This window comes from Vibrio sp. 1249-1 (assembly GCF_033340495.1).
This window is the reverse complement of the sequence record NZ_JAWOWJ010000005.1, coordinates 82,603-140,273: the sequence shown is the minus strand read 5'-3', so window position 1 is coordinate 140,273 and position 57,671 is coordinate 82,603. Positions and strand designations below refer to the sequence as shown.

Genomic DNA, 57,671 nt, shown 5'->3' with positions numbered 1-57,671 from the left:
ACAACGCGATCTACATTGTCTGCGTGAGTCGCGATTTCAATTTTCACCTTTGGTAGAAAATCGACTTGATACTCTGCACCGCGATACAATTCCGTGTGACCTTTTTGACGACCGAACCCTTTAACTTCTGATACTGTCATCCCTTCGATACCGACATCAGCCAATGCTTCTCGTACATCGTCTAATTTAAACGGCTTAATAATGGCATTGATTATTTTCATTGAGTTATCTCCGAAGCTTTCATCCTGAAACACTTCTTATAATCCAATCTACGTGCCAAGTTTTTAAGTTATTGAATAATAAAAACTAACCTCAATTTACATATCTATAAACAAAAAGAGCGCACCATATCGGTGCGCCCTTTTCACAAATTTAAAGCAACGGCAGAGAAGTTACCCAAAACTGTGCATTAAATGTTCAAAAAGTCTTTCCACTGTTCGATAAGTGCCATGAAATCCTCTATCCCACAACTTGCTGTACTTTCTGCATTGTAGAAGTCGAACTCACTTTCCATCTCGACATCATATTCATGGGCTAATGCGTTTTCTTGTACAAGAACTTCGTCGCCCTGAATCATCAAGCTAATTTCCGTGCCTGTTAGGTTATGCTCCTGAGAAGGCGCTGAAAATGACCGCTCAATTAGCTTTTCAACCTGTGCAATCTTCATCGGATCTTTGCCAATTTCTTCTTGCAACCAGCGCCCTACAATCTCATGTCCCATGCTACATTTTACGTAGTACTCGCCCATCAACGTGTTACGAATGAATTCAAATTCCACCGAGATTGCCTATTTCGTATCAATTTGGTGCGAGTATAGCGAATTGCTCCCATAAAAAAAGCACCTCATATGAGGTGCTTTTGAATTGTGCATTTCTGATTATGCCGGTTCTTGGAAGATCACTTCGTCCGCTTTCTTGGTGTATTGATCCATTTTATGGAAGTTCAAGTAGCGGTATGTATCCGTTGCCGTAGCGTCGATTTGCTTCGCGTATTCTAGGTATTCTTCTTTGGTTGGAATCTTACCTAGAATTGCACCTACTGCAGCTAGCTCAGCTGACGATAGGTAAACATTCGCCCCAGTACCCAGACGGTTCGGGAAGTTACGCGTTGAAGTCGACATTACTGTTGATTTATCTGCAACACGTGCTTGGTTACCCATACAAAGTGAACACCCTGGCGTTTCAATACGAACCCCTGCACGTCCGAAGATACCGTAGTAGCCTTCTTCAATCAGTTGGTCTTTATCCATCTTTGTTGGTGGCGCTACCCAAAGGCGCGTTGCTAACTGGCCATTGAACTTATCAAGCAATTTACCTGCTGCGCGGAAGTGACCGATGTTCGTCATACAAGAACCGATGAACACTTCATCAATCGCTGTGCCTTGTACTTCAGACAACAAACGAGCGTCATCTGGGTCATTCGGTGCACATAGTACTGGCTCATTGATTTCAGCCATATCGATTTCAATCACATGTGCGTATTCAGCGTCTTTATCTGCTTGCATCAGCTCAGGGTTTGCTAGCCACTCTTGCATTGCTGTAATGCGGCGCTCGATAGTACGGCGATCACCGTAGCCTTCAGAGATCATCCACTTCAGCATCACGATGTTAGAGTTTAAGTACTCTTCGATCGACTCTTGAGACAATTTCACAGTACAACCTGCCGCCGAACGCTCTGCAGATGCATCAGAAAGCTCAAATGCTTGCTCAACCGTTAGCGTTTCTAAGCCTTCAATCTCAAGGATACGGCCAGAAAATTCGTTGATCTTGCCCGCTTTTTCTACCGTTAGTAGACCTTGCTGAATCGCGTAGTAAGGGATGGCATGAACAAGATCACGCAGTGTAATACCCGGTTGCATCTCACCTTTAAAACGAACCAAGATTGACTCTGGCATGTCTAGCGGCATAACGCCTGTCGCAGCTGCAAAGGCAACCAAGCCCGAGCCGGCTGGGAATGAAATACCCAGAGGGAAACGAGTATGTGAGTCACCACCCGTACCGACAGTATCCGGTAGTAGCATACGGTTTAGCCATGAGTGGATAATACCGTCACCAGGACGAAGAGATACACCACCGCGGTTCATAATAAAGTCCGGAAGTGTATGGTGAGTGTTAACGTCTACTGGTTTTGGATAAGCCGATGTGTGACAGAAAGACTGCATGACAAGATCAGCAGAGAAGCCGAGACACGCCAAGTCTTTAAGTTCATCACGAGTCATAGGGCCAGTAGTATCTTGCGAACCTACTGTCGTCATTTTCGGCTCACAGTAGGTTCCAGGACGGATGCCTTCTACGCCACATGCTTTACCAACCATTTTCTGTGCAAGCGTGTAACCCTTGCCAGAATCTGCGATTTCACCTGGTTTGCGGAATACGTCCGAAGGCTCAAGACCTAGCGATTGACGCGCTTTGTCTGTCAAACCACGACCGATGATCAATGGGATACGACCACCAGCACGAACTTCATCAATCAGTACTTCTGTTTTTAGCGAGAACTCAGCTAGAACCTCACCAGTTTCGTGGTTGCAAACTTTACCTTCATATGGGTAAACATCGATAACATCGCCCATGTTGAGCTTAGTTACGTCAACTTCGATTGGTAGTGCGCCAGCATCTTCCATTGTGTTAAAGAAGATAGGGGCAATTTTGCCACCAAGCACATACCCACCAGCTCGTTTGTTTGGAACGTAAGGGATATCATCACCCATAAACCAAAGCACTGAGTTGGTTGCAGATTTACGTGAAGAGCCAGTACCAACAACATCACCAACGTAAACCAATTGATGGCCTTTGTCTTTTAACTCTTCAATTTGCTTGATCGGGCCAATAGTACCCGGTCGATCAGGGTTTATTCCTTCACGCTCGTTTTTAAGCATCGCCAGTGCGTGTACTGGGATATCAGGGCGAGACCAAGCGTCAGGTGCAGGTGAAAGGTCATCCGTGTTCGTTTCACCTGTTACTTTAAATACGGTTAGAGTGACTTTTTCTTCAAGCTTAGGCTTAGAAAGGAACCACTCAGCATCAGCCCATGATTGAAGTACTTTCTGTGCATGCGCATTGCCTGCTTTCGCTTTCTCTTCTACGTCATAGAAAGCATCAAACATCAGCAGCGTATGAGACAGCGCTTTTACTGCGATCTCTGCCAGTGCTTCATCATCCAATAGCTCAACTAGCGGTTCGATGTTGTAACCACCTTGCATAGTGCCTAGCAGTTCAGCCGCTTTTTCACGACTCACTAATGGTGATTTAACTTCACCTTTTGCTACTGCTGTTAAGAAACCCGCTTTTACATAAGCAGCTTCATCAACACCTGGAGGGATACGGTTTTCAAGTAGGTCAAGAATGACTTTTTCTTCACCTTGCGGGGGATTTTTCAGAAGTTCTACAAGTCCAGCAACTTGTTCTGCGTCTAGCGGTTTAGGAACAACTCCTTCAGCAGCACGCTCTTCGACGTGTTTACGGTAGGCTTCAAGCACGACTTTTTCCTCTCATTGCGGTTCCTCCTCTATTATTACTATTGTTAAAGTAAAGGAGTGAACATCCTTGGAAACTTGGCTCTCCATTGCCCTTGTTTTCATTCAATTATGATTGAGAAACAGCGCCGTAGAGGCCAAACTGTGGGCAAAATAATAGCAAATTTAACCTTAAATTAAAATCTTATCATTTTGACCAACATAGCAACTTACGACTAAAGTTCTGCTAATTTTGACCAAATATGCCAAGTTTTTGCTTTCTCATACCCGATTAATTAAACGATGTTCCTACGATCAAATACACAGCATCCAAATCTTGCTCGGTACGACCGTATGCCAACATTATTGGTCCTATTGGTGAGTCAACACCAAAGAAGATGGAGCCAGCATTGTAAAGCGGCGCTTCGTTTAGTTTCAGATCATTATCAGACCAAACACCGCCATATTCGACCGATGCGCCCAGGTAGACTGGAGCTTCAAACAATCCGAAATCATTATCAAACCACTTATATCGGTACACCAAACTGCTGAAAAATAAGTTCTGTCCGATCAGGCTATTTCTTGGGATTCCCGATAGGCTTAAGAAGCCGCCCAACTCTCTGGGATCAAGCGGTAAAGATGAGTTTTTACTCTCTACAAAACTATATTCAGCATGTCCGACTAAAGTATGACGCTGATGACTCACTGCACCTTTAAATCGTGCAGAGATTTCATAAACGGTATCTTCAATAATTTTGTCAGTTTCTAAAAGGCTAACGCCTTGAGGACTTTGATCATGAGACACTAAATATTCGAGATCGACTAAAAGCCCACGAGTCGGAAATGCGAAATCATCAAGTGTATCTAGGCGATAATTGGCAAACAGGCCACGACGTTCAAAATCCAATTTACCAGCAGAAGCCAAAGTAGAAAGCTCAATATCTCCGGTTGAGTAGCGAGCGCCAAATCGAAGTTCTTGCCACAATGTGGGTTGGATACCTATCGCTAACTCTGTTGTAAAATCATCGTAAGTGACCGGAAAAAAGTCATTTACTGACTCTAAATCTGGTGCTTGAGGCTCTGTTAAAGGTAAGTTTCGGCTCTCACTACCATAGGAAATTCGCCCCGATACAAAAAGTTCTTGGCTAGATAAAACAGGGGAATACAACTCAGCTTCAATCAGCTTATCCGTGCCCATTTCTACGTTGAACGCCAACTCCGCGCCATGAGAGTTTAAATTGGTAAAGTTGGTCGATATTCCTATGCCGTACTGGCTATCTGTATCGAAGTCATCTTCAAGAAAAAATCGGAAGTTGAGATAATTAGGCCCCCACGACTTCTCGTTAACATCAAAAACCAACAATGTCTCACCATCCACCTCTTCAAAGTGATAAGTGATGAGCTCGAACCTATCTAACGCGTAGAGGTTTTCAACGGCTTTCTCAATTTCGGCCGTTGAAATACGACGTCCGGTTTCTAATTCAATACGATTCGTCAACAACACATCGCTGTAGTGCGTGTTATTAACAATCACTATGTCATCAACCACACGCTGATCACCATAAATCAAAGTTTTACGAACTTCTTGTTTGCGATCGATGTATTTTTGATAGTCCGCATTGGACAAGCGCAACCCTTTCAGCTTGTCTTTTAACTGCTTGGTAATATCGTACCCAGCTTGAAAAGCCCAAGGCATTTTGTCGAACTCGACAGTTTCCATGGTGCCCACATTGGGACGAATATAGATATCTTGAGGTTCAAGCTCGTCCACTTGCTGTTGTGTACTACGACGAACGAGATAGTTAGAGAGTTGGTCCGCGACAGTAAACAGCCCCGTAAATTCATCTTCGGTTTTGTAATCGGTGCTAATATCGACGGCAATAACGACATCAGCCCCCATGGCGCGAGCCACATCGACAGGCATGTTATTGACGACGCCGCCATCAACAAGCATATGGCCATTGAGCTTATAGGGAGGAAGCGCTCCTGGTACAGACATGCTAGCCATCATGGCGTCCACAAGGTAACCATTGCCCAATACGACTTCTTCTAAAGCAAGAATATCTGTCGCAACAGAACGATAAGGAATGGCAAGATCATCAAAAGAATCGAATCGCCCTAAGTTCCCTGTAGTCTCACGCAATACTCGCAACATGTTCTGGCCTTGCACCACACCCGTTGGTGCTCGTACCTCACCGAACCTTAAGCCGAGATCGGTATTAATTTGATAGCGGTCTTCATACTCTTTGTCACGAACTCGACGTTGGCTACGGTCAACACGATCTCGATAACCGCTGCCCCAATCGACGGTGTAGATAAAACTCTCAATTTCATCAGCACTCATCCCCGTGGCATAGAGCCCACCCACATAGGCGCCCATACTGGTACCGGTCACAATATCGACAGGGATCTGCATTTCTTCCAATGCTTTTAAAACCCCAATGTGTGCCGCCCCTTTCGCTCCGCCACCAGCGAGCACAACCGCCACCTTTGGTCGAGGTTCCAAGTCATCCGTTTTTGTTAGAGAGTTTGCGAGGGAAACAGAAGGAGTGATCATCAAAAAGGTACTAACCCAAAGCGCAAAGTTGCGAACCGATGGGCTTGATAACAGCTTTTTGAACATTCACTTCTTCCTTTATTGAATATCTGATCAAGTAGGGCGTGCTAGCAGTACTGTACTAACACGCCCTAATATGTACTAAGAATTAATCAGATAAACAAGCTAATGTTGTTGATTTGGCGATGCTACCAATCAAATATGCTATTTAACCAGTTTGATTTCTTCTCACACTGTTGCTTTATCTGACCGGTTTTATCCCAAACCGGCAGTTTGTAATCACTACGGCAGTTCATTTCTAAACCTCCATCAGATGTAGGCTTGAACCCTAATGTGGTGATTTCTCTTGGCCATGGGAGCTCTAAACGCTCAGGAATACGCTGCTTCAAGTACTCTGCGTACACTCGTAATGCACCACTCGACCCTGTTAGATTCACGGGTTTATTATCGTCACGGCCTAGCCAAATTGTCGTCACCTCACGACCATCAACACCGACAAACCAACTATCGCGGTTGTCATTACTGGTACCCGTTTTTCCTGCCAATGCAGCCCAACCAAACTGGCTTTGTAAGAAGCGGCCAGTGCCTTGAGCAACCCCTTGTTTCATCGCGTAGGTCGTTAGCCATGCAGCTTGTTCATCCACGGCTCTTGATGAACGAGGCAAGGATTGATACAGCACATTACCTTCCATATCCATGACTGAGCGCAGAGCGGTCAGTTTGGCACGCTTACCTGAATTCGTCAGAGTCTGATACATCTGTGCGACTTCGAATGGCGTCAAAGAAAACGAACCCAAAAACATCGAAGGCACTGGGCGAATTTCGTCTTTGTTCACGCCCAAACGCTCTAAAGTATTGGAGACTTCAGGAATGCCAAGTGCCATACCTAAGCGCACGGTTGGTACGTTAAGTGATTTCGCTAAAGCAATGTAAAGTGGCACATCACCACGATATTTTCTATCGTAGTTGCGCGGCGTCCACACGTTACCTTTACTGCTCTTCAGACTTAACGGCGTGTCGTGTAGCGTCGTGCCTAGGTTGTATTTATCCGGTTGTTCTAGAGCCGTTAAGTAAATCGCTGGTTTCACTAAAGAACCAATTGGACGACTGGCATTGAGCGCTCGGTTAAAGCCTTCATAACCGACACGTTTACCACCAACCATCGCACGGATTTCACCACTATGGCGATCAACGGCCACAGCAGCGGCTTCTAACTCTTTACCACCCCGTTTAGCTAGTTCTGGGATCTTTTTCGCGATAGCTTGTTCCATTTTGCTTTGCGATACTGGGTCCAGAGACGTAAACACGCGCAGTCCGGTCTCTGCTTTAAATCGCTCCCCAACTTTTTCTTTTAATTCAATGCTCAATTGTTGGAAATAAGCTGGCTGACGGCTCGCAATACGTGGCTTGCTTTGCGTATCGAGTGGACGACTTACAGCTTGTTCATACTGCTCTGAAGTCAACATGTTTTGCTGCATTAACAGGCGCAGAACGAGATCACGACGCTCTTTCGTTCTCTCAGGGTAACGAATTGGGTTGTAGTAAGACGGTCCTTTTACCATCCCAACTAACATCGCCAATTGATCGATTCGCAACTCCTGAATTGGCTGCCCAAAATAGTAACGCGACGCCAAGCCAAACCCGTGGATCGCTTCACCTCCACTTTGACCTAGGTACACTTCGTTGAGGTAGGCTTCTAAGATACGATCTTTGCTGTAACGGTAATCCAAAATTAGCGCGATATACGCTTCTCGAACTTTACGCCACAGTGTTTTATCACGAGTCAAAAACAGGTTTTTTGCCAATTGCTGAGTCAGCGTACTACCACCTTGAACAGTACGACCGGCCTTAATGTTCGCAACCAATGCACGTGCAATCGCCAGCGGTGACACCCCGTCATGTTGATAAAAATCCCGGTCTTCGGTCGCAAGCAGTGCATCCACTAAAATTTCAGGGAACTGATCACGACGTAAGAAAAGACGCTGTTCATCACGGTCTTTCTCCAGCATGCCCAACATCTTCGGTTCTAGGCGCAAGTAACCAAGGTCTCCTCGAGATTCTAAAGACTGAATACGTTGCAAGCCGGAATCAGAGAAATGCAGCATAATGTGACGATCCGGCTCGGGACCATCGGCAAACTCGAATGGACGGCGAATCAATTCAATCCGAGTGGAAGAAGAGGAATATTCGCCTGGGTAACGAGGTTGACTCACTTTACGGTAATTCAACACATCTAGCTCGTTGCGCAGTTCTTGGATGGTGATATTCTCACCAGGGCTTAGATTCAAGATACGGGCATAAACCACCGTTGGCAGCTCAAACAGCTGGCCTTCAAAGCGTTCTTTCACCACACTATCTAAGTAAATCCCAACAAACAGCAAAACAGCGGCAAGTGCAACGCCAGCTTTCCAGCTAAACGACCACAGAACTTTCAACCACGAACGTTTCTCGTTAGTCGGTTTTTTACTCGGCGTACGTCGAGTCTGTTTTGCGGTTCCTTTATTGGTTGTACTTTTCTTCGCTGGCGCTTTTTTCGCGCTAGGCTTCTTGCTGTCAGTCATTATTCAATTGTCTTTTTGTTTTCGTTGTTGCTACATGATTGGCAGGATCATCTGGCCAAACGTGTTTTGGGTAGCGCCCTTTCATCTCTTTTTGAACGTCTTTGTAGCTTCCGTTCCAGAAAGCCGCCAAGTCCGACGTGACTTGCAATGGACGTTGTGCCGGTGAAAGCAGTTCAAGCACCAAACGCTTGCGGCCAAGAGCCACCGTTGGGGAACCACTCTCCCCAAATACTTCTTGCATACGCACCGATAATATCGGCTCGTGGCCATATTGGTAACGGATACGCTTCTTTGAACCTGTGGGTAGTTGGTAATGCTCAGGTAACCATTCATCCAGTTGTTGATTGAGTGGCCAACCTAATAGAGCATTAAGCGCTTCGACCAAGTTTATCTTGCTCAGGTCTTTAACCGAGCTGACAGACGTCATGTATGGTTCTAACCACTCCTCTAATGAATCCAGCAAACTGGCTTCATCAAACACTGGCCATGACTGCTCAGGTAACCATTCCACCGCACAACGAATCCGAGCCAACAAGCTCTCCGCTGCCGGTGTCCAGTTTAGACTCTGTAAGCCCTGGCGGCGGACATACGTGAGTAAAGCTTGTGTCATTTTTTCTTTGCCCGGGCTTGGCAACGGCTCGCGTTCAACGACCAGCAGACCGAGTTTTGTTTGTCGCTCAGCTATTAGACGGCCTCTTTTTTCATCCCAGTCCACTACTTCTTCAGACGAAAATAGCGTATCAAAGGTCGTTCGCAATATATTGACATCCAATTCACATGCCGAATGAATTTGACTTGAGTTAGAATGAGAACGCATTAAGTCAACGGCAACCAAATACTCACAGCCACCTAGCATGTCTTCCTGACGACATTCTGCACCATGACCATTAGCCAAAGTAAATCGCCCAAATTGATTTGTGCGCTGCTGCGCAATGCGATCTGGAAATGCCAAACTTAACACCAGCGGTAATGCATCTTCATCCACGCCTTTCAGGTCAAATACCGTATCCAATTTGTACGCTAGAGATTGAGCACGCTTGAACAACATCGACTTTTTTGGATGAGTACCAACAAGCCAACGATGCAAGCTATGAGCGATATTGGTAACACTCCTCTCTGGCTCTTCAATCAGTGCGACCGCCGCCAAAGCAGCATTTAACATCTTATCACTGTAAGATTGCGCTTTAATTAGCATCGCAGCCGCACGAGGCTCAACGCCTAGTTCATGCGCCTGTTTTCCTTCGGACGTTAATTGCCCTTTTTCCGTCAGTAGTCCCAATGACACCAATAGCTGCTTCGCTTGTTCCAATGACGCATTAGCGGGAACATCAAGCCACTTTAGATCGTGGATATCACTCGCTCCCCAAAAGGCAAGCTCCATAACTAAACTAGCCAAATCGGAATGCAAAATTTCGGGTTGGGGAACTAGCGGTTGCTGCTTGAACTGGCTTTCAGAATAAAGACGAACACAAATGCCCTCTTCTATTCGTCCCGCTCGTCCTGCACGCTGAATCGCTGAAGACTGTGCAATGCGTGTTTGCTCTAAGCGTGTTAAACCGTTTTTCAAATCAAAGCGGGCAACACGCTCTAACCCAGAATCAACGACGAGGCGAATGCCTTCAATCGTTAGTGAAGTTTCTGCAATGTTGGTCGCTAGAACGACTTTACGCTTACCTTGTTCTGCTGGCGTAATCGCTTTTTGTTGATCTGCAAAACTCAGTTGACCATAAAGTGGGCATACGTCGATATCATCCGCTAAATGAGACAACCGCTCTTCAACTTGTTTTATGGCACCAACACCCGGTAGGAAAGCTAACAAAGATCCAGACTCTTTGTTCATAAGACTTTCTATTGTTTTTGCCATACTCGTAGGTAAATGCTCGTTCACACCTAACGGCTGGTAGCGCATTGCCACATCAAAGCTGCGCCCTTCAGATTCAATGTAACTGGCTTCCGGCAACAACGATTGTAATGCTTGTTGGTCAAGCGTTGCCGACATTACCACCAGCTTGAGATCGTCTCGCAATGCCTCTTGAACTTCTAAACTGAATGCCAAAGCGGTATCGGCATGAATGCTGCGTTCATGAAACTCATCAAAGATCAGTAGATCAACCCCATCCAGTTCAGGGTCAGTTTGGATCATCCTGGTCATGATCCCTTCGGTCACGATCTCCAGCTGCGTTGCAGAACTTACCTTTGCCTCGCCACGAACTCGATAACCCACGCGTTGACCAACTTGTTCTCCCAATTGCTCAGCAAGATAACGGGCAATGTTACGCGCCGCGAGTCGTCTTGGCTCAAGCATGATGATTTTTCCAGCAACCGAATGATTTAAGAGTAACTGCAAAGGGAAGTAAGTCGACTTACCGGCACCTGGCGCCGCTTTTAAGATCACTTGATGTTGATTTTTGACCGCCGTCAGCAACTCAGGCATCACGGCTTCAATCGGCAATTGTGACAAAGGAAATACCTTATGGTGTAATGGTGGCAACATTGTACATAAAAAATTTTTTGTCTAAATAAGCAAATGCATTTCACACCCGCTTTAGAGTCCGCCACTCTACTCAAACGTTATAAACGCTTTCTTGCCGATATCGAGCTCGATACTGGTGAAATCCGTACAATCCACTGCGCAAATACAGGTGCAATGACGGGTTGTGCTACGCCCGGAAACAAGGTTTGGTTTTCTACTTCCGACAACCCGAAACGAAAATACCCCAATAGTTGGGAGTTGAGTGAAACCGAACAAGGCCACCGTATTTGTATCAATACCGCGCGCGCCAATCAATTAGCCGTAGAGGCTATTGAAAATAATGTCATTTCAGAGCTTTGTGGTTATGACACACTTCAAACTGAGGTGAAATACGGCAATGAAAATAGCCGAATTGATATCTTGCTCAGCGCAGACGACAAGCCAAAGTGCTATATAGAAGTGAAAAGCGTCACTCTTCTTGATGAGACCGACTCTACTGGACAAGGATACTTCCCAGATGCGGTCACGACTCGGGGACAAAAACACCTGAGAGAGCTCACAGAAATGGCACAAAATGGAAGTAGAGCCATACTTTTATTCACTGTTTTACATTCAGGTATTGAAAAAGTATCCGCGGCGCACCATATAGACGCGAAATATTCACTATTACTCAAACAAGCACAAGACGCTGGAGTGGAAGTTCTCTGCTACAAAGCTGAACTGAGCGATACTGGAATGAAGCTGATTTCCGCTATTGATTTTATCAATTAAGAGAAAAAATGATGTCGTCTTCACATTGACGATAACTTTGCGATTCAGTATTTGCTTGCACCGCCTCTTTTTGCTATAGATACCCGCCTTAAATTGACTGCGTAGCAGTTGACTAGGTGTAAGTAGGAGATGCTGTATGCCAGAATCAAAGAAGAAAACGATAGGCATCCTAGCCATTGCCGGCGTGGAGCCATATCAGGAAAAACCTGGTGAAGAGTACATGTCACCAGAGCAGGTTGAACACTTTACGAAAATCTTAACAGCTTGGCGCGACCAGCTAAGAGCTGAAGTGGATCGTACTGTTCACCACATGCAGGACGAAGCAGCAAACTTCCCAGATCCAGTTGACCGCGCCTCTCAAGAGGAAGAGTTCAGCCTAGAACTGCGTAACCGTGACCGCGAACGCCGTTTGATCAAGAAGATTGAAAAGACTTTGGATAAAATCAAAGAAGACGATTTTGGCTTCTGTGAGTCTTGTGGCGTAGAGATTGGCGTTCGCCGTCTTGAAGCACGTCCAACCGCTGACCTTTGTATTGACTGTAAAACACTTGCAGAAATCAAAGAGAAGCAAATGCAAGGTTAATCACCCAGCATTATGATTGTTGAAGGGAGCTCAGGCTCCCTTTTTGTTTTGGCTATCTTCGCACCCTATTTGTTTACTAAATTCGAGATACACGCATGACACGCTATGTAGGTCGATTCGCCCCATCTCCTTCTGGTCCACTGCATTTTGGTTCACTGATTGCCGCTCTTGGCAGTTATTTTCAAGCGAAAGCACAAAACGGAGCTTGGTTAGTACGTATTGAGGACTTAGACCCACCAAGAGAAATGCCAGGTGCAGCGCAACTTATCCTAGAGGCACTCAAGGCCTATCAGCTGCATTGGGATGGAGAAGTGGTATACCAGAGCGAACGTCACGACCTTTACCAAGCTCAAATAAACAAATGGCTCGAAAATGGAGAAGCCTATTATTGCCAATGTACTCGTAAGCAAATTAAAGAGCATGGCGGTTTTTATCCTGGCACTTGCCGCGATAAAAACTTGAAAGACGGCGCGATTCGCCTAAAAATGACCAAGCCTGTCGCTCATTTCCTCGACCAAAAGCAGGGAACCATTACGATTCCAGAGCAACTCGTTAATGAAGATTTCATTATTAAACGTCGAGATGGATTATTTGCTTATAATCTTGCGGTAGTATTGGACGACATCGACCAAGGCGTCACAGAAGTCGTGCGAGGTGCAGACTTAATCGAGCCGACAGGGCGTCAAATTAGCCTGTACCAAATACTTGGTCAGCCTGAAGTTAGCTACTTGCATTTACCATTGGCGATGGACAACAACGGCAATAAATTGTCGAAACAAAATCACGCGACGGCTATTGATATAGATACACCAAAACCTACTCTATTGCGCGCCATGACATTTTTAGGTTTCGAGATACCTGAAACCGTAAGGGCGGCCAACATAGAAGATATTCTTCGTTGGGGCTGCGAAAACTGGCGGTTGGAACAGCTTCCAGCAGAGATCGAGATCACACCGTGATTCTCAAATGGCATTGTGTAGGCTATCATTAGCCGCAAATTAGGCCCTAGAGGCGTATAAAACTAACCAAAGCAAGATTGGATTAAACCCAGTTATTGCCAGATGCACATGAATACAAACGACTATACACCAAGCGAACCTGCCACAATTCCAGAGCTCGCTCTCAATGTAATAACTCGTGAAGAGCACAACATTTCGCGTAAGCAGATCAGTGATAATGCGCTGAAGGTACTGTACCGCCTAAATGGTGCTGGTTTCGATGCTTTTCTTGTGGGTGGCGGGGTTCGAGACTTACTGCTTGGACAAAAACCAAAAGATTTTGACATTGCGACCAACGCAACGCCGGAACAGATCAAACAGCTATTTCGTAACTGCCGTTTGATTGGTCGCCGCTTCCGCTTGGCTCATATTATGTTTGGCCGAGACATCATTGAGGTTGCGACATTCCGTGGTCACCACCAAGAGCAAAAGAATAAGAGCATTTCTCAGCAATCAAAAGAGGGTATGCTGCTGCGTGACAACGTCTACGGCACCATCGATGAAGATGCTGAGCGCCGTGATTTCACGATTAACTCGATGTACTACAACATCGCAGATTACTCGATTCACGACTACGCACGTGGTATTGAAGATTTAGAAGATCGCCTAATTCGACTGATTGGTGATCCAGAAACACGCTACCGTGAAGACCCTGTGCGCATGCTGCGTGCGGTTCGTTTCGCGGTAAAACTAGACTTCGATATTGAAGAAGACACCGCAGCGCCAATCGAACACATGGCACCGTTGCTCGGTGACATTCCGTCAGCGCGTCTTTTTGAAGAGTCACTCAAATTATTGCAATCCGGTCATGGCTTAGAAACCTACCACCTACTGCGTGAGTACAACCTATTCCAGCAACTATTCCCGACGATTGCAGCGCACTTTACAGAAGATTACTCCTCTCACACTGAGCAGATGTTGGATCTTGTCCTAGATTCTACCGACATGCGCATCGAAGATGGGAAACGCATCAATCCAGCATTTATGTTTGCTGCAATGCTGTGGTACCCACTGTGTGCGAAAGCCGATGAACTGATGGAAGAGCGCAACTTAGGCCATTACGACGCCATTATGGAAGCGAGCAACATCATTCTTGACGAGCAAGTTCGCACAATTGCCATTCCAAGACGCCACACCGCAACCATTCGCGAGATTTGGCAGTTACAGCTTCGTCTTCCACGACGTAACGGTAAACGTGCATTCCGTCTTATGGAGCTCAATAAATTTAGAGCTGGCTTTGATTTTCTTGAAATGCGCGGTGAAATTGAAGGTGGTGACACTCAGAAGCTTGCCAAGTGGTGGGAAACTTTTCAAAATGCAGGCCGAGAAATGCGTCAAGCAATGGCTGCCGACTTAGACGGTCAATCACCGAAAACAGGCCAGCGCCGCCGTAAAACTTATCGCAAGAAAAAGAGTAAGCCCAAATCATGATTACAGCGTACATTGCGGTAGGCAGTAACTTGGCTGATCCTGTCAGCCAAGCAAAGCAAGCGATTGAAGCATTAAAAACGCTGCCTAAATCAGAGTTTGTTCAAGCTTCTTCGCTATACAGCAGCACGCCAATGGGGCCACAAAACCAACCGGATTACATCAATGCGGTTGTGTCTATTAACACCAGTTTGACGCCTATTGAATTGCTCAATTGCACACAAGCTATAGAGCAAGAACAAGGGCGTGTCCGTAAAGACGAACGCTGGGGACCAAGAACCTTGGACCTCGACATTGTGCTTTATGGCAATGAGGTGATTAATTCCGAGAGGCTGATCGTTCCTCATTATGGAATGAAAGAGCGTGAATTCGTACTCTACCCTCTTGCGGAAATTGCACCAAGTTTACAACTCCCTGATGGGACCGAGGTCTCTGAACTACTGGAACAAGTAGATAGAAACGGCCTCAGTATCTGGCAGTCATAGCCAACTCCTAGTAAGGATAAAACCATGAAAAAAATGACCATCAACGACCTAATCAAGTGGAAGCAAGAAGGTCGTAAATTTGCTACTTCAACCGCTTATGATGCGAGCTTTGCCCAACTGTTTGAAAGCCAAGAAATGCCAGTACTTCTTGTTGGTGATTCTCTAGGTATGGTTTTGCAAGGTCACAACGATACTCTGCCAGTAACGGTCGATGATATCGCTTACCATACTCGTTGCGTACGTGCTGGTAGCCCAAATTGTTTGTTGATGGCAGACATGCCATTCATGAGCTACACCACGCCAGAGCAAGCTTGCGAAAATGCGGCTAAACTGATGCGTGCTGGTGCCAATATGGTAAAAATTGAAGGTGGTGACTGGCTTGTCGACACGGTGAAAATGCTCACTGAACGATCAGTTCCAGTTTGTGCTCATCTTGGTTTAACTCCTCAAGCTGTTAATATTTTTGGTGGTTACAAAATCCAAGGTCGCGATCAAGAAAAAGCAGACCGCATGGTAAAAGACGCATTAGCGCTGCAAGAAGCAGGCGCTCAAATCGTCTTACTAGAATGCGTACCAGCTGAGCTTGCTGAACGTATTACGCAAGTGCTTGACGTTCCTGTTATCGGTATTGGTGCAGGTAACGTAACAGATGGTCAAATTCTCGTAATGCATGATATGTTTGGTATTTCTGCCAACTACATGCCGAAATTCTCCAAAAACTTTCTTGCTGAAACAGGTGATATGCGCAAAGCCGTTACTAAATACATTGAAGATGTAGCCAACGGTGTATTCCCAGACGACGCTCATACCATTGCCTAGAGGATAAATGCATGCAAACTTTTGCGGAAATCTCAGCAGTTCGTGAACACCTTAAAACCTTTAAACGTGAAGGTCGTAAAGTGGCGTTTGTCCCTACCATGGGCAACCTTCACGAAGGCCACTTAACTTTAGTGCGTAAAGCACGCGAATACGCTGATATCGTTGTCGTAAGCATCTTTGTTAATCCGATGCAGTTTGATCGTGCTGACGATTTAAATAATTACCCACGCACGCTAGAGGAAGACTTAAGCAAGTTAACCTCTGAAGGGGTCGATGTGGTATTTACGCCAACACCAGAAGTTATCTACCCAGAAGGTCTGGATAAGCAAACCTTCGTCGATGTCCCTGGCCTATCAACAATTCTCGAAGGCGCGTCTCGACCAGGTCATTTCCGTGGCGTGACGACGATTGTGAATAAGCTGTTTAACATCGTACAACCGGATGTCGCGTGCTTCGGCGAGAAGGACTTCCAACAACTTGCTGTTATCCGCAAGATGGTTGATGACCTAGCAATGGACATTGAAATCATCGGTGTACCAACCGTACGTGAAATGGACGGTTTAGCAATGAGTTCACGCAATGGCTTGCTTACGCTGGACGAGCGTCAACGTGCTCCTGTACTTGCTCGTACAATGCGTTGGATCAGTAGTGCCATTCGCGGTGGCCGCGATGACTACGCATCGATCATCGAAGATGCAAGCGACCAACTTCGAGCTGCAGGTCTGCACCCTGATGAGATCTTCATTCGTGATGCTCGTACATTACAAGTGATCACACCAGAAACGACACAAGCTGTTATTCTGATGTCTGCGTTCCTAGGCAAAGCTCGTCTTATCGATAACCAAACGGTAGATATGGTTGTCGAAACGAAGGAAGAAGCTGAATCTAACAATACAAACTCAGAGAACGCAGAGTAAGCTCTGAGCCATAAAAGTAAAAAGGTCGACTCTTAGTCGACCTTTTTTATACTCTACGTATAGACGCAATCTAACCCTTCAGGGCGAGTTTTAAACCGCTTGTGCAGCCACATCCACGCTGGAATATCACGTTTTATCATTTTCTCAAGCTCTTGGTTCAAGATGCTTGCCGCTTTAACCGCATTACGTCTCTCGAAACGCTCGCTAATGTCTTTTCCAATGTACAGCGTGTAATGGTGATTTTTACTCACTGTAACGCCAGATATAACCGCGCACTTTGTTGCATCAATGAGAACACTAGACCCGACGGTACTCGCCGCTTGTTCAACAGCAAAAAACGGCGCAAAAACAGAATGGCTAACGCCATAATCATGGTCGGGCAAATACCAAAGTCGATGACCATTCTTCAGAACTTTGAGCATTGATTTCACGTCTTTTCGATCAATCATTTGATGTCCAAAACGAGTTCGACCTCGATGTTGAATAAACTCATAAGCAGGATTCGAATTTGGGCGATAAACGCCATAACCTTGGGCAAACTGGCTAAAAATACGAGCGGTTATCTCCAAGTTTAAATGGTGACTGCACACCACCAACACACCACGTCCATTCTTTTCCTCAGCGAGTAAACGATCTTTTCCAACAATAGAGGTTATCCGACGTATCCGCCAATCTGGCCAAAACCAAGCGATACCGGTTTCGATGATAGCCATTCCAGTATATTGAAAGTTTTTTCGTACTACGTCCTTACATTGCCAATCCGTAAAATCAGGGAAACACAGCTGGAGATTACGCAGAGCGATCTTGTGTCGGCGCTTCATTACATGCATCGCAATACAGCCGATGCTTCTACCTAAGATTCGCAATACTACGTATGGCAGTACATTAACAAGAATCGCTAAAGATCCAAATACCAGCCATACAGACCAATATTTGGGCTTAAGTAACTGATAGGAGAAAGGCGGCGGCGGGACAATATTCATAGGATCACTCATTTATTACAAATGATTGAAACCTACCATGATAAAAACCGAAAAATTGTATGGGTATGTATTGTTATGCACGCGAAAGAGCAGCGTGAATCGCCGCTCTTTGCTTTATGAGAATGGCTTAGCTTCTTAGCCCAATCCCTTTGGTTACTAGATAATGCGCAATGACATACAGTGCAACAACAAACACTGCAAGTACACTAAATGAAGTGACAATGCCCACATCCGAGACACCTAAAAAGCCGTAGCGGAACGCATTCACCATGTAGACGATTGGGTTGATCTTAGAAACGCCTTGCCAAAATTCAGGCAGCAGACTGATCGAATAAAAGACTCCTCCCAAGTAAGTTAAAGGAGTCAATACAAACGTAGGGATGATCGAAATATCATCAAACGTTTTTGCGTAAACCGCATTGATCAAGCCACCGAGAGCAAATACAACCGACGTCATGAAGACAGTCGCGACAATAATGCCCCAGTGCTCCACTTGCAAATCAACGAACAAAAGTGACACACAAGTAACAATTGCACCGACCAACAAACCTCGAGTCACGCCGCCCATCACATAGCCAGCAATAATCACATAGTTTGGTACCGGTGCCACCAGCAGTTCTTCAATATTCTTCTGTAGCTTTGCACTAAAGAATGACGACGCCACGTTCGAGTATGAGTTAGTGATCACCGACATCATGATCAAACCTGGAACAATGTACTCCATGTAACTAAAGCCGCTCATCTCACCAATTCGAGAGCCAATAAGATTGCCGAAAATGATGAAGTACAACGTCATCGTAATGGCTGGCGGCACTAAGGTTTGCACCCAAATACGTGTAAAACGAGTGACTTCTTTGCTCAGCAAGCTGCGAAATGCCGTCCAATATAAACCGTACATTTAATTACTCCCCTCTCTTACAATGCTGACAAACAACTCTTCAAGTCGGTTGGCTTTGTTACGCATTGAGAGAACTTTAATGCCATGCTCTGTTAACTGACTGAATACCGAATTCAATCCTTGGCTCTTATCTAGTTCTATCTCTAAAGAGCCATCAACAATACTTTGTCGATTAACACCTTCAAGCTCAGGCACCTCGACTTCTGACTCAATATCCAAGATAAATGTCTCGACGCTTAGCTTACCTAGTAACGCCTTCATGGTGGTATTTTCAATCAGCTCACCACGATTAATAATGCCGATATTTCGACACAGCATCTCCGCTTCTTCTAGGTAGTGTGTCGTTAAAATAATCGTAATTCCTTGCTCTTGGTTGATCTCTTTCAGAAACCCCCACATTGAGCGGCGTAGTTCAATATCCACTCCAGCCGTTGGTTCATCTAAAATGAGTAATTGCGGCTCGTGCATCAAAGCTCTTGCGATCATTAAACGACGCTTCATCCCACCGGATAGGTTACGAGCACGCTCTTGGCGTTTTTCCCATAAATCCAATTTTTTCAGGTATTTTTCTGCTCTTTCTTTGGCTAATACTTTAGACACACCGTAATAGCCAGCTTGCTGCATCACAATTTGCTCAACGGTTTCAAACTGGTTGAAGTTGAACTCCTGTGGCACCAAGCCTAAATTCTGCTTGGCCAATTCGAGGTCGGTATCAATGTCATAACCGAAAACTTTCGTCGTTCCGGAGGTTTTATTCACTAAGGAGGAAATGATGCCAATCGTGGTCGATTTTCCTGCACCATTGGGACCCAGAAGCGCGTAGAAGTCACCCTTTTTCACTTGGAGACTTATACCTTTTAACGCCTCAAAGCCACCTGCATACGTCTTGCGCAATTGTTCAATTTCTAATGCGTACATAAGGTCTTGATTGCCGTTTGTTTGTGATTACTAATACCGACTCATATTTAGCAGCGGTTTACTACAAAATCGCCTTGGGTATCGTACTGGAGGTCCATCAGTTTATCGTTGAATAACGATGATTACAAATAAACCTTTCGATAATATTGGAAATATAACCCTTACCTCGTAAAGGTTATCTCTAAGTAAGACAAAATAGAGCATAAAAAAACGCAACAGGAAACTGTTGCGTTTTTAACTGTCAGAATGATTACGCCGTTATGCGCTGATACTGGTCTGCCTCAACATGTGCCGCCGCCGCATTCAATGCTTCGTAACGGAATTGGTACATATTTTCATCCGGGACAAGGTCAATCACATGGAATTTCTCTAGCTGTTCTCGTGTTCGCTCATTCGGGCATAATAAATACACGGCACAATTGGCATCGAGAGCATCCTTAATCGCATTCTCTAACGCCAAACCGACGGTTACATCAATCATTGGTACATCCGTAAGATCGAGAATCATCACGTCATAGTCCGAAATACTAGAGTGCTGACGTGAAATGGCTTTAGAAACACTAAAGATCATCGGACCGGAAAGATAAAAGAACAGCACTTTACCATTAGCACGATCCAACAAACCACGCTCGCTGTCAGTCAGCGGCACATCATCTTCATCCGCGTCGCTGATCGCTTTTACTTGTCGCGCCTGCTCTCGGCTCAAACGCTCGATGATGATAATGTTCGAGATAAAGACGCCTAAACCCACCGCAACGATAAGATCAACGAATACTGTAAGCAACATAACGCCATACATCACCGCCATTCCGGAAAAGCTTACCTTATGTGCCCTCTGAATAAAGCTCCAGTCTAGGATGTTAAAGCCAACATACACCGCAATGCCTGCTAACACAGCCATCGGGATTGGCTCTGTTAATCCGCCAGCAACCAGTACAACCAACGCCAACATTAGTGCACGAATCACACCAGATAATGGCGAACGAGCCCCAACTTGGATATTCGTTACCGTCCCCATGGTAGCCCCCGCCCCCGGCAGCGCACCAAACAAGCCTGAGATCATGTTAGCTAACCCTTGACCTCGCAGCTCTTTATCTGAGTCGTGTTCTTTACGAGTTAATGAGTCACCGATAACCGCCGTTAACAAAGTATCAATACAACCTAATGTGCCGAGCACTAATGCATCAATGACCATCTCGACAAACATATCTGTGTCAATATAAGGGGCGACGAGAGAAGGTAACCCAGCAGGAATTTCACCGATACGACGAATATCTTCTGTATCAAAGAGAATCACAGACAATAAAGTCACCGCGACCAATGCCACGAGCTGTGCAGGAACGTATTTACGATATTGCTTAGGGAAGAAAAAAAGAATCCCCAAAGTCAGTAGTCCCAAAAACAACTCACTGAACTTAAGGTTAGAAATGGTCTCCGGCAAAGCAGATAACGTTCCGAGTACTCCCCCTGAAGGCGCAGCATGCCCCATCAAAGGCGATAACTGTAGAATGATAAGAATCACACCAATGCCAGACATAAACCCGGAAATAACGCTGTAAGGCATCAAGGTAACGTATTTACCCAGTTTTAACGTCCCCAATAGGATTTGGAACGCGCCAGCCATCATGACAATCGTGAAAGTCATAGCCATGCCCGTTTCTGGGTATTTCGCCATCATACTGGTTAATACTGCGGTCATGATTACCGTCATTGGCCCTGTCGGTTCTGATATTAACGTATTAGAACCACCAAATAACGAGGCAAACAAACCGACCATTATTGCCCCCCAAAGGCCGGCCTCAGCACCGGCTCCGGATGCAACACCAAACGCTAACGCCAGAGGGAGAGAGATAATCGCCGTGGTTACCCCGCCAAATACATCCCCTTTGAAATTGATATCTTCAAAACGACTACCGAACACTGCTGATTTTCCCTGCATTCAATTTTAAAAAGTAAAATATCACTACTTTAACGAGCTAGGCGAAAATTTAAACCATAAATAGATTAAGGCTAAATTCACACCACAAATAGTTTCACCAGATTTTACTTTTTTCTTAATGAAAACTAGTCAGATGAGTCCTATCTGACGAATATTTAACGAGATCGAAATTGTAACATTGTGTATAGTTACAACACTGATCGCTTGCATGTGCACACAAACAGCGGCAGCGATTTTGTCTTTTAAGGGAAGTAGTTTGCAAAATGCCGGAAATAAAACAGTTATTTGAAAACAATTCGAAATGGTCTCAAGAGATCAAATCTGATCGACCTGAATACTTCGCAAAACTCGCTGAGGGGCAAAAGCCTGATTTTCTTTGGATTGGCTGCTCTGATAGCCGCGTTCCTGCCGAGCGACTAACCGGGCTATACTCAGGTGAGCTCTTTGTTCATCGGAATGTTGCAAACCAAGTTATCCATACTGATCTCAACTGTCTATCGGTCGTCCAGTACGCTGTAGACGTTCTTAAGGTTAAACACATCATTGTCTGTGGACACTATGGATGTGGTGGCGTAAACGCAGCCATTGATAACCCTAAGCTAGGTCTTATTAATAATTGGCTGTTACATATCAGAGATATCTATTTCAAACACCGCACTTACCTAGATCAAATGCCGCAACAAGATCGAGCGGATAAACTAGGCGAGCTTAATGTTGCAGAGCAAGTGTACAACTTGGGTAACTCAACCATCCTGCAAAACGCTTGGGAGCGTGGGCAAGATGTTGAAATTCATGGTGTGGTATACGGAATTGAAGATGGTCGCTTAGAGTACTTAGGCATTCGTTCTAACTCTAAGGAAACCGTAGAAGCGTCTTACCAGAAAGCTCTTTCGACGATTCTAAATACAGACAACAAGCTGCTTTGTCGCTAAGTCATACCTAAAAACTGGACAAAAAACGCCCATCTTAGATGGGCGTTTTTTTATATTTTTAATGCTGAACTCAATGATTATTCTTGAGGTACAACTTTACCGATGTATGGTAAGTGGCGGTATTTCTGCGCGTAATCAATACCCACCCCAACGACAAATTCATCTGGAATTTCGAAACCAATCCAATCCACAGGAACATTCACTTCACGACGAGATGGCTTATCTAGGAGCGTACAAATCGCGATAGACTTCGGCTCACGTAGCGAAAGAATCTCACGGATTTTATTTAGTGTGTTACCAGTGTCAATGATGTCTTCAACAAGCAGAATGTCTTTACCTTTGATGTCATCATCCAAATCTTTCAAGATACGAACGTCACGTGAGCTTTCCATCGTATTGCCGTAGCTTGACGCAGTCATAAAATCAACTTGGTGAGTCAGTTCGATAGCACGTGCCAAGTCTGCCATAAATACAAATGAGCCACGCAATAAGCCTACCAACACAAGATCTTCACTACCTTGATAACGCTCTGTAATTTGTTTGCCTAATTCACGAACTCGCTCCTGAACTTCTTGCTCAGAAATCATGACTTCTATTGTATGTTTCATACTGTGCTCAATCTAAATTTGTGGGTTGAGGTAAGTCGCACGCAAACGATCACCTAATCTTACGGCGTGTAGTGTATCACCACGTTCATTGGGTTGAAAGTCGCATCCTGTTGCCAAAAAATCTTGGAAGAAGGTCTTAGTTTTATAAAGTTCATAGCTAAATTTATCAATAATAATGACATTACTGTATATAAATTGTTCTACAGATGTTGACCTTGTGCATATGCACCATTACACTCATCACTGCTTTAAGCAACTATTAAAATAATCAATTAGGGGGTTACCCCCAATATCAACTCAAATGGCAAGGAAAATGGATATGGACTCAATTGCAAAGAGACCTAGAACTAGGCTTTCTCCAATTAAGCGTAAGCAACAGTTAATGGAAATCGCATTGGAAGTATTTGCGCGCCGCGGCATCGGTCGTGGTGGTCACGCAGATATCGCAGAAATTGCTCAAGTTTCTGTAGCGACTGTTTTTAACTACTTCCCTACACGCGAAGACTTGGTGGATGAAGTTCTCAATCACGTCGTACGTCAGTTCTCAAACTTCCTATCGGATAACATAGACCTAGACTTACATGCACGTGAAAACATCGCCAATATTACTAATGCGATGATCGAGCTTGTCAGCCAAGACTGCCACTGGCTAAAAGTATGGTTCGAGTGGAGTGCTTCAACACGTGACGAAGTATGGCCATTGTTTGTTTCAACTAACCGTACTAACCAGTTGCTGGTACAAAACATGTTCATTAAAGCAATTGAACGTGGCGAAGTGTGTGACCAGCACGATTCAGAACACTTGGCAAACCTGTTCCACGGTATTTGTTACTCACTGTTTGTCCAAGCGAACCGCGCTAAAGGTGAAGCGGAGCTGAAACACCTAGTGAATTCATACTTAGATATGCTTTGCATTTACAACCGTGAACACTAAAGCTTAGCTCGTAATATATGTCAGCCCACCGTTTGGTGGGCTTTTTATTGTCTGCTGTCAGCTAAGCACACATTTATATTTCTATATAACAAGCATAAAAAAACCGCTGCAATGCAGCGGCTTCTATCATTCAGTCAGAAAAAGCTTACTTCTTCTTAACTGCTTTTTTGTTTGGCAGGTCAGTGATTGAACCTTCAAATACTTCAGCAGCTAGACCTACAGACTCGTGTAGAGTTGGGTGAGCGTGGATAGTCAGAGCGATATCTTCTGCATCACAGCCCATCTCAATTGCAAGGCCGATTTCACCAAGTAGTTCACCACCGTTAGTACCAACGATAGCACCACCGATTACGCGGTGAGTTTCTTTGTCGAAGATTAGCTTAGTCATACCGTCTGCACAGTCAGATGCGATTGCACGACCTGATGCTGCCCATGGGAATGTTGCTACTTCGTACTTGATGCCTTCTTCTTTCGCTTCTTTTTCAGTCTTACCAACCCAAGCTACTTCTGGCTCAGTGTACGCAATTGAAGGGATAACTTTAGGGTCGAAGTAGTGCTTCTTACCAGAGATAACTTCAGCAGCTACGTGACCTTCATGCACACCTTTGTGAGCAAGCATTGGTTGACCAACGATATCACCGATCGCGAAGATGTGAGGAACGTTAGTACGCATTTGCTTATCAACGTTGATGAAGCCGCGCTCGTCAATTTCTAGACCCGCTTTTTCACCGTCGATTAGCTTACCATTTGGTACACGACCGATAGCAACTAGAACCGCATCGTAACGCTCAGCTTCAGCTGGCGCTTTCTTGCCTTCCATTGAAACGTAGATACCGTCTTCTTTTGCTTCAACTGCTGTTACTTTCGTTTCTAGCATTAGCTTGAACTTGTCTTTGATACGCTTAGTAAATACTTTCACGATATCTTTGTCTGCTGCAGGAATTACCTGGTCAAACATTTCAACAACTTCAACTTTAGAACCTAGAGAGTGGTAAACCGTACCCATTTCTAGACCGATGATACCACCGCCCATGATAAGCAGTTTTTCTGGCACTTCTTTTAGTTCAAGAGCGTCAGTAGAGTCCCAAATACGTGGGTCTTCATGCGGGATAAATGGCAGTTTGATTGGACGAGAACCAGCCGCAACGATTGCGTTGTCAAAGTTAACAACTGTTGGCTCACCTTCGCCTTCTACAAGGATAGAGTTAGGGCCAGTGAACTTACCGTAACCGTTAACTACTGTTACGTTACGCATCTTAGCCATACCGCTTAGGCCGCCAGTTAGTTGGTTAACAACTTTTTCTTTCCAGATGCGGATTTTGCTGATGTCTGTTTGAGGCTCACCGAACACAACGCCGTGGTCAGCCATCGCTTTCGCTTCTTCAATTACTTTAGAAACGTGAAGCAGTGCTTTAGATGGGATACAACCCACGTTCAGACATACACCGCCAAGCGTGCTGTAACGTTCAACTAGTACAGTTTCAAGACCTAAGTCCGCACAACGGAATGCAGCGGAGTAACCAGCAGGACCAGAACCAAGTACAACAACTTGGGCTTTAATTTCTTTGCTCATTTTGACCTCTTGTAGTCATTATCCCTAACAGGCTGAGTGGGTATCGATTTTTTATGTTTAAGAGAGATTTGTTTTAAACAGTTATTTTCAGACCGCTAACAGTTTACAGAGATGTTAATGGTGTGAAAAGTAAATCAATTTAGCCTGTGAGCTAGACAACAATTCGATTGTGAAAACCCTGAACGAAGCAAGGCTGATAACCAAATTGTCGGTAATTATGATTAGCAGAGGCGGCTAAGTTGCCGCCTCTCATTCATCTAATTTCTATTACAGAACTAGACGACGAATGTCAGATAGACATGAGTTTAGGTAAGTGATGAAGCGCGCACCTTCAGCACCATCGATCACACGGTGGTCGTATGATAGAGACAGTGGAAGTTGTAGACGCGGTTCGAACTCTTTACCGTTCCATACCGGTTTCATTTCTGACTTAGACACACCTAGGATACCAACTTCTGGTGCGTTTACGATTGGAGTAAACGCTGTACCGCCGATACCGCCTAGGCTAGAGATAGTGAAACAGCCACCTTGCATGTCAGCCGCAGTTAGCTTACCAGCACGTGCTTTCTTAGAAACCGCCATTAGCTCTTCAGATAGCTCGTAGATGCCTTTCTTGTTCACGTCTTTAAATACAGGAACAACTAGACCGTTTGGTGTATCTACCGCGATACCAACATTCACGTATTTCTTCAGAATTAGGCTCTCACCGTCTTCTGATAGAGAAGAGTTGAACGCTGGGAACGCTTCAAGCGCTTTAGCTACCGCTTTCATGATGAACACAAGTGGTGTGATCTTCATGCCAGTGTCTTTCTTCGCTTCAATCGCGTTTTGCTCTTTACGGAATGCTTCAAGAGCCGTGATGTCTGCGTTATCCCACTGTGTAACGTGCGGGATCATTACCCAGTTACGGTGTAGGTTTGCGCCAGAGATCTTCTTAATGCGAGATAGCGGTTGAACTTCTGTCTCACCAAACTTGCTGAAGTCCACTTTTGGCCATGGTAGTAGACCAAGAGCCGCGCCGTCGCCTTTGCCAGATGCTGCTGCACCTGCGCCAGACTCAAGACGCTTAAGTGCATCTTTCACGTAAGCTTGAACGTCTTCTTTTAGGATACGGCTCTTACGACCAGAACCTTTAACCTTAGAAAGATTAACGCCAAATTCACGCGCTAGACGACGAACAACTGGAGACGCGTGAGCGTACTCATCGTTTTCTTTGAAATCGCCAGTCGCTGCTGGAGCTGCTGCCGCTGGAGCTTCTGCTTTAGGAGCTGGAGCTGCAGGTGCTGCCGCTTGAGCTGGAGCTGCTGCAGGAGCAGGTGCTGCGCCCGCCACTTCGAATACCATGATTAGTGAGCCAGTAGACACTTTGTCGCCAGCTGCAATCTTGATTTCTTTAACTGTGCCAGCGAATGGTGCAGGAACTTCCATAGAAGCTTTGTCACCTTCAACAGTGATTAGAGATTGCTCTTCTTCCACTGTGTCGCCAACCGCAACCATGATCTCAGTAACTTCAACTTCGTCGCCGCCGATATCTGGAACGTTCACTTCTTTTGCCGCAGACGCTGCTGGAGCTGCTGCCGCAGGAGCTTCAGCTGCCGCTGGTGCTGCTGGAGCGCCTGAACCTGCTGTTTCGAATACCATGATAAGTGAGCCAGTCGATACTTTATCGCCTGTTGCAACTTTGATCTCTTTTAGAGTACCTGCGAATGGCGCTGGAACTTCCATAGAAGCTTTGTCGCCTTCAACAGTTAGAAGAGATTGCTCTTCTTCGATGCTGTCGCCAACGGCAACCATGATTTCAGTAACTTCTACTTCATCACCACCGATGTCTGGTACGTGAACTTCTTTTAGTTCTGCCGCTGCTGCTGGAGCTGGAGCCGCTGCTGGAGCTGCTTCTGCCGCAGGAGCAGGTGCAGCGTCAGCTGCACCCTCGGCTTCGAAAATCATGATTAGAGAACCAGTAGAAACCTTGTCGCCTTCTGCAACTTTGATTTCTTTAACGATACCCGCTTGAGAAGCAGGAACTTCCATAGAAGCTTTATCGCCTTCAACTGTGATCAGAGATTGCTCTTCTTCAACCTTGTCGCCAACGCTTACAAGAATCTCAGTAACTTCAACCTCATCCGCACCGATGTCTGGTACATTAATTTCGATTGCCATTTCTTATCTACCTTCTTAATTAAGCGTATAGCGGGTTTGTTTTCTCTGTGTCGATGTCGAATTTCTTAATTGCTTCTGCAACTACAGATTTCTCAACTTCGCCACGTTTCGCTAGTTCAGTTAGCGCTGCTACTATTACGTAACCTGCGTTCACTTCGAAGTGACGACGTAGGTTTTCACGGCTGTCTGAACGACCGAAGCCATCAGTACCAAGAACTTTGAAAGACTCAGCAGGAATGTATGCACGAACCTGCTCTGCGTAGTTCTTCATGTAGTCAGTTGCTGCGATAGCAGGTTCAGTACCCATTACTGTTTGGATGTAAGGTACTTTCGCTTCCGCTTCTGGGTGAAGCATGTTGAAACGCTCTGCATCTTGGCCATCGCGAGTTAGTTCGTTGAATGACGTTACAGAGTAAACATCAGAAGCAACACCGTAATCTTCGCTTAGGATTTGAGCTGCTTTACGTACTTCATTCATGATAGTACCAGAGCTCATTAGCTGAACTTTCGCTTTGTCGCCCGTGTAAGTTTCTAGCTTGTAGATACCTTTACGGATGCCTTCTTCAGCGCCTTCTGGCATTGCTGGCATTGCGTAGTTTTCGTTCATTAGCGTTAGGTAGTAGAACACGTTTTCTTGTTCTGGACCGTACATGCGACGGATACCGTCTTGCATGATTACAGCTACTTCGTACGCGAACGTTGGGTCGTAAGAAATACAGTTAGGAACCGTACCCGCCAAAATGTGCGAGTGGCCGTCTTCGTGCTGTAGACCTTCACCGTTCAACGTTGTACGACCCGCAGTTGCACCTAGTAGGAAACCACGTGCTTGTTGGTCACCAGCCATCCACGCCATGTCGCCAACACGTTGGAAGCCGAACATTGAGTAGTAGATGTAGAACGGAATCATTGGTAGGTCGTTTGTCGAGTATGAAGTCGCAGCAGCAACCCATGAAGACATAGCACCTAGCTCGTTGATACCTTCTTGTAGAACCTGACCTGAAGTCGCTTCTTTGTAGTAAGAAACAACGCCACGGTCTTCTGGTGTGTATGTTTGGCCGTGCGGGTTGTAGATACCGATTTGACGGAACAGACCTTCCATACCGAATGTACGTGCTTCGTCAGCAATGATAGGAACGATGTTCTTACCAATGTTCTTGTTCTTAAGTAGAACGTTTAGTGCACGTACGAATGCCATAGTAGAAGATATATCACGCTTCTGTTCTTCTAGTAGTGGCTTGAATTCTTCTAGCTCAGGAACGATGAATTCTTGAGTGAATTTTGGTAGACGCTGTGGCGTGTAGCCGTGTAGCGCTTTACGACGAGCGTGTAGGTATTCGTACTCTTTTGAACCTTCTTCAAGTTTCAGGTACGGAAGTTCTTTCACTGCTTCGTCAGTTAGGATGTCTTGAAGACCTAGACGATCACGTAGGTGTAGTACGTGAGTCATGTCCATCTTCTTAACTTGGTGCGCGATGTTCTTACCTTCAGCCGCTTCACCCATGCCGTAACCTTTAACAGTCTTAGCTAGGATTACTGTTGGACGACCTTTAGTTTCTGCCGCGTTTTTGTATGCCGCGTATAGCTTAGAAGACTCGTGACCACCACGCTTAAGTGCGAAGATTTCGTCATCAGTCATGTCAGCAACAAGTGCAGCTGTCTCTGGGTACTTACCAAAGAAGTGCTCACGTACGTACGCGCCATCTTTTGATTTGAATGTTTGGTAGTCGCCGTCGATCGTTTCATTCATAAGCTGTAGAAGCTTACCAGTCGTATCTTTAGCTAGTAGTGAATCCCAGTTGTTACCCCAGATTACTTTCACTACGTTCCAACCAGCACCTTTGAACAGACCTTCAAGTTCTTGAATGATCTTACCGTTACCCATTACAGGGCCATCTAGACGCTGTAGGTTACAGTTGATTAGGAAGCATAGGTTATCTAGTTTCTCACGCGCAGCAAAAGAGATAGCACCACGTGATTCTGGCTCATCCATCTCACCGTCACCTAGGAACGCGTAAACGCGCTGCTCTGAAGTATCTTTAAGACCACGGCCTTCTAGGTACTTAAGGAAACGGGCTTGGTAGATAGAAGCGATTGGACCTAGGCCCATCGATACTGTCGGGAACTGCCAGAATTCAGGCATCAGTTTAGGGTGCGGGTATGAAGGAATACCTTTGCCGTCTACTTCTTGACGGAAGTTGTCTAGCTGCTCTTCAGTTAGACGACCTTCAACGAATGCACGTGAGTAGATACCTGGTGAAATGTGACCTTGGTAGTAAACTAGGTCGCCACCATCCTTCTCGTTTGGTGCACGGAAGAAGTGGTTGAAACATGTCTCGTAGAACGCAGCAGAAGACTGGAAAGACGCCATGTGGCCGCCTAGCTCTAGGTCTTTCTTAGATGCACGTAGAACGATCATGATAGCGTTCCAACGAATAATTGAGCGAATACGACGCTCAAGTGTTGTGTCACCTGGGTATGCTGGTTCTTGGTCTGCAGGAATCGTGTTGATGTAGTTAGTTGTGATACCTGTTGGCATATCAACACCGTCTAGACGTGCTTTATCTAGAACTTGCTCTAATAGGAATTGAGCACGCTCTAGACCTTCTTCACGTACAACTGACTCAAGCGCTTGTAGCCATTCTTGAGTTTCCAGTGCATCTACGTCATGCTTCATATCAGACATGGCGATCTATCCTTCTGTTGGTTGGATCTACTTATTTAAGTAACGCTCTTACGAGTCATTACCCTGCTGAATTCGACGTAGAGAACGCTCTCGTCGAGACTCTTCTCGAGTCAAATCCAACAATGTTTCTTCGATGTAAGCCAAGTGCGAGTGGGACATTTCTCGCGCCTTTTCAGGCTGACCAGAAACAATCGCATCCACGATATTGGCTCGGTGTTTACTGACTTTCTCGACCGCTTCTGGGCGGCGACGTAGTAATTTAAAATTTTGTAGAATATTTTGCTCAAGCAAAGGTGCTAAGCTTCGAACAATGTGCAACAAAACCACGTTGTGCGCGGCCTCTGTCAAAGCGATCAAAAATTGCATTACTTCCGCAGATTCAGCTTCGATATCGTTGTTTGCTTGCTCTTGGCTAATGCGCTCAAGGCAACCTTGAATACGCGCAAAATCTTCTTCGGTACCACGTAAAGCTGCAAAGTAGGCTGAAATTCCTTCCATCGCATGACGAGACTCAAGCACATCAAGCTGGGTTTCAGAATGACTAGACAACAAATTCAACAAGGGATCTGAAAAGCTCTTCCAGATATTCTCACTTACGAATGTTCCGCCACCTTGGCGACGAGTCAACAAACGCTTCGCTTCCAAGCGTTGAATGGCTTCTCGGACTGAAGGACGAGACACATCGAACTGTTTTGCCAGTTCACGCTCTGGAGGCAGTTGTTGCCCCGGAGACAATGTTCCTTCCACTATCAACCTTTCTAACTCTTGTTCTATAACATCAGAGAGTTTTGGCTGACGAATCCTTTGATAAGCCATAATTTATTGTTCTTCTACTCTTGCAGGTAATTGGTAATACCAATTTTAAGTTGGTGCAGAAATTAACATAATTAAAACGCCACTGTCCAGCCGAAAATTGACCTAAATCATAGAACGAGCTTACTTCCAACACTCTGATAACAATCGACTGTTAAAACAGCAATAGAATTGGTATGACCAATTACATAAAGCATACAAATGGGAAGTCGACGTGCTAGCAGTTTTGGAAAAGAAATACAGAAAATGACAAAATTATCAGTCTATTTATTCACCAAAACGGCATGTACGAGCGTAAAAATGTAGTTAACTTTTAACAATCATTAATATTTCTGGTATCAAAAAAAGGCATACCTGATCGTATGCCTTATTTATTTCGCTTTTTTGAATTTACACTTTCGCTACAAATCAACGCTGTATAAGCAGTCTATATTTCACCCAATCAAAGCTTAGACCAGGATCGCTTTTTCTCAAGGGCGCAATATATTGATGACCGGTAATTCGTGGCGGGGTGATTTGAGGATAAGATTGCATAATCACCTCAGTTATCTCTGCAAGTGATTGATATTGCGCTTCTGTGTAGGCAGTAAATTCTGTCCCTTCAAGCTCGATACCAATGGAATAGTCATTACAACGCTCCCTGCCCGCGAAACTGGATTGACCGGCATGCCATGCTCTATCGAGAAAAGAAACAAATTGAACAACCTCGCCGTTTCTCTTAATCAAGCAATGTGCAGAAACGCCCATTTTGTGAATAACTTCAAAAAATGGATGTGCATTTGGGTCTAGCTTGCCAGTGAAGAAGTCCTCAATATACGTTCCACCAAACTGCCCAGGAGGCAAACTGATGTTGTGTACCACCAGCAGAGAGATGTCGTTTGTATCAGAGCGAGCATCAAAAAATGGTGACGGAACATGCTTTGCCTGTGTCAGCCAGCCATTCTCGATAATTGGGCGCATATCAACCTCTCTACTTTGCAAATTAACTGCTGAAATTATTGACACCGGAGAGTATCATTCGTTGCCATCTCCCTTTCAAGACAAGATTTGCGATGAAGAACACACACAACATTCAAGAACGCCTAGAATACCTTAAACAACAACTCCCTTTAGAGATCACTCGCTCTGTCGCTGATACCTTAAAAGAAGATCTAGGTGGCAGTGTCGACGCAGATAACGACATTACTGCATCTTTGATCCCTGCCGATGCGGTTAATACCGCAACGATTATTACTCGTGAGCATGGTGTGTTCTGTGGTCAAGCATGGGCTGATGAAGTTTTTAAACAGCTCGGTGACAAGGTCAGTATTGAATGGCACGTAAAGGACGGCGATAAAGTCGAGCCTAACCAAACCCTTTGCACGCTGACAGGCCCTGCTCGTGACTTGTTGACTGGTGAACGTAACGCAATGAACTTCATCCAAACGCTGTCTGGCTGCGCAACAGTTACCGCAGAGTACGCTGAAAAAATCGCGCATACTGAGTGCCGTCTACTAGACACACGCAAAACCATTCCTGGTCTGCGTAGCGCACTAAAATACGCCGTGACCTGCGGTGGTGGCTTTAATCATCGCATCGGTGTGTTCGACGCTTACCTCATTAAAGAAAACCACATTATTGCTTGTGGTGGCATCACTCAAGCCATCCAAAAAGCGAAAGAGCTTAACCCAGGCAAACCGGTAGAAGTAGAAACGGAAAGCTTAGAAGAGTTGAAACAAGCGATAGAGGCTGGTGCCGACATCATCATGCTCGATAACTTCACAAAAGAAATGATGCGTGAAGCCGTAGCGATTAACGCAGGTCGTGCCGCTTTAGAGAACTCCGGCAACATTACGCTAGAGACCATCGCAGAATACGCAGAAACCGGTGTCGATTACATTTCGGTAGGCGCGTTGACTAAGCATCTAAAAGCGATGGATCTTTCGATGCGCTTCAAATAATAAAAGCAACACAATCTCAATTACTTCAACTAACTCAGTGAGTTGTGAGTAACTAATCATTTAAAAGGGCCAATTGGCCCTTTCTTTTTATCCACTAAAAAAATAGTACTACTCGCAAAACTCTGCATGCGATATGCAACTTTTCACCAAAGAGTTTTATCTCACTCGAGAGCCCATCCCTTCCCCATTTTCAACCCACCTTAACTCTCCATAATCTTTCGCCAATGCAAGAGCATTATTAATTTTTAGGAAAGGGTTAAAAATGAAAAACAGTAAACAGAAAAAACAACAGGGTTTTACTCTGATTGAGTTAATGATTGTGGTGGCGGTAATTGGTGTTTTAGCTGCAATTGCAGTTCCACAATACCAAAAATATGTAGCTAAAAGTGAGGCAGCGTCTGCACTAGCATCCATCACTGGGCATAGAATAAATGTTGAAACTTATGTTGTTGAAAATGGCTCATTTCCAACAGCAGCCCAGCTACCAGTTCCGACTTCTCCACTTGGTGTAATTAGCTATACAGCTTCAGCTTCAGGAGCAAGTACGTCGTCAGGTGCAATAAAATTCACATTTAATAGCACCGGTGTAAGTCCAGACGTTATCAGTAAAGACGTTACTCTAGGGCGTGATGGAACAGGTCAATGGAACTGTACCTCTGGCATTGCTGCTACAGGTGTAAAGCCTAAAGCATGCTCGTAAGAAGTTAAGCAGTGCTAACTAACCTCTCCACGGTTCTTCGCCAAAAAGGGTTACTGACTTTTTCCCAAGAAGAATCGTTAATAGAGCAAGTCAAAGCTTCTGGTATTTCGATGCCAGAGGCTTTACTCAGTTCTGGATTATTTACATCAAGCGAACTCGCTGAGCACTTAAGTTCTCTCTTTGGTTTAAATCAGCCCGAGTTATCTCAGTACGAGTATGCTTCGCTTTGTCAGCAACTTGGCCTTAGGGAATTAATCACGCGGCATAACGCACTCCCACTCCAGCGTACGTCTTCAACGTTATTATTAGCGGTTGCCGACCCCACCAACCAACAAGCAGAAGATGATTTTCGCTTTGCCACTGGTTTACAGATTGAATTGGTGTTGGCGGATTTTCGTCAACTCAGCGCGGCAATTCGACGCTTATATGGTCGTTCATTGAGTCATGAGAAGTCCGGGTTAAAAGAGATCAACCAAGAAGAGTTAGCCAATCTGGTTGATGTGGGCGCAGATGAAATCGACAACATTGAAGACTTGAGCCAAGATGAGTCTCCTGTTAGCCGTTACATCAACCAAATTCTGTTGGACGCTGTGCGCAAAGGCGCATCCGATATCCACTTTGAGCCTTATGAAAAGATGTACCGTGTGCGCCTACGCTGTGATGGCATCTTAATTGAAACACAGCAGCCACCAAGCCACTTAAGTCGCCGCTTATCCGCTCGTATCAAAATCCTCTCTAAACTTGATATTGCAGAGCGACGTTTACCACAAGATGGGCGTATTAAGCTCAAGTTGAATCAAGACACCGCAATTGATATGCGTGTATCCACGCTACCGACTCTATTCGGAGAGAAAATTGTACTACGACTGCTCGACAGCAGCTCTGCGTCATTGGATATCGACAAGCTTGGTTATAGCGAACAACAAAAACAATTGTACTTGGATGCGCTGCGTCGCCCACAAGGCATGATTCTGATGACAGGTCCAACCGGGAGCGGAAAAACCGTTTCTCTGTACACTGGGCTGAGTATCCTCAATAAGCCAGAAATCAACATTTCCACGGCAGAAGACCCAGTAGAAATTAACTTATCGGGCATTAACCAAGTTCAAGTTCAGCCTAAGATTGGTTTTGGTTTTGCCGAAGCCCTGCGCTCTTTCTTACGTCAAGACCCGGATGTGGTAATGGTCGGTGAGATTCGTGACTTAGACACTGCGGAAATCGCCATAAAAGCATCGCAAACCGGTCACTTAGTACTTTCAACCTTGCATACCAATTCTGCAGCTGAAACGGTGATTCGTTTATCAAACATGGGCGTAGAAAGCTTTAACTTGGCCTCCTCTCTTAGTTTGATTATTGCCCAGCGTTTAGCCCGTAAACTGTGCTCGGTCTGCAAGCAACCACAAGAGCTTACCGTTCAGTTGCAACATCTCGGTATTCAAGCAAGCGACAACATTTTTAAAGCCAATCCCGATGGATGCAATGAGTGTACTCATGGTTATTCCGGCCGAACGGGGATTTATGAAGTGATGCGCTTTGATGAATTTCTTTCCGAAGCGCTTATTAAAGGCGCCTCTGTACATGAACTAGAAAAACTCGCCATCGCAAATGGTATGAGCACGTTACAAATGTCGGGCATAGAAAAACTCAAACAAGGGATCACAAGTTTTAGTGAACTACAGCGCGTACTTTATTTTTAATCCTTTAATCAGCAGTCACATCCATGAAAAGCACTACACCACAACTTAAAAACTTCCGCTGGAAAGGCATCAACAGTTCAGGCAAAAAGACATCTGGGCAAACCCTCGCGATGACAGAAATTGAAGTACGCGAGCGTCTAGACGCACAGCACATCAAGATCAAGAAGTTAAAGAAAAGCAGTATCTCGTTTCTCACTAAACTCAGCCATCGCGTGAAAGGCAGAGACATCACGGTGTTTACCCGTCAGATTTCGACGATGTTGATAACCGGTGTGCCCTTGGTTCAGGCTTTAAAATTGGTATCAGAGAATCACAAAAAAGCAGAGATGAAATCCATTTTGATGAGCGTGACACGCGCCGTTGAAGCAGGGACGCCCATGTCAAAAGCCATGCGCACTGCAAGTGAACACTTTGACCCACTCTATACCGATCTTATCGCCACAGGTGAGCAATCCGGTAACTTAGCAGAAGTGTTCGAGCGCTTAGCCACCTACCGAGAAAAAAATGAACAACTCCGTGCGAAAGTGATCAAAGCACTGATCTACCCAGCCATGGTAGTGCTAGTAGCGTTAGGCGTGTCGTTTATCATGCTCACCAAAGTCATTCCCGAGTTTGAAAAAATGTTTGTTGGTTTTGGTGCTGACTTACCGTGGTTTACCAGGCAAGTATTAGATCTTTCCGCCTGGACACAAAACTGGAGTCCGTTTATCGCACTAGGCTCCATTAGTTTATTCATTTCGGCGAGAATCCTCTCTAAGCGTTCAGATTCTTTTCGCTTAATGCTCAACCGCTCTGTGCTTAAATTTCCTGTCCTGGGCCCTGTATTATCAAAAGCCGCTATCGCCAAATTTAGTCGAACACTCGCCACAAGCTTTACAGCGGGTATTCCAATTCTAACCAGTTTAAAAACCACATCAAAAACCTCAGGAAACTTACACTATCAACTCGCCATAGAAGAAGTTTACCGTGATACCGCCGCAGGTATGCCAATGTATGTTGCCATGCGTAACTGTAATGTGTTCCCTGAATTAGTGTTACAAATGGTCATGATCGGTGAAGAGTCTGGTCGACTTGACGATATGCTCAATAAAGTTGCAACGATCTACGAGTTTGAAGTCGACAACACCGTCGACAACCTTAGTAAAATTCTAGAGCCACTAATTATCGTATTTTTAGGTATCGTTGTTGGCGGATTAGTGACAGCAATGTACTTGCCAATCTTTAACTTAATGAGTGTATTGGGCTAGAATGAGCTGTTAACTCCTTTAAAACAGCATCTTGCTGATTTCACTCATCGCTCAAGAGACAAATATGGAAGTATTCCAGTACTACCCTTGGCTATTCGTTGTGTTTGCCACCATCTTCGGTCTGATCGTGGGTAGCTTCCTCAATGTGGTTATTTATCGACTACCTAAAATCATGGAACTAGGATGGCGACGCGAATGTGCCGAGTCATTTCCTGAATACAAAATAGAACCTCCTAAAGAAGTGCTGACCTTGAGCGTCCCACGCTCCTCCTGCCAGAAATGCGCAACACCGATACGTATTCGCGACAACATTCCTGTGATTAGCTGGCTGCTTTTAAAAGGCAAATGTCACAACTGTCAGGCAACCATTAGTGCACGCTATCCACTGATTGAACTGCTCACCGCGTTCTGTTCAGGCTTTATAGCTTATTACTTTGGTTTTAGTTACTTTACCGTTGCCCTACTCTTTTTTACTTTTATCTTAATCGCCGCAACATTTATCGATCTCGATACTATGTTGTTACCTGACCAATTAACATTACCATTAACTTGGGCTGGCATTGCCTTAGCATTAGTCGAAATAAGTCCTGTTACTCTACAAGATTCTGTCATTGGTGCTATTGCTGGTTACCTATGTCTCTGGTCCGTTTACTGGGGCTTTAAGCTACTTACTGGTAAAGAAGGAATGGGATATGGTGATTTTAAACTACTAGCAGCACTAGGGGCTTGGCTAGGTTGGCAGTCACTGCCGATGATCATTCTACTTTCCTCTGTGGTTGGCATCGTATTTGGCATCATTCAACTACGCTTGCAAAAGAAGGGAATTGAAAAAGCTTTCCCTTTCGGTCCTTACTTAGCAATTGCTGGTTGGATAAGCTTAATTTGGGGCGAGCAGATTTTAAACTGGTACTTTACTTCAGTTCTAGGAGTGTAAATGGCTTTGGTTATTGGTTTAACAGGTGGTATCGCTAGTGGAAAAACAACCGTTGCGAATCTGTTCAAACAACAATTTAAAATCGATATCGTCGATGCCGACATTGTAGCAAGAGAAGTTGTCGAGCCAGGTACTCCCGGCCTAAACGCGATTATTGAACACTTTGGTCACGATATCGTTCGTGAAGACCAAACTTTAGATCGCGCAAAGCTGAGAGAAAAAATCTTTTCGAATTCAGATGAAAAAGCATGGCTCAACGCACTGTTGCACCCGATAATTCGTGAAAAGATGATCGAAGATTTGCAGCAAGTCACTTCAGAGTATGCGTTACTTGTGGTGCCGTTGCTCGTAGAAAACAAGCTAGATAGTTTGTGTGATCGCGTTCTTGTCGTCGATGTTGAACCGAATACACAGATATCTCGCACGATGAAACGAGACAATGTGAGTGAAGATCAAGTTCGCGCCATCCTTGCCTCTCAAGCATCAAGAGAGCAAAGGCTCGCGCTTGCAGACGATGTGGTTAAGAATAATCCAAGTGACCCTGATCTTTTGCTTCAAATCACAGATTTGCACGAAAAGTACCTAGCCATGTGTAAGAAAAATCTGCGAAAATAGGAACGAAACTCACAAAGGCTTATGTCGATGACCACGCACAAATTTGAACATCCGTTAAATGAGAAAACTCGTATTTATCTAAGAGTGGAGTCTCTGCTGCGTCAGGCTCACTTGGCCTCTGGGTTTAGCGAAAATCACCAGTACCAACTGTTTTTCCGTGCGTTATTCGATATGGTTGAGATCTTCGAACAGATCCAGCTGAAAAGTGAACTGGCCAAAGATTTAGAGAAGCAACGGCTGTCGTACCGCCATTGGCTCAATGTTGATGGCGTCGATCAAGACGCATTAAATACCCTACTACAAGAGATAGATGTCGTTCATAGCCAACTGATGGGTGCAGAGCGTTTTGGTCAAGCACTAAAAGAAGATCGCTTCTTAAGCTCTATCCGCCAACGCTTTAATCTACCGGGTGGTTCATGCTGTTTTGATCTGCCAGCATTACACTACTGGCTTCATCTACCTATTGAACGTAAAAAGCGTGATGCACAACAGTGGCAAGCAAGCTTAAAGCCCTTATCTGATGCGCTTTCGTTATGGTTAAAGCTCACTAGAGAGACCGGACATTTCAAAGCTCAAATCGGTCGTGCAGGTTTCTTCCAAAGTGACGCTGATGAAGCCAACATTCTAAGACTTCACATCCCAATGGAATATGGCGTGTATCCTATGATTTCAGGCCATAAAAATCGCTTTGCGATCAAGTTTATGTCGTTTGAAAACGGCCAAGCGTGCACACAAGATATTGAGTTTGAACTTGCTGTGTGCAGCTAAGACGACACTACGCCTCGCCTCCATAATCTAAAATTCAACGCTTTATTGCGCTTATATTTGATAAAATTTCGTAGCAGCAATAGCGCGTTGAATAAGCCATCTTTAATTCGTTTAGGTATACTACCCTTTAACACCAATTAGTAATGGGACGCTCAACTATGTCTAAAGTTACCATCGTTCAATGTCCACAATGTGGCGCCGACGTAGAATGGGGAGAACAAAGTCCTCATCGCCCTTTCTGCAGTAAACAATGTCAAATGATTGATTTTGGTGAATGGGCAGATGAAGAAAACACCATCCCAGGCGCACCCGATATGTCCGATAGTGATGGCTGGTCTGAAGACCAGTATTAAATTGAGACCTAGGGTAAAGGAATACCCTAGGTTCCTTCTTGGGGAATCTGAATCACGCTCCTTCGTCGCTGTCCAGAAAGACGAATTTTAACCACGGTACCCTGTAATCTTTGGTTATCAATTCCCGTCATTCAGAGGAGCCATAGCGAAATCAAGAACCTACTCATAGCAAGAATACTGTTAGACAACTGAAACACTAGCATTCTCAGCGAGTAGATTTTTAACCACGCTCCTTCGTCGCTATCCAGAATGACGACTTTTAACCACGGTACTCTATAATCTTTGACCATCATTTCCTGTCATTCCGAGGATCCATAACGGCATCAGGAATCTACTCATAGCAAGGATGAAGCTAACAACGTAAACACTTGCATGCTCGACTAGTAGATTCTGAATCACGCTCCTCCGTCGCTATTCAAAATGACGAATTTTAACCACAGTACCCAGTAATATTTGATCATCATTTCCCGTCATTCCGAGGAGCCATAGCGACATCAGGAATCTATTCACAGCAAGGCAGAGGCGTGGAGTGTACATCAGTGCATGAGCATCGACAGTTCAGGTCGGGTGAAAAGAAACGAGCAAGCTAATTACACAAATAAAAAAACGGAGCCCTAAAAGGACTCCGTTTAAGATGAGAACGCTAGTTATAGCATTACTTCTTAGCAAGTTTCTCTTTGATACGAGCAGACTTACCAGAACGCTCACGTAGGTAGTACAACTTGGCACGACGTACTGCACCACGGCGTTTAACTTCGATGCTATCAACGATTGGAGAGTGTGTTTGGAACGTACGCTCAACACCTTCACCGTTAGAGATCTTACGTACAGTGAAAGCAGAGTGTAGACCACGGTTACGGATTGCGATTACAACGCCTTCGAAAGCCTGTAGACGCTCACGGTCACCTTCTTTTACCTTAACTTGAACTACAACAGTGTCACCTGGTGCAAATTTAGGTAGGTCTGATTTCATTTGCTCTTCTTCAAGAGCTTTGATGATGTTACTCATTTTTTAAATTCCTAGAATAAACTGATACTAAATAAATTAGGTTACTTTGCGTTATGTTCTTTAATGGCTTTATGCTCATTAACAAACTCAGCAAGTAATTGTTCCTGTTCGTCAGTCAGAGCTAGGTTTTCCAGGAGCTCTGGTCTTCTTAGCCAAGTACGGCCCAACGACTGCTTGAGTCGCCATTGACGAATGTCCTTGTGATTGCCTGACATCAGTACAGCTGGTACCTCTTTGTCATCCAATACTTCTGGACGCGTATAGTGAGGGCAATCTAACAAGCCATTTGCAAAAGAGTCTTCTTCTGCTGACGCGAAATCCCCTAGTACACCCGGAACAAACCGAGAAACAGAGTCGATTAACGTCATGGCTGGTATCTCACCACCCGTCATCACAAAATCACCAATCGACCATTCTTCGTCGACTTCAGATTGAATGATGCGCTCATCTACCCCTTCATAACGACCACAAATCAGAAGCAAGTTCTCATTCGTTGCCAGTTCTTCCACTCCTTTCTGGTCGAGCTTGCGACCTTGAGGAGAAAGGTAGATGACTTTCGTCTTGCCCGGTGAGGCTGCTTTCGCGGTATGAATGGCATCGCGCAAAGGCTGAACCATCATTAACATACCAGGGCCACCACCGTAAGGTCGGTCATCGACTGTGCGATGTTTGTCGTGAGTGAAATCTCTAGGATTCCAAGTCTCAATCGACAAAAGACCTTTTTTAACCGCTTGACCTGTTACTCCAAAATCAGTAACAGAACGGAACATTTCTGGAAAAAGGCTAATAACGCCAACCCACATGTTTATCTCGCTCTGTAATTTTGGAGATTAGAATCCAGGATCCCAGTCAACTTCGATCCGTTGAGCTTCGCGATCAACATTAATGATCACTTGCTCTTCAAGGAACGGGATTAATCGTTCCTTCTGCCCGAAAGCATCTTTAAGATTTGCTTTAACAACCAGAACATCGTTTGAGCCAGTTTCTAGCATGTCAGTAACGACACCTAGATCGTAACCTTTAGTGGTTACAACTTGCATCCCAAACAATTCGCGCCAGTAGAACTCATCTTCTGACAATTCAGGAAGTACCGCAGGGTCAATAGCAATTTCAAAGTTCGTCATTAGATGCGCGTCTTCACGAACATCCATGCCTTCCAGCTTAGCCACCATACCTTTGTTATGGCGCTTCCAGCTTTCTACTTTGTACTCAACCCACTTGCCCTTTTGGTTAATGTACCAAGGGCTGTAATCGAAAATGCTTTCAGCATTGTCTGTGTAGGAAAAAACCTTAAGCCAACCACGAATGCCGTAAGTAGCACCAAACTTGCCTACAACAATCTTTTCGTTGCTCATTGTTTCTTTACCTTTCATCGACATAAACTAGTTTCTACTTTTCAAGTAAAAAATTAAGCCGCTTTTTGAGCGTCTTTAACTAGCTTAGCAACACGGTCAGATACTGACGCGCCTTGACCAACCCAGTGGTTAACGCGGTCTAGGTCTAGACGTAGACCTTCTTCTTGACCTTTAGCAGTTGGGTTGAAGAAACCAACTTTCTCGATGAAACGGCCAGTTGCAGCGTTGCGGCTGTCCGCTACTACGATTTGATAAAATGGACGCTTTTTAGCGCCGTGACGTGCCAAACGAATGGTTACCATGTCGTCCTCTTTGCTTTCTCAAAAATAAAATTAACCCCAAAAACCATTCAAGAAATTAAACAGTTTGGGGTCTCGTGCCAAAATAAAGCTCCGGGATTTTACTCTTCTCCCGGAGCAATGCAAGGAGTTTAGTTACTTTTTCACCAACATAAATTGAATTTAAAGTTTGTGACGTACCTAACACCCTGAATCTATGCGTGATCGATTAATTAACGACCAAATGGGTTGAAGCCACCGCCACCACCCATGCCGCCCATCATGCCTTGCATGTTGCGCATCATGCCTTTCATGCCACCTTTTTGCATCTTTTTCATCATTTTCTGCATTTGGGTGAACTGTTTTAGTAAGCGGTTTACATCTTGAACCTGCACACCAGAACCAGCCGCGATACGCTTCTTGCGCGAGCCCTTGATAATTTCTGGGCGTTGACGTTCTTTCATTGTCATGGAGCTGATGATCGCTTCCATCTGTTTGAACATCTTGTCATCGACTTTATCTTTCACATTGTCTGGTAGCTGGGACATTCCTGGAAGCTTATCCATCATCCCCATCATGCCGCCCATGTTTTGCATCTGGCCTAGCTGTTCACGGAAATCTTCAAGGTCGAAACCTTTCTTCTCTTTGAACTTCTTCGCTAACTTTTCTGCCTTTTCTTGGTCAACGTTGCGTTGTAGGTCTTCAATCAAAGACAGAACGTCACCCATGCCAAGAATACGTGAAGCAACACGATCTGGGTGGAACGGTTCTAGCGCGTCAGTTTTTTCACCGACACCCAAGAATTTGATTGGTTTGCCCGTGACATGGCGTACTGAAAGTGCCGCACCACCACGAGCATCACCATCAACCTTAGTTAGAACTACACCGGTAAGAGGTAGCGCATCGCCAAAGGCTTTTGCTGTATTTGCTGCGTCTTGACCCGTCATGGCGTCAACAACAAATAGCGTTTCTACTGGGTTGATAGCTGAGTGAAGATCTTTGATCTCCCCCATCATCTCTTCATCAATTGCCAAACGACCTGCGGTATCGACAATAAGTACGTCGTAGAATTTTTTCTTCGCATGGTCAATCGCTGCATTGGCGATATCAATAGGCTTTTGGTCTGGTGATGATGGGAAGAAGTCAACACCGATGTCTGATGCCAGTGTTTCAAGCTGCTTGATTGCCGCAGGACGGTAAACGTCGGCAGACACAACCAAAACTTTCTTCTTGTCACGTTCTTTTAGAAGCTTAGATAACTTACCTACCGATGTGGTTTTACCCGCACCTTGTAGACCTGCCATAAGAAGCACAGCAGGTGGTTGAGCAGCAAGGTTTAGTGCCTCATTCGACTCACCCATTACGGCTTCAAGTTCTGTTTGAACGATCTTGATAAATTCCTGACCTGGAGTCAGAGATTTAGAAACTTCTACGCCCACCGCTTTTTCTTTAACGCGGTTCACAAATTCACGAACGACCGGAAGCGCAACGTCAGCTTCAAGTAGAGCCATTCGGACTTCACGTAGGGTTTCTTTAATGTTGTCTTCGGTCAGACGACCTTTACCACTGATATTTTTCAGCGTTTTGGATAATCGATCCGTTAAATTCTCAAACATCTTTGTCTCTTCGCTAAAATGGCGATTAATTAGTGTGAGTATACATTAGCCAAGGTCTGAGTCATACCCGTACCGCTGTCCTATTCTTGTCTCTATTTATATATGGTGCGGTAACTTATTAATTTCAATATCTCATCTCTCACGATTGATGTCGGATATAACGTAGCCCCAAAGTGTAATGCAAGGTATAATTTCTCCATCGTGCACAATAATATTTAGGATTCATGGATAGCTTAATAGCCATCGCGGCCGCCATACTTTATGTCTTGGCGATTGCGACCATCATACCCGGACTCTCACAACAGTCAGGAATCAAAGCAAAAACAGTGTTTGCTAGTGCTGCCTGTGCGCTTGTTTTTCATGCGTGGATTTTGAGTGATCTGATCTTTGATGGTTCAGGTCAAAACCTGAGTATTCTCAACGTGGCTTCTTTGATCAGTTTTATTATTTCTCTGGTCATGAGCCTTGCTATGTTGAAAAACCGACTGTGGTTTTTATTGCCAGTCGTTTATAGCTTTGCTGCCATCAATTTATCTGCTGCCACATTTTTGCCAAGCACGTTTATAAAGCACCTAGAGAATGACCCTAAGCTACTCATTCATATTTCATTTGCGCTCTTCTCATACGCGACTTTAACTATCGGGGCACTCTATGCGCTTCAGTTGGCTTGGCTGGATCACAAACTGAAAGCAAAAAAATCTTTGGCGATTAACCCAAACCTGCCGCCTCTATTAATGGTGGAGCGTCAACTCTTCAAAATTATTTTGATCGGTAACTTATTGTTAACTGCCACGCTCATTACTGGCTTTGTCTTTGTGCAGGATATGTTTGCCCAAGGTAAGGCGCATAAGGGCATTCTTTCTTTCATCGCTTGGGTGGTGTACTCAATACTACTTTGGGGTCACTATCAAAAAGGCTGGCGTGGTAGAAAAGTCACATGGTTCGCTGTTGCAGGAGCAACACTGTTAACTCTGGCATATTTTGGCAGTCGCTTTGTAAAAGAAATCATCTTGAATTAAGGAGCTCTAGGGCTCCTATCCTTTATATTTTAGGCTAGATAAAATACAGTACGCCTTAACTCTTTGACTTAACGGACTTACTCAACCGTTATATAACCCAATACTTACAAGGAACAGCAACGTTTTGGACGACATCTCTACGGGTATCTTGTTTGCGCTACTCGCGTGTCTTATCGTCATATCAGGTTACTTTTCCGGTTCAGAAACAGGGATGATGTCTCTGAATCGTTATCGCTTAAAACACTTAGCCAAAAACGGGCATAAGGGTGCTAAGCGAGTCGAAAGACTATTAGACCGTCCAGATCGTTTGATTGGTCTTATTCTTATCGGCAACAACCTCGTTAATATTCTCGCGTCCGCGATCGCGACCATTATTGGTATGCGTTTGTATGGTGATTTAGGTGTCGCTATCGCAACCGGTGCACTAACTATGGTTGTATTGGTTTTTGCCGAGGTTACCCCTAAAACAATTGCAGCGCTTTACCCTGAACGTGTGTCCTACGCGAGCAGTATATTATTGACCATACTGATGAAGTTACTGTCGCCTTTAGTGATGCTTGTTAACTTTATTACGAATGGCTTTATCCGCTTACTTGGTGTAAGAGCGGATCACTCAGCAGAAGATCATCTTAGCTCCGATGAGCTGCGTACGGTGGTAAATGAAGCTGGCGGTTTGATTCCTCGCCGACACCAAGACATGCTAGTGTCTATTTTAGATCTTGAGCACGTCACCGTGAACGACATTATGGTCCCACGCAATGAAATTACCGGTATTGATATTAACGACGACTGGAAATCCATTGTTCGCCAGCTAACACACTCACCACATGGACGCATAGTTTTCTATCGTGACCAAATTGATGAAGTGGTTGGCATGCTGCGCTTGCGTGAAGCTTATCGTCTGATGTTGGAAAAGAACGAATTCAACAAAGAAACGCTATTACGTGCTGCTGATGAGGTCTATTACATCCCAGAAGGCACACCACTGAACGTGCAAATGTTGAAATTCCAACGCAACAAGCAACGTATCGGTCTGATCGTGGATGAGTACGGTGATATCATCGGTCTAATCACTCTTGAAGATATTCTGGAAGAGATCATTGGTGAGTTCACGACGTCAATTTCTCCAAGCCTCTCTGATGAAATCAGTCCTCAAGGTGACGGAAGCTTTCTTATTGAAGGCAGCACCAATATTCGAGATATTAACAAAGGCCTGAAATGGGATTTACCAACGGATGGCCCAAGAACGTTAAACGGTCTTATTTTGGAGCACCTGGAAGATATTCCAGAGAGCCATTTAAGCGTGAGAGTAGCGGGTCACCCAATGGAACTTGTTGAGATTGAAGAGAACCGAATCAAGCTCGTTCGTGTTTATCCGAAGAAGAAAAAATCGACATCCAAATAAACAAAAGAAAAGCCTGACTCATGTCAGGCTTTTTTACTTATTGGGGCAATATGCTTCTTAATGAGCACCTAGTCGATGCGCAACTCTTTTAACATCGACTCAGGCAAAGCAAGTTCATCATTTTTGTTCACCGAAACACCAGCATCCAAAATGTTCTTTGCGATCTGTTGTGCTTCTTTTAAAGAGTGCATTGCTGCCGTGCCGCATTGGTATTCGTTAAGTTCAGGGATCTTATTCTGACTTTCTACCTTCAGCACGTCTTCCATTGCTGCAATCCAAGCATCTGCGACTTGCTGCTCTGATGGTGTGCCAATCAGACTCATGTAAAAACCTGTGCGGCAACCCATAGGCGAAATATCGATGATCTCAACAGAATCACCGTTTAGGTGATTACGCATAAAGCCTGCATAAAGGTGCTCTAGGGTGTGAATACCTTTTTCAGAAAGAATGTCTTTGTTTGGCGCAGTAAAGCGTAAGTCGAAAACAGTAATCGTATCCCCTTTTGGGGTCTGCATGGTTTTCGCCACTCGCACTGCCGGTGCATTCATACGAGTGTGGTCCACGGTAAAACTATCGAGTAAAGGCATTACATCTCTCCTGATTGTAACTCCAGTACCTTTCGGTAATGGATAAATGTCATTCATCCCTACAGCACATGAACTGACTGTGGGCTAAAAGAACCAGCTGCTGTTGTCTTCTAATTCCTGACGACATTGCTTCAGCTGCCAGCCATAAGTTTTCGCTGTTTGTTCAACACGTCGAGCGACTTTGATTAAACTAGGCTTTCGATTATAAGTACCTCGCTTATACCCACCTCGCCCTTCATGATAAGCCAGATACTGGTTGTAGGGATCCCATAATGAAATCCCCAGCTGACGCCGTGTTTCATGAGTATACCAACCGACAAACATCATAGAATCATCGAAGTTGGTACGAGAGCCACCCTGACCTGTGGCATCTTGGAAGTCTTCCCAAGCAGGGTCTTGAGCTTGAGCGTAACCATACGCACTGCTGACTCGTCCCCAAGGAATAAACCCTAGCAAATAATCTTTAGGTGGTTTTGCATCGTGCCGAAAGCTGCTTTCTTGTTTAATGATGGCCATAGCGACATGAATAGGGGTCCCCCATTCAGCTTCCATATCTTTGGCATCATCGTACCAACCGGATTTCTCTCGGAATATCTCGCATAAGTTATTCTGCTGCTTTGGCGGTGCCGTAGCACAACCTGCAAGTAACACGCTTCCAAGTACCGCTACTACTAACGACTTAATGTTCAACCCCACCAATCCTTAGTTAGTCATTACTGCTTCAGGTAAGCAAAGTAATCTTCCAAAAAATCATCAAAAGAAAGCGTGTCACTCTGCTCTGCTTGCTTTTGTTTTTCCACGGACGACGCTACTTCCGTTTCCATCGTATCTTGTGAATAGTACTGATAACCGTGAGCTAGGTTTTCATCACGGTACTTCATACCAAGAGTACAACCAACTTTACCTAGCCCACCCAGCTCTTTCGTTAGCTCTAATAGTTGACCAGAGATCGTTAGTTCTGGGTTATCAATCCATGTCTCGAGTTGATTACACACATCTTGGTATGCACTGCCACCAGCGGTCATATCCATTTGCTGTGCTATTTGACGTAACTCGACGAAAACTCGGTGTGCCCAATCTTGTAGAGATAGACGTTCACCTTGACAACCAATTTGCAGCATTAGACCTTTTTCACGGCCAGAAACAATGACTTTATTCCAGTTATCGCGCCAACACTCTAATTCACAGTTATCCATAGGATCTGAGTCTGACAAGGCCGCCCAGGTAAGGAAGAGATCCAAGAATCGTACTTGCTCTTCATTTAAGCCCACTGCGCTGAATGGGTTAACATCTAGAGAACGAACTTCAATGTATTCGACACCACCGCGTCGTAACGCATCTGAAGGCTTCTCACCACTTTTCGATACACGTTTTGGACGAATCGGAGCGTACAGTTCATTCTCAATTTGTAAGATATTGGAATTAAGCTGGCGGTATTCACCATCCACTTTTACCCCAATTTTCGCAAACTCTTCTGATGGGTGGCGAATCGCATCACTCAAACCATCGAGGTATTGGTCAATGCTGTTAAAACCAATTTTCAGCACACTTTGAGCACTATTGGTATAGCCAAGATCGCTCAAACGCAAAGACGTCGACTTCGGCAAATATAATGTCCCGCCAATCTTCTCGAATGGCAGATCGGTTTCACGACCTTGAATAAAAGAGCCACATAACGCTGGTGATGCACCAAAGAAGTAGGGAATCATCCAGCCAAAGCGGTAGTAATTACGGATCAACGCAAAGTACGCATCAGACTTAGCATCTTGGCGGGCTTGTTCATCTTGCTCGCCATAGAGCGCATCCCAAAATGTTTCAGGAAACGAGAAGTTAAAGTGGACACCTGAAATAATTTGCATCAGGCTGCCATAACGACGCTTTAGGCCTTCTCGGTACAGCGTTTTCATTTTCGCTGCATTCGAAGATCCATACTGGGCTAACTGAATATCATCCTCTGAGCCTACGTAGCAAGGCATTGATAGTGGCCACATTTTCTCTTCACCCATTTTGGTTTGAGTGAAATGATGGATATCTTTCAGCTGTGCCATCAGTTCTGGAATTTCATGTGACACAGGCGTAATGAACTCTAACAATGATTCCGAAAAATCCGTTGTGATCCATTGATTTGTGAACGCAGAGCCTAACCCTTCAGGATGAGGAGTTGTAGCTAGATGTCCATCCTGACGATAGCGCAAAGTTTCTCGCTCAACACCGCGTCCAAACTGCTTAAATACTTCGGGGTTTGATGCAACTTTTTTTAGTCGCGCAGCAAAATCAGTCAAAATGAGGTTCGCTTATATTGGGAGCAGGACACTTGTTACATAACACAAGTGTAAGCTAAGTTATTGATAGTTAATGCATCTAGATAAATAACCCACGAAAAGTTGCTTATCTAGATGAATAGCGGAGAAACGTTTCTCCGCTATTAAATGTGTACTCTATCGAATGATTTCAAGCTCTTCTACGTCTTTCCCCAACTTTTCTAATTGAGGACGCAACGATTTAGCATCACCAACGACGATAATTTGATAGTCATTTGGATCAAACCATTTCTGAGCCAGCGCATTCAACGTCTGCTTATCAACTTTTTCTACGATAGCGTTTCTTTGCTGCAAGTAATCATGATCGAGGTTGTACTTAAGAATATCACTGATGAGCTCCGCTTTTTGTGTTGGCGTTTCATATTTCAGTGCATCTTTTTGACCGACCGCTTGACGCATAAATTTCATCTCTTCATCAGTAATACCTGACTGCGAGTATTCATTTAGCTCATTTTCCATCTCAATGATCGAAGCAACCGTTGCATCCGCTCGTACTTGCGCGGTGAAAACCACCGAGCCTGTTTCTGGATTACCAGAGAAATAGCCGTAAGCACCGTATGTGTACCCCTTGTCTTCACGTAGATTTTGGTTGATGCGGCTATTGAAGTTCCCAGCTAAGTTGAAGTTTGCCAGTTGGCTTAGGTAAAAATCGCCCGTTGCGTCGTAAGGCATACCTTGACGAACCATCATGACCACACTTTGCGGCGCTCCTGGTTTATCAACAAGATGGATCTTTTGCTCACCTAATGCAGCAATGCTTTGCGGTGCATACAATGGCGCAGCTTCATCTTGCCAGTTTTTCCAGAACGTCAGTTGCTGCTCAATTTCCTGTTTATTGATGTCACCAACAACGACGATTTGCGCACTTTGTGGCGTGTAATGCTTCGAGTAGAATTCACGGACATCATCCAACGTTAATGCACTGACACCTGCTTGCGTGCCGTCTTTTGGTCGAGCAAAAGCCGAATCCCCATAGAGCACCTGGCGACTCGCTTGTGACGCCATCCAACTTGGATTTTGGTGCTCATATACCAGGCCTTCTAGCGCTTGCATTTTTACACGCTCGAAATCATCTTGATTAAATGCAGGAGACAGCAACATCTCTTCGACAATTTTTAACGTCGGCTCTAAGTTCTTTTCTAGAGCAGAAACACTGATGTTTGTTGTATAACCTGTGGCATTAACAGAGATAACACTACCCAGTTTATCAAGCTCAGCTTGAATCTCTTCGACACTGCGTTTCGTTGTACCTTCTTGCAACATCGCAGCGGTCAATTGGGCAAGACCTTCTTTACCCTTTTCAACAAAACGTGTCCCTGCAGGTAGACTAAATTGCATCATCACCGTCGGCGTTTCATCGCTAACTGCACCAAGCAGCTCTGAGCCATTCTTGAAATGTAACTCGTACAGCTCTGGCATCGTCGCTTTCACTGGTTCTCCTACTGGCGGTTGCACTGAGCGATCGAAGTTATCGGTCGCACGACGATACGCCAATTGGTCATCGGAAATCTTCTCATATTCTGGCAGCGTACGCTTTGGTGTCACAAAGGTCGCAGGTTTTACGACAAGGTCTGTTTTTCCTTTTGGGACCACGCTTAGGGTCACTTTGTTCTTACCTTGGATAAAGTCCGTATACGCTTTTTCTACCGAAGTCGGCGTAACTGCACGGATTTGTTCAAGCTGTTGCTCAAGACGATCAGGATCGCCGAAAAATGTCTCGTTGGAAGCCAACTGAGTCACTTTACCTTTAACGCTTTCTAGAGCAAAAATAGCATCCGCTTCCGCTTTACCCTTCAACTGCTCAAGGCGATCTTCTGTCACGCCTTTTTCCGCAAACTGATTCAGTGATTGTAAAAGCTCGTCGTACAGTTTTGATAGGTCGCCTTTGTCTCCAGAATCACCCATTGCGTAAACGTAAAAGTTACACGCCAGTTCAGCACAGTCATGGAATGAACCAGCATCGACCGCTTTTTGAGTCTTCACTAGGTCTTGATAGAGCACGCTGTTGGTACCGCCACCCAATACTTCTGATAACGTGTCGAGAGACGCTTGGCTTTCTTCGCCGTTGTAGGTTGTTGGCCACGCGATCATCACCATAGGTTGTTGAATACGATCTTCTAGCGTGATGTATTTGTCTTCTTGCAGTTTTGCAGGTTGTTTCGGCGCATTTTCAACCTCAGGACCACGAGGAATCGAACCGAAGTACTTATTTACCCACTCTAGAGTTTGTTCAACGTCTAAGTCACCACCGATCGTGATAGTCGCATTGTTTGGGCCATACCAACGCAAGAAAAACGCTTTGAGGTCGTTCACATCAACACGATCAAGATCTTCAACATAACCAATGGTTTGCCACGAATACGGATGACCTTCAGGATATAGCGCTTCGGACATGCGCTCCCAAATTAAGCCATAAGGACGATTATCGTAACGCTGAGCTCGCTCATTTTTTACAGTCGAACGCTGAATTTCAAATTTGCGTTGAGAAACCGCATCCAACAAAAAGCCCATACGGTCAGACTCTAACCACAGCATTTTCTCGAGCTGGTTAGCAGGGACAGTTTCAAAGTAGTTAGTACGATCGCGGTTTGTAGTACCATTTAATGTGCCGCCAGCCTCCGTGATGATTTTGAAGTGCTCTTGGTCACCAACGTTCTCTGAACCTTGGAACATCATGTGCTCAAAGAAATGCGCAAAACCAGACTTACCCACTTCTTCACGAGCTGAACCAACATGGTAAGTCACATCCACATGGACCAATGGGTCAGAATCTTCAGGAGCTAAGATCACCGTTAAACCATTATCGAGTTTATACTTTTGGTATGGAATCTTAACTTTGCCTTCTTCAGCTTTCGATGACTCAACGAAAGTTACCCCTTTCGGCAGTGATGAAACTGGCGTATTTGATGCACAGCCCGTGATCACCAACAGTGAACACGCGCCAACCCAAAACATCTTCATGTACTTTCCTTAAAATAATCCGAGATAGATGGCCGCAAGTAAGCTATACCTAGCAGCCTTTCCTAAAAATATTAAAATCACGCAAGGCAGAAACTTCATTCTTAGCCACCCTGCGGCTAAACACAGCGGGTCTCCTATTACAGGTAACCAGCTAAAAAATAACCCCCAATAGCCATACTTAGAGAGCCACTTTAATGCGGTATGACCGTGCTTTTCCTCTTGTGCTTTGTTGGGAATCCACAAGCCAAGCCAATAATTTGTTAAGCCACCAAGCGTATTACCGATAGTAGCGACCATAACAATTGAAGAAACGGAGTATTGATTTAATGAGAGAGTGGCAACTAAGCCCGCTTCAGAACCACCAGGCAACAACGTGGCACTGAGAAAACCGGTCATGAAAAGCACCCATAATGCTGAATCTGAAAACCAAAGCGCTAAACTTTCAAAACTCGTGTTAAATGCTTCTAGCATGTCATATCAAGCAACACCTTGCCTCTGGTTCTTCCTGATTCGACCTGCTGGTGAGCACCAATGACATCACTCATAGGATAAACCTGTTGAATTTCAGTCTTCAGTAAGCCGACGCCGACCATGTACAACAAGGTATCTAACTGCGCAGGGTCTGGTTCAACCAACATGCCACTAGCCTCAAAGCCTAGGAGTTTGGCTTTTTCACAAATCAGCTCAGCAGTTATGGTTGGAACGGTGATGACTCTCGCATTATCTTTCAGGCATTTAAGCGCATCTAACGCAGCATCTCCGCCTACTAAATCAATCAAAACATCAACATCTTCAACACGTTCTGACACTGGTGCAAATTGATAGTTCACTGCATGAGCACCGAGCGTCGCAAGGTAATCTAAATTTCGTTCACTGCAGGTTGTAAAGACTTCCGCTTTCGTCGCGATCGCAATTTGTACCGCGAGGTGTCCAACACCACCGGCTCCAGCGAGGATAAGTACGCGATCGTTTTCCGTCACATTAGCCTTACTGAGAGCTTGTGCCGCAGTTTGTCCCGCCAACGGTAATGCAGCAGCTGCCTCCAAAGTTACGGAGCTAGGAACATGACTTAACTCAGTTTCTGGAACACATATGTATTGACTGTAACCACCGCCTCGAACTGGGAAACCAATAAATCCAGCCACCTCATCACCTTCATTAAAACGTGATGCCCCCTCTCCACAAGACATCACTTTTCCTGAGATGTCGTAACCTGGCACCCAAGGTAAATTATCCTTATTCTGCGCTGCTGCCCAACCGAGCCCAGCTCGAGTTTTGACATCAATAGGATTTACGCCTGAAAAAGCGACTTTTACTAAGACTTCACCAGGCTGTGGTGATGGTGTAGAAGCATGTTGAATCGCGAGTACGTTGGCATCACCAAACTCAGTGATAACGATCTGTTTGTGTTCCATAAACCATTCCCTGCAAGAAAACAAAAAGGGATGCGAAAGCATCCCTTTGACTATAAACCATTTTGTTAACCTAAGTTAATCGTGATTTTGTAAATTGGTTGATAATTCCATTTTCAATAATGTCTAACCAACAAGTGCTAACAATATACCAGCCGCAACGGCTGAACCCAGCACACCAGCAACGTTTGGTCCCATCGCATGCATTAACAAAAAGTTTTGCGGGTTAGCTTGTAAACCAACTTTGTTTACGACTCGCGCGGCCATTGGTACCGCAGAAACGCCAGCCGCACCAATAAGTGGGTTGATGTCTTCTTTCGAGAACTTGTTAAGCAGTTTCGCCATCAGGACGCCCGCACCAGTACCGATACTAAATGCAACTGCGCCTAACCCCAAGATACCTAACGTTTCTAGGTTCAAGAACTGCTCAGCTTGCAGCTTAGAACCAACACCAAGACCTAAAAAGATAGTCACTATGTTGATCAATTCATTTTGAGCAGTTTTCGATAAACGATCGACCACACCAGCTTCACGCATCAAGTTACCCAAACAGAACATACCAACCAATGGCGTAGCTGAAGGTAAGAACAGAATCGTCATCAGTAATACAGCAAGCGGGAAGATGACTTTCTCCCATTTACCAACATGACGAAGCTGAGCCATCTTGATTTGACGCTCTTCCTTGGTTGTCAGTGCTTTCATGATTGGTGGCTGGATGATCGGCACCAATGCCATATAGCTGTATGCCGCGACTGCAATCGCACCTAACAGATCTGGAGAGAGCTTACTCGCCAAGAAAATCGCTGTTGGCCCATCAGCACCACCGATGATCGCGATAGACGAAGCATCTGCCATGGAGAACTCCATGCCAGGTACATAGTTGAGCAAAATAGCGCCAAACAGTGTTGCAAAAATACCAAACTGCGCAGCCGCACCTAACCACAACGTTTTTGGGTTTGCGATCAAAGCACCAAAGTCAGTCATCGCGCCCACACCCATGAAGATCAATAGCGGGAACACACCCGATTCAATCCCAATGTAGTAAACGTAGTAGAGCAAGCCACCAGGCTCAGTAAAGCCAGCATTTGGAATATTCGCCAAAATAGCACCGAAACCAATCGGCAATAACAGTAAAGGTTCAAATCCTTTTTTAATTGCCAAAAACAGCAAGGTACAACCAACCAGCATCATACAGATTTGGCCGAACTCGAAGTTAGCGATCCCTGTTTCTGCCCAAAGGGTTAACAATCCGTCCATGATACTCCCTTACGCCAGGCTCAACAGAGGCGCACCTACTGTGACAGCATCGCCTTCTTTAACGTTCAGCTCTTGAACCACACCACCACGCGCCGCTCGTACTTCAGTTTCCATTTTCATCGCTTCAAGGATGAGCAATACATCGCCTTCAGCTACCTCAGCACCAGGTTGAACATTCACTTTGAAGATGTTACCTGCAAGAGGAGCAGGCACCGCTTCAGCTGAAGCATTAGAAGGTGTGCTAGGTGTAGCCGATTTTGCCGGTGCATTAGAAGGAGCAACAGATGTCAGTTCACCTTGAGGGCCAACTTCCACCTCATACACCTGCCCGTCAACACGTACACTATAAGTTTCTACACCACCATTTGCTGGTTGAGCTGCAGGTACAGCAGGCTTCGCAGCTTCTAGCGTTGGTGCAGGCTCAAATGCTTCTGGGTTTTCACGATTCTTAAGGAATTTAAGCCCAACTTGAGGGAAAAGTGCATAAGTGAGTACGTCATCAACACGCTCACTTGCTAGCTTAATGCCTTCTGATTTCGCTTTCTCCATCAGATCAACCGTAAGCGTCTCCATTTCAGGCTCAAGTAAATCGGCAGGACGACAGGTAATTGGCTCTTTACCATCAAGCACTTTCGCTTGCAGTTCTGCATTTAACTCGGCTGGTGCTTGACCGTACTCACCTTTCAATAGACCTGCGGTTTCCTTGGTAATACTCTTATAGCGCTCGCCAGTAAGCACGTTAATCACCGCTTGAGTACCGACGATCTGTGAAGTTGGAGTCACCAATGGAATGAAACCAAGATCTTCACGTACACGAGGGATCTCTTCTAATACTTCATCAATGCGATCCGCAGCGCCCTGCTCTTTCAACTGGCCTTCCATATTGGTCAGCATACCACCAGGCACTTGAGCAATCAGGATGCGTGAATCGACTCCTTTTAACTGGCCTTCCCACTTCGCATACTTCTTACGTACCTCACGGAAATATGCGGCGATAGGTTCCAGTTGCTCGAGTTTCAAATTGGTATCTCGCTCGGTACCTTCTAGCATAGCGACTACCGTTTCAGTCGGTGTATGGCCGTAGGTACAACTCATTGAAGAAATCGCAGTATCGAGAATATCAATACCGGCTTCTACTGCTTTTACCGCTGTTGCTGTAGACAGCCCCGTTGTTGCATGACAATGAAGTGCCAATGGCACATCACAAGACGCTTTGATACGCGTGATAAGCTCTTCCGCTTCATAAGGCTTAAGTAAGCCAGACATATCTTTAATACACAGCGAGTGACAACCTAAATCCTCTAGGCGTTTTGCCAAGTCAACCCAAGTGTCTGCGTTATGCACTGGGCTCGTTGTGTAAGACAACGTACCTTGAGCATGCGCACCAACATCAACCGTTGCTTTAACGGCTTTCTGGAAGTTTCGCACGTCATTCATTGCATCAAAAATACGGAATACATCCATGCCGTTAGCATGCGCGCGTTCAACAAACTTCTCTACTACGTCGTCGGCATAATGGCGGTATCCTAAAAGGTTTTGACCACGCAGTAGCATTTGCATTGGTGTATTAGGCATCGCTTTTTTTAGTTCACGTAAACGCTCCCAAGGGTCTTCTCCTAAGAATCGAATACAAGAATCAAATGTTGCACCACCCCAAGTCTCTAGAGACCAGTAACCAACCTTATCCAACTCAGCTGCGATAGGCAGCATATCCTCAATACGCATACGCGTAGCAAATAGTGATTGATGGGCATCACGAAGGACCACATCAGTAATAGCTAGTGGTTTAGACATGCTCTTAAACTCCTTTTTAATCCTAGTTCGGCTACTTCGCGAATGAGGCGCGATGTTTATGAATCGCAGCCGAGATCGCCGCCACTACTTGTGGACTAACAGCTGAAGAGGTTGATTGAATATTAGTGTTTGTTTTTGGTGCTGCGATCGGCTCTGGTACTTCTTCTGGTACCAATTTCGACATTAACCGAACGAGATAAACAAGAATAGTGAGGAAAATAAATACGACCGCCATCCCCGTTAGCATCAGGGTGGCCGCATCTACTAGCAGGCTTCCTATATTAGTCATGTTGCTTCCTTTCTTTGTCATCCTGACAACGTGCAGGACTTTAATAGTGTCAAATCCCGACCCATGGATTATCTCGATTGGTTAAATTTTGTCAATTTTGTTTAAGGAAGGTTTGTAGTAATCCTGATAAATGATTATTTATTCACTACCCAGATCACAGTTCATGACAAAATAATCACTTCAAATCGCTATCACCTTACGAACAGAGTAAAGGAGGACATAAATAAAAACTGCGATTTAGATTTCAAAATCAAATCGGGACTCACGCAGTAAAAACCAACAAAAACAAAAAGATGAACAAGATTAACAATAAATAAACAAATAACAAACAAAGTGACTACATGAGAGTGATTGAAATGAAAAATGGAAGTCAGTGTATAGGAGGGATAATCAGGATGATTTCACACGATGCGACAGAAGCTTGGTAGCAAATTGCTTAGATACGCACATATTCGCTTTTAAAAAAGAGGAACATAGGCTCTAGTGATCCTACGCCATATTTCAGATGTCTAGATACAAAAAAGCCTCGCAATTGCGAGGCTGTTTCAATGACTGGCGCGTCCTGGAGGATTCGAACCTCCGACCGCCTGGTTCGTAGCCAGGTACTCTATCCAGCTGAGCTAAGGACGC

At 44.9% G+C, this 57,671-nt stretch carries 49 protein-coding genes and 1 tRNA gene (1 of these 50 running past the window's edge); 19 read left to right on the top strand and 31 right to left on the bottom strand.

Features of this window, described 5'->3' with window-relative positions; translation table 11 throughout:
- From R7Z50_RS11340 to hrpB, 6 genes are all read right to left on the bottom strand, one after another.
- Positions 1–221 carry the 5' portion of a P-II family nitrogen regulator gene (locus tag R7Z50_RS11340; RefSeq protein ID WP_005386570.1) on the bottom strand. The gene continues 118 nt to the left of window position 1, outside the view, so 221 of the gene's 339 nt are visible here — the first part of the coding sequence; the start codon lies at positions 219–221; the stop codon falls past the left edge of the window.
- 188 nt (positions 222–409) lie between these two features.
- Positions 410–778, bottom strand: coding sequence for a YacL family protein (locus R7Z50_RS11335; protein ID WP_017635908.1), 369 nt, complete (start codon positions 776–778; stop codon positions 410–412).
- 99 nt (positions 779–877) lie between these two features.
- Positions 878–3,475, bottom strand: a complete 2,598-nt coding sequence (gene acnB / locus R7Z50_RS11330) for a bifunctional aconitate hydratase 2/2-methylisocitrate dehydratase (protein ID WP_086047030.1) — start codon at positions 3,473–3,475, stop codon at positions 878–880.
- Between the two features lie 268 nt (positions 3,476–3,743).
- Entirely contained in the window at positions 3,744–6,074 is a 2,331-nt protein-coding gene (locus R7Z50_RS11325; protein ID WP_005380018.1) for a patatin-like phospholipase family protein, read from the bottom strand.
- Between the two features lie 122 nt (positions 6,075–6,196).
- Positions 6,197–8,569 carry a penicillin-binding protein 1B gene (mrcB, locus tag R7Z50_RS11320; protein ID WP_005380020.1) on the bottom strand — a complete coding sequence of 791 codons (2,373 nt, stop codon included), beginning with the start codon at positions 8,567–8,569 and terminating at the stop codon, positions 6,197–6,199.
- Entirely contained in the window at positions 8,562–11,030 is a 2,469-nt protein-coding gene (gene hrpB, locus R7Z50_RS11315; protein ID WP_005380021.1) for an ATP-dependent helicase HrpB, read from the bottom strand. The genes mrcB and hrpB overlap by 8 nt, the downstream gene beginning before the upstream one ends.
- A 66-nt stretch (positions 11,031–11,096) precedes the next feature.
- Here hrpB and sfsA point away from each other — a divergent pair, with 66 nt between their 5' ends.
- From sfsA to panC, 7 genes are all read left to right on the top strand, one after another.
- Positions 11,097–11,813, top strand: coding sequence for a DNA/RNA nuclease SfsA (sfsA, locus tag R7Z50_RS11310; protein WP_017635909.1), 717 nt, complete (start codon positions 11,097–11,099; stop codon positions 11,811–11,813).
- A 136-nt stretch (positions 11,814–11,949) separates the two neighbouring features.
- Positions 11,950–12,396, top strand: coding sequence for an RNA polymerase-binding protein DksA (dksA, locus tag R7Z50_RS11305; protein ID WP_005386584.1), 447 nt, complete (start codon positions 11,950–11,952; stop codon positions 12,394–12,396).
- Between the two features lie 95 nt (positions 12,397–12,491).
- Complete coding sequence (gene gluQRS / locus R7Z50_RS11300) at positions 12,492–13,355, top strand: tRNA glutamyl-Q(34) synthetase GluQRS (RefSeq protein ID WP_047102653.1); 864 nt, start codon at positions 12,492–12,494, stop codon at positions 13,353–13,355.
- A 102-nt stretch (positions 13,356–13,457) separates the two neighbouring features.
- The gene (gene pcnB, locus R7Z50_RS11295; RefSeq protein ID WP_005386589.1) at positions 13,458–14,825 is read left to right on the top strand and encodes a polynucleotide adenylyltransferase PcnB; all 1,368 of its coding nucleotides are present in this window, start codon (positions 13,458–13,460) and stop codon (positions 14,823–14,825) included.
- Positions 14,822–15,307, top strand: coding sequence for a 2-amino-4-hydroxy-6-hydroxymethyldihydropteridine diphosphokinase (gene folK / locus R7Z50_RS11290; protein WP_017635910.1), 486 nt, complete (start codon positions 14,822–14,824; stop codon positions 15,305–15,307). The genes pcnB and folK overlap by 4 nt, the downstream gene beginning before the upstream one ends.
- A gap of 24 nt (positions 15,308–15,331) precedes the next feature.
- A complete protein-coding gene (gene panB, locus R7Z50_RS11285; RefSeq protein ID WP_005386592.1) occupies positions 15,332–16,126 on the top strand; it encodes a 3-methyl-2-oxobutanoate hydroxymethyltransferase in 795 nt (264 codons plus the stop codon).
- 11 nt (positions 16,127–16,137) lie between these two features.
- Positions 16,138–17,043, top strand: a complete 906-nt coding sequence (panC, locus tag R7Z50_RS11280) for a pantoate--beta-alanine ligase (protein WP_065274834.1) — start codon at positions 16,138–16,140, stop codon at positions 17,041–17,043.
- A 53-nt stretch (positions 17,044–17,096) separates the two neighbouring features.
- Here panC and R7Z50_RS11275 read toward each other — a convergent pair whose 3' ends face one another.
- The 4 genes from R7Z50_RS11275 to R7Z50_RS11260 form a co-directional block, all read right to left on the bottom strand.
- Complete coding sequence (locus R7Z50_RS11275) at positions 17,097–18,026, bottom strand: Kdo(2)-lipid IV(A) acyltransferase (protein ID WP_318149078.1); 930 nt, start codon at positions 18,024–18,026, stop codon at positions 17,097–17,099.
- A 127-nt stretch (positions 18,027–18,153) separates the two neighbouring features.
- Positions 18,154–18,924, bottom strand: a complete 771-nt coding sequence (locus R7Z50_RS11270; RefSeq protein WP_065274835.1) for an ABC transporter permease — start codon at positions 18,922–18,924, stop codon at positions 18,154–18,156.
- Positions 18,925–19,842 (bottom strand): ABC transporter ATP-binding protein, encoded by a 918-nt coding sequence (locus R7Z50_RS11265; RefSeq protein WP_005380000.1) that lies wholly within the window; start codon positions 19,840–19,842, stop codon positions 18,925–18,927. It lies immediately after the preceding gene.
- Positions 19,843–20,092: 250 nt separating this feature from the next.
- Positions 20,093–21,763, bottom strand: coding sequence for a SulP family inorganic anion transporter (locus R7Z50_RS11260; protein WP_065274836.1), 1,671 nt, complete (start codon positions 21,761–21,763; stop codon positions 20,093–20,095).
- Positions 21,764–22,044: 281 nt separating this feature from the next.
- Between R7Z50_RS11260 and can the strand changes: the two genes are divergently transcribed.
- Entirely contained in the window at positions 22,045–22,713 is a 669-nt protein-coding gene (gene can / locus R7Z50_RS11255) for a carbonate dehydratase (protein WP_005379996.1), read from the top strand.
- A 77-nt stretch (positions 22,714–22,790) separates the two neighbouring features.
- On the opposite strand, the gene hpt is transcribed toward can, so the two are convergent.
- The gene (gene hpt, locus R7Z50_RS11250) at positions 22,791–23,321 is read right to left on the bottom strand and encodes a hypoxanthine phosphoribosyltransferase (RefSeq protein WP_005379995.1); all 531 of its coding nucleotides are present in this window, start codon (positions 23,319–23,321) and stop codon (positions 22,791–22,793) included.
- Between the two features lie 319 nt (positions 23,322–23,640).
- On the opposite strand from hpt, the gene opaR reads away from it, so the two are divergent.
- Complete coding sequence (gene opaR, locus R7Z50_RS11245; protein WP_005379994.1) at positions 23,641–24,255, top strand: transcriptional regulator OpaR; 615 nt, start codon at positions 23,641–23,643, stop codon at positions 24,253–24,255.
- 145 nt (positions 24,256–24,400) lie between these two features.
- Here the strand turns inward: opaR and lpdA are convergent, their stop codons facing one another.
- The 5 genes from lpdA to ampD form a co-directional block, all read right to left on the bottom strand.
- On the bottom strand, positions 24,401–25,828 hold the full coding sequence (gene lpdA / locus R7Z50_RS11240; protein WP_005379993.1) for a dihydrolipoyl dehydrogenase: 1,428 nt from the start codon (positions 25,826–25,828) through the stop codon (positions 24,401–24,403).
- A 267-nt stretch (positions 25,829–26,095) separates the two neighbouring features.
- Positions 26,096–27,988, bottom strand: a complete 1,893-nt coding sequence (gene aceF / locus R7Z50_RS11235; protein ID WP_033905589.1) for a pyruvate dehydrogenase complex dihydrolipoyllysine-residue acetyltransferase — start codon at positions 27,986–27,988, stop codon at positions 26,096–26,098.
- Positions 27,989–28,007: 19 nt separating this feature from the next.
- Positions 28,008–30,671, bottom strand: a complete 2,664-nt coding sequence (gene aceE / locus R7Z50_RS11230) for a pyruvate dehydrogenase (acetyl-transferring), homodimeric type (protein WP_318149077.1) — start codon at positions 30,669–30,671, stop codon at positions 28,008–28,010.
- Between the two features lie 48 nt (positions 30,672–30,719).
- On the bottom strand, positions 30,720–31,487 hold the full coding sequence (pdhR, locus tag R7Z50_RS11225; RefSeq protein WP_005379989.1) for a pyruvate dehydrogenase complex transcriptional repressor PdhR: 768 nt from the start codon (positions 31,485–31,487) through the stop codon (positions 30,720–30,722).
- Positions 31,488–31,892: 405 nt separating this feature from the next.
- The gene (ampD, locus tag R7Z50_RS11220; protein WP_318149076.1) at positions 31,893–32,444 is read right to left on the bottom strand and encodes a 1,6-anhydro-N-acetylmuramyl-L-alanine amidase AmpD; all 552 of its coding nucleotides are present in this window, start codon (positions 32,442–32,444) and stop codon (positions 31,893–31,895) included.
- Positions 32,445–32,536: 92 nt separating this feature from the next.
- On the opposite strand from ampD, the gene nadC reads away from it, so the two are divergent.
- The 8 genes from nadC to yacG all read left to right on the top strand — a co-directional run bounded on the left by nadC (position 32,537) and on the right by yacG (position 39,738).
- Positions 32,537–33,424: a carboxylating nicotinate-nucleotide diphosphorylase gene (nadC, locus tag R7Z50_RS11215; protein WP_206970627.1), complete on the top strand. Its 888-nt coding sequence runs from the start codon at positions 32,537–32,539 to the stop codon at positions 33,422–33,424.
- 262 nt (positions 33,425–33,686) lie between these two features.
- The gene (locus R7Z50_RS11210; RefSeq protein WP_318149075.1) at positions 33,687–34,124 is read left to right on the top strand and encodes a pilin; all 438 of its coding nucleotides are present in this window, start codon (positions 33,687–33,689) and stop codon (positions 34,122–34,124) included.
- Positions 34,125–34,135: 11 nt separating this feature from the next.
- Positions 34,136–35,821 (top strand): type IV-A pilus assembly ATPase PilB, encoded by a 1,686-nt coding sequence (pilB, locus tag R7Z50_RS11205; RefSeq protein WP_206970626.1) that lies wholly within the window; start codon positions 34,136–34,138, stop codon positions 35,819–35,821.
- Between the two features lie 23 nt (positions 35,822–35,844).
- A complete protein-coding gene (locus R7Z50_RS11200) occupies positions 35,845–37,068 on the top strand; it encodes a type II secretion system F family protein (protein ID WP_017635918.1) in 1,224 nt (407 codons plus the stop codon).
- Positions 37,069–37,132: 64 nt separating this feature from the next.
- Positions 37,133–38,002 carry a prepilin peptidase gene (locus R7Z50_RS11195; protein ID WP_203346078.1) on the top strand — a complete coding sequence of 290 codons (870 nt, stop codon included), beginning with the start codon at positions 37,133–37,135 and terminating at the stop codon, positions 38,000–38,002.
- A complete protein-coding gene (gene coaE / locus R7Z50_RS11190) occupies positions 38,003–38,617 on the top strand; it encodes a dephospho-CoA kinase (RefSeq protein ID WP_017635920.1) in 615 nt (204 codons plus the stop codon).
- 27 nt (positions 38,618–38,644) lie between these two features.
- Positions 38,645–39,385 carry a cell division protein ZapD gene (gene zapD, locus R7Z50_RS11185; RefSeq protein ID WP_005373086.1) on the top strand — a complete coding sequence of 247 codons (741 nt, stop codon included), beginning with the start codon at positions 38,645–38,647 and terminating at the stop codon, positions 39,383–39,385.
- A 158-nt stretch (positions 39,386–39,543) separates the two neighbouring features.
- Positions 39,544–39,738 (top strand): DNA gyrase inhibitor YacG, encoded by a 195-nt coding sequence (gene yacG / locus R7Z50_RS11180; RefSeq protein ID WP_017635922.1) that lies wholly within the window; start codon positions 39,544–39,546, stop codon positions 39,736–39,738.
- Between the two features lie 655 nt (positions 39,739–40,393).
- Here yacG and rplS read toward each other — a convergent pair.
- From rplS to ffh, 5 genes are all read right to left on the bottom strand, one after another.
- The gene (gene rplS, locus R7Z50_RS11175) at positions 40,394–40,747 is read right to left on the bottom strand and encodes a 50S ribosomal protein L19 (RefSeq protein ID WP_005379971.1); all 354 of its coding nucleotides are present in this window, start codon (positions 40,745–40,747) and stop codon (positions 40,394–40,396) included.
- A gap of 41 nt (positions 40,748–40,788) precedes the next feature.
- Positions 40,789–41,550 (bottom strand): tRNA (guanosine(37)-N1)-methyltransferase TrmD, encoded by a 762-nt coding sequence (trmD, locus tag R7Z50_RS11170; protein WP_005385420.1) that lies wholly within the window; start codon positions 41,548–41,550, stop codon positions 40,789–40,791.
- A gap of 27 nt (positions 41,551–41,577) precedes the next feature.
- Complete coding sequence (rimM, locus tag R7Z50_RS11165; RefSeq protein ID WP_005379964.1) at positions 41,578–42,126, bottom strand: ribosome maturation factor RimM; 549 nt, start codon at positions 42,124–42,126, stop codon at positions 41,578–41,580.
- Positions 42,127–42,155: 29 nt separating this feature from the next.
- Complete coding sequence (gene rpsP / locus R7Z50_RS11160) at positions 42,156–42,404, bottom strand: 30S ribosomal protein S16 (RefSeq protein ID WP_005379962.1); 249 nt, start codon at positions 42,402–42,404, stop codon at positions 42,156–42,158.
- A gap of 209 nt (positions 42,405–42,613) precedes the next feature.
- Positions 42,614–43,996: a signal recognition particle protein gene (ffh, locus tag R7Z50_RS11155; RefSeq protein WP_158174155.1), complete on the bottom strand. Its 1,383-nt coding sequence runs from the start codon at positions 43,994–43,996 to the stop codon at positions 42,614–42,616.
- Between the two features lie 224 nt (positions 43,997–44,220).
- Here ffh and R7Z50_RS11150 point away from each other — a divergent pair, with 224 nt between their 5' ends.
- Positions 44,221–45,015, top strand: a complete 795-nt coding sequence (locus R7Z50_RS11150) for an inner membrane protein YpjD (RefSeq protein WP_005379950.1) — start codon at positions 44,221–44,223, stop codon at positions 45,013–45,015.
- Between the two features lie 124 nt (positions 45,016–45,139).
- A complete protein-coding gene (locus R7Z50_RS11145) occupies positions 45,140–46,420 on the top strand; it encodes an HlyC/CorC family transporter (protein WP_005379948.1) in 1,281 nt (426 codons plus the stop codon).
- Between the two features lie 68 nt (positions 46,421–46,488).
- Here the strand turns inward: R7Z50_RS11145 and luxS are convergent, their stop codons facing one another.
- The 10 genes from luxS to R7Z50_RS11095 form a co-directional block, all read right to left on the bottom strand.
- Complete coding sequence (luxS, locus tag R7Z50_RS11140; RefSeq protein WP_017820391.1) at positions 46,489–47,007, bottom strand: S-ribosylhomocysteine lyase; 519 nt, start codon at positions 47,005–47,007, stop codon at positions 46,489–46,491.
- Between the two features lie 84 nt (positions 47,008–47,091).
- Positions 47,092–47,697 carry a hypothetical protein gene (locus R7Z50_RS11135; protein WP_169644374.1) on the bottom strand — a complete coding sequence of 202 codons (606 nt, stop codon included), beginning with the start codon at positions 47,695–47,697 and terminating at the stop codon, positions 47,092–47,094.
- Between the two features lie 23 nt (positions 47,698–47,720).
- Entirely contained in the window at positions 47,721–49,289 is a 1,569-nt protein-coding gene (gshA, locus tag R7Z50_RS11130; RefSeq protein WP_005385430.1) for a glutamate--cysteine ligase, read from the bottom strand.
- 156 nt (positions 49,290–49,445) lie between these two features.
- Positions 49,446–52,289 carry a M16 family metallopeptidase gene (locus R7Z50_RS11125; protein WP_158174157.1) on the bottom strand — a complete coding sequence of 948 codons (2,844 nt, stop codon included), beginning with the start codon at positions 52,287–52,289 and terminating at the stop codon, positions 49,446–49,448.
- 9 nt (positions 52,290–52,298) lie between these two features.
- Entirely contained in the window at positions 52,299–52,760 is a 462-nt protein-coding gene (locus tag R7Z50_RS11120; RefSeq protein ID WP_005379938.1) for a YqaA family protein, read from the bottom strand.
- A complete protein-coding gene (locus R7Z50_RS11115) occupies positions 52,754–53,704 on the bottom strand; it encodes an NADP-dependent oxidoreductase (protein WP_005385434.1) in 951 nt (316 codons plus the stop codon). The genes R7Z50_RS11120 and R7Z50_RS11115 overlap by 7 nt, the downstream gene beginning before the upstream one ends.
- Positions 53,705–53,827: 123 nt before the next feature.
- Positions 53,828–54,958 carry a sodium ion-translocating decarboxylase subunit beta gene (locus R7Z50_RS11110; protein WP_005379935.1) on the bottom strand — a complete coding sequence of 377 codons (1,131 nt, stop codon included), beginning with the start codon at positions 54,956–54,958 and terminating at the stop codon, positions 53,828–53,830.
- 9 nt (positions 54,959–54,967) lie between these two features.
- Complete coding sequence (gene oadA / locus R7Z50_RS11105; protein WP_318149074.1) at positions 54,968–56,752, bottom strand: sodium-extruding oxaloacetate decarboxylase subunit alpha; 1,785 nt, start codon at positions 56,750–56,752, stop codon at positions 54,968–54,970.
- Between the two features lie 31 nt (positions 56,753–56,783).
- Entirely contained in the window at positions 56,784–57,041 is a 258-nt protein-coding gene (locus tag R7Z50_RS11100; protein WP_005379932.1) for an oxaloacetate decarboxylase subunit gamma, read from the bottom strand.
- A 553-nt stretch (positions 57,042–57,594) separates the two neighbouring features.
- Positions 57,595–57,671, bottom strand: a tRNA-Arg gene (locus R7Z50_RS11095).

What these genes read in the sequence shown, in the direction of transcription:
- R7Z50_RS11270 (WP_065274835.1), bottom strand. Translation starts at nt 18,924, where the DNA reads ATGTACGGTTTATATTGGACGGCATTTCGCAGCTTGCTGAGCAAAGAA.
- ffh (WP_158174155.1), bottom strand. Translation starts at nt 43,996, where the DNA reads ATGTTTGAGAATTTAACGGATCGATTATCCAAAACGCTGAAAAATATC.
- nadC (WP_206970627.1), top strand. Translation starts at nt 32,537, where the DNA reads ATGAAGAACACACACAACATTCAAGAACGCCTAGAATACCTTAAACAA.
- ampD (WP_318149076.1), bottom strand. Translation starts at nt 32,444, where the DNA reads ATGCGCCCAATTATCGAGAATGGCTGGCTGACACAGGCAAAGCATGTT.
- dksA (WP_005386584.1), top strand. Translation starts at nt 11,950, where the DNA reads ATGCCAGAATCAAAGAAGAAAACGATAGGCATCCTAGCCATTGCCGGC.
- R7Z50_RS11125 (WP_158174157.1), bottom strand. Translation starts at nt 52,289, where the DNA reads ATGAAGATGTTTTGGGTTGGCGCGTGTTCACTGTTGGTGATCACGGGC.
- trmD (WP_005385420.1), bottom strand. Translation starts at nt 41,550, where the DNA reads ATGTGGGTTGGCGTTATTAGCCTTTTTCCAGAAATGTTCCGTTCTGTT.
- R7Z50_RS11115 (WP_005385434.1), bottom strand. Translation starts at nt 53,704, where the DNA reads ATGGAACACAAACAGATCGTTATCACTGAGTTTGGTGATGCCAACGTA.
- pdhR (WP_005379989.1), bottom strand. Translation starts at nt 31,487, where the DNA reads ATGGCTTATCAAAGGATTCGTCAGCCAAAACTCTCTGATGTTATAGAA.
- luxS (WP_017820391.1), bottom strand. Translation starts at nt 47,007, where the DNA reads ATGCCTTTACTCGATAGTTTTACCGTGGACCACACTCGTATGAATGCA.
- pcnB (WP_005386589.1), top strand. Translation starts at nt 13,458, where the DNA reads ATGCACATGAATACAAACGACTATACACCAAGCGAACCTGCCACAATT.
- yacG (WP_017635922.1), top strand. Translation starts at nt 39,544, where the DNA reads ATGTCTAAAGTTACCATCGTTCAATGTCCACAATGTGGCGCCGACGTA.
- aceE (WP_318149077.1), bottom strand. Translation starts at nt 30,671, where the DNA reads ATGTCTGATATGAAGCATGACGTAGATGCACTGGAAACTCAAGAATGG.
- R7Z50_RS11100 (WP_005379932.1), bottom strand. Translation starts at nt 57,041, where the DNA reads ATGACTAATATAGGAAGCCTGCTAGTAGATGCGGCCACCCTGATGCTA.
- rplS (WP_005379971.1), bottom strand. Translation starts at nt 40,747, where the DNA reads ATGAGTAACATCATCAAAGCTCTTGAAGAAGAGCAAATGAAATCAGAC.
- R7Z50_RS11200 (WP_017635918.1), top strand. Translation starts at nt 35,845, where the DNA reads ATGAAAAGCACTACACCACAACTTAAAAACTTCCGCTGGAAAGGCATC.
- aceF (WP_033905589.1), bottom strand. Translation starts at nt 27,988, where the DNA reads ATGGCAATCGAAATTAATGTACCAGACATCGGTGCGGATGAGGTTGAA.
- rimM (WP_005379964.1), bottom strand. Translation starts at nt 42,126, where the DNA reads ATGTCGATGAAAGGTAAAGAAACAATGAGCAACGAAAAGATTGTTGTA.
- R7Z50_RS11150 (WP_005379950.1), top strand. Translation starts at nt 44,221, where the DNA reads ATGGATAGCTTAATAGCCATCGCGGCCGCCATACTTTATGTCTTGGCG.
- rpsP (WP_005379962.1), bottom strand. Translation starts at nt 42,404, where the DNA reads ATGGTAACCATTCGTTTGGCACGTCACGGCGCTAAAAAGCGTCCATTT.
- folK (WP_017635910.1), top strand. Translation starts at nt 14,822, where the DNA reads ATGATTACAGCGTACATTGCGGTAGGCAGTAACTTGGCTGATCCTGTC.
- R7Z50_RS11275 (WP_318149078.1), bottom strand. Translation starts at nt 18,026, where the DNA reads ATGAATATTGTCCCGCCGCCGCCTTTCTCCTATCAGTTACTTAAGCCC.
- R7Z50_RS11325 (WP_005380018.1), bottom strand. Translation starts at nt 6,074, where the DNA reads ATGTTCAAAAAGCTGTTATCAAGCCCATCGGTTCGCAACTTTGCGCTT.
- coaE (WP_017635920.1), top strand. Translation starts at nt 38,003, where the DNA reads ATGGCTTTGGTTATTGGTTTAACAGGTGGTATCGCTAGTGGAAAAACA.
- lpdA (WP_005379993.1), bottom strand. Translation starts at nt 25,828, where the DNA reads ATGAGCAAAGAAATTAAAGCCCAAGTTGTTGTACTTGGTTCTGGTCCT.
- sfsA (WP_017635909.1), top strand. Translation starts at nt 11,097, where the DNA reads ATGCATTTCACACCCGCTTTAGAGTCCGCCACTCTACTCAAACGTTAT.
- panB (WP_005386592.1), top strand. Translation starts at nt 15,332, where the DNA reads ATGAAAAAAATGACCATCAACGACCTAATCAAGTGGAAGCAAGAAGGT.
- can (WP_005379996.1), top strand. Translation starts at nt 22,045, where the DNA reads ATGCCGGAAATAAAACAGTTATTTGAAAACAATTCGAAATGGTCTCAA.
- panC (WP_065274834.1), top strand. Translation starts at nt 16,138, where the DNA reads ATGCAAACTTTTGCGGAAATCTCAGCAGTTCGTGAACACCTTAAAACC.
- R7Z50_RS11265 (WP_005380000.1), bottom strand. Translation starts at nt 19,842, where the DNA reads ATGTACGCATTAGAAATTGAACAATTGCGCAAGACGTATGCAGGTGGC.
- opaR (WP_005379994.1), top strand. Translation starts at nt 23,641, where the DNA reads ATGGACTCAATTGCAAAGAGACCTAGAACTAGGCTTTCTCCAATTAAG.
- gluQRS (WP_047102653.1), top strand. Translation starts at nt 12,492, where the DNA reads ATGACACGCTATGTAGGTCGATTCGCCCCATCTCCTTCTGGTCCACTG.
- R7Z50_RS11210 (WP_318149075.1), top strand. Translation starts at nt 33,687, where the DNA reads ATGAAAAACAGTAAACAGAAAAAACAACAGGGTTTTACTCTGATTGAG.
- zapD (WP_005373086.1), top strand. Translation starts at nt 38,645, where the DNA reads ATGACCACGCACAAATTTGAACATCCGTTAAATGAGAAAACTCGTATT.
- mrcB (WP_005380020.1), bottom strand. Translation starts at nt 8,569, where the DNA reads ATGACTGACAGCAAGAAGCCTAGCGCGAAAAAAGCGCCAGCGAAGAAA.
- oadA (WP_318149074.1), bottom strand. Translation starts at nt 56,752, where the DNA reads ATGTCTAAACCACTAGCTATTACTGATGTGGTCCTTCGTGATGCCCAT.
- R7Z50_RS11120 (WP_005379938.1), bottom strand. Translation starts at nt 52,760, where the DNA reads ATGCTAGAAGCATTTAACACGAGTTTTGAAAGTTTAGCGCTTTGGTTT.
- R7Z50_RS11195 (WP_203346078.1), top strand. Translation starts at nt 37,133, where the DNA reads ATGGAAGTATTCCAGTACTACCCTTGGCTATTCGTTGTGTTTGCCACC.
- hpt (WP_005379995.1), bottom strand. Translation starts at nt 23,321, where the DNA reads ATGAAACATACAATAGAAGTCATGATTTCTGAGCAAGAAGTTCAGGAG.
- R7Z50_RS11110 (WP_005379935.1), bottom strand. Translation starts at nt 54,958, where the DNA reads ATGGACGGATTGTTAACCCTTTGGGCAGAAACAGGGATCGCTAACTTC.